Source organism: Pseudomonas sp. GYB4201, assembly GCF_056312595.1.
The window spans coordinates 1-43701 of record NZ_JBWGIG010000052.1 but is presented as its reverse complement, the minus strand read 5'-3'; the positions used below and the strand labels follow the sequence as shown (position 1 = coordinate 43701).

Annotated in this window: 39 protein-coding genes and 2 pseudogenes; 21 read left to right on the top strand and 20 right to left on the bottom strand. The window is 66.9% G+C overall.

Going from position 1 to position 43701, the window contains the following annotated elements:
* Nucleotides 1-208 precede the first annotated feature (208 nt).
* On the top strand, nt 209-667 hold the full coding sequence (locus tag AC0Z2B_RS29900; protein ID WP_476301517.1) for an REP-associated tyrosine transposase: 459 nt from the start codon (nt 209-211) through the stop codon (nt 665-667).
* A gap of 103 nt (nt 668-770) precedes the next feature.
* On the opposite strand, the gene yghU is transcribed toward AC0Z2B_RS29900, so the two are convergent.
* The gene (yghU, locus tag AC0Z2B_RS29895) at nt 771-1610 is read right to left on the bottom strand and encodes a glutathione-dependent disulfide-bond oxidoreductase (RefSeq protein WP_476301515.1); all 840 of its coding nucleotides are present in this window, start codon (nt 1608-1610) and stop codon (nt 771-773) included.
* A gap of 93 nt (nt 1611-1703) precedes the next feature.
* Nucleotides 1704-2363, bottom strand: a complete 660-nt coding sequence (locus tag AC0Z2B_RS29890) for a hypothetical protein (protein ID WP_476301513.1) — start codon at nt 2361-2363, stop codon at nt 1704-1706.
* Nucleotides 2364-2517: 154 nt separating this feature from the next.
* Here AC0Z2B_RS29890 and AC0Z2B_RS29885 point away from each other — a divergent pair, with 154 nt between their 5' ends.
* From AC0Z2B_RS29885 to AC0Z2B_RS29870, 4 genes are all read left to right on the top strand, one after another.
* The gene (locus AC0Z2B_RS29885; protein ID WP_476301512.1) at nt 2518-3378 is read left to right on the top strand and encodes an aldo/keto reductase family oxidoreductase; all 861 of its coding nucleotides are present in this window, start codon (nt 2518-2520) and stop codon (nt 3376-3378) included.
* 298 nt (nt 3379-3676) lie between these two features.
* A complete protein-coding gene (locus AC0Z2B_RS29880) occupies nt 3677-4072 on the top strand; it encodes a cytidine deaminase (RefSeq protein ID WP_476301510.1) in 396 nt (131 codons plus the stop codon).
* A 31-nt stretch (nt 4073-4103) separates the two neighbouring features.
* Nucleotides 4104-5369, top strand: coding sequence for a NupC/NupG family nucleoside CNT transporter (locus AC0Z2B_RS29875; protein WP_476301508.1), 1266 nt, complete (start codon nt 4104-4106; stop codon nt 5367-5369).
* A gap of 126 nt (nt 5370-5495) precedes the next feature.
* Entirely contained in the window at nt 5496-5906 is a 411-nt protein-coding gene (locus AC0Z2B_RS29870) for a response regulator (protein ID WP_416423748.1), read from the top strand.
* Between the two features lie 4 nt (nt 5907-5910).
* Here AC0Z2B_RS29870 and AC0Z2B_RS29865 read toward each other — a convergent pair whose 3' ends face one another.
* The 3 genes from AC0Z2B_RS29865 to AC0Z2B_RS29855 all read right to left on the bottom strand — a co-directional run bounded on the left by AC0Z2B_RS29865 (nt 5911) and on the right by AC0Z2B_RS29855 (nt 9407).
* Entirely contained in the window at nt 5911-6858 is a 948-nt protein-coding gene (locus tag AC0Z2B_RS29865; RefSeq protein ID WP_476301506.1) for an aldo/keto reductase, read from the bottom strand.
* A gap of 73 nt (nt 6859-6931) precedes the next feature.
* On the bottom strand, nt 6932-8335 hold the full coding sequence (locus tag AC0Z2B_RS29860) for a DUF2252 domain-containing protein (protein WP_476301504.1): 1404 nt from the start codon (nt 8333-8335) through the stop codon (nt 6932-6934).
* 118 nt (nt 8336-8453) lie between these two features.
* Nucleotides 8454-9407, bottom strand: coding sequence for a LysR family transcriptional regulator (locus AC0Z2B_RS29855; protein ID WP_476301501.1), 954 nt, complete (start codon nt 9405-9407; stop codon nt 8454-8456).
* A gap of 99 nt (nt 9408-9506) precedes the next feature.
* Here AC0Z2B_RS29855 and AC0Z2B_RS29850 point away from each other — a divergent pair, with 99 nt between their 5' ends.
* From AC0Z2B_RS29850 to AC0Z2B_RS29830, 5 genes are read left to right on the top strand one after another with little or no spacing between them, the layout of a single operon-like run.
* Nucleotides 9507-10529 carry a Gfo/Idh/MocA family protein gene (locus AC0Z2B_RS29850; protein ID WP_476301499.1) on the top strand — a complete coding sequence of 341 codons (1023 nt, stop codon included), beginning with the start codon at nt 9507-9509 and terminating at the stop codon, nt 10527-10529.
* Entirely contained in the window at nt 10526-11353 is an 828-nt protein-coding gene (locus AC0Z2B_RS29845; protein ID WP_476301497.1) for an amidohydrolase family protein, read from the top strand. The genes AC0Z2B_RS29850 and AC0Z2B_RS29845 overlap by 4 nt, the downstream gene beginning before the upstream one ends.
* Nucleotides 11354-11408: 55 nt before the next feature.
* Nucleotides 11409-12737: an MFS transporter gene (locus AC0Z2B_RS29840; protein WP_476301495.1), complete on the top strand. Its 1329-nt coding sequence runs from the start codon at nt 11409-11411 to the stop codon at nt 12735-12737.
* A 13-nt stretch (nt 12738-12750) separates the two neighbouring features.
* On the top strand, nt 12751-13491 hold the full coding sequence (locus AC0Z2B_RS29835) for an SDR family NAD(P)-dependent oxidoreductase (protein WP_416423755.1): 741 nt from the start codon (nt 12751-12753) through the stop codon (nt 13489-13491).
* Nucleotides 13488-14270: a sugar phosphate isomerase/epimerase family protein gene (locus AC0Z2B_RS29830; RefSeq protein WP_476301521.1), complete on the top strand. Its 783-nt coding sequence runs from the start codon at nt 13488-13490 to the stop codon at nt 14268-14270. Before AC0Z2B_RS29835 ends, AC0Z2B_RS29830 begins: the two co-directional genes overlap by 4 nt.
* A gap of 86 nt (nt 14271-14356) precedes the next feature.
* Here the strand turns inward: AC0Z2B_RS29830 and AC0Z2B_RS29825 are convergent, their stop codons facing one another.
* A complete protein-coding gene (locus tag AC0Z2B_RS29825) occupies nt 14357-15937 on the bottom strand; it encodes an aldehyde dehydrogenase (NADP(+)) (protein ID WP_476301493.1) in 1581 nt (526 codons plus the stop codon).
* Nucleotides 15938-16161: 224 nt separating this feature from the next.
* Between AC0Z2B_RS29825 and AC0Z2B_RS29820 the strand changes: the two are divergent.
* Both AC0Z2B_RS29820 and AC0Z2B_RS29815 read left to right on the top strand, forming a co-directional pair.
* A pseudogene (locus AC0Z2B_RS29820) lies at nt 16162-16932 on the top strand (MCP four helix bundle domain-containing protein); the annotation flags it as partial.
* Nucleotides 16924-17787: a methyl-accepting chemotaxis protein gene (locus AC0Z2B_RS29815; protein WP_476301519.1), complete on the top strand. Its 864-nt coding sequence runs from the start codon at nt 16924-16926 to the stop codon at nt 17785-17787. The pseudogene AC0Z2B_RS29820 and the gene AC0Z2B_RS29815, both read left to right, overlap by 9 nt.
* Nucleotides 17788-17802: 15 nt before the next feature.
* On the opposite strand, the gene AC0Z2B_RS29810 is transcribed toward AC0Z2B_RS29815, so the two are convergent.
* Complete coding sequence (locus AC0Z2B_RS29810) at nt 17803-18183, bottom strand: winged helix-turn-helix transcriptional regulator (RefSeq protein ID WP_476301491.1); 381 nt, start codon at nt 18181-18183, stop codon at nt 17803-17805.
* Nucleotides 18184-18272: 89 nt separating this feature from the next.
* On the opposite strand from AC0Z2B_RS29810, the gene AC0Z2B_RS29805 reads away from it, so the two are divergent.
* Nucleotides 18273-19118, top strand: a complete 846-nt coding sequence (locus AC0Z2B_RS29805) for an SDR family oxidoreductase (RefSeq protein WP_476301489.1) — start codon at nt 18273-18275, stop codon at nt 19116-19118.
* A 4-nt stretch (nt 19119-19122) separates the two neighbouring features.
* Here the strand turns inward: AC0Z2B_RS29805 and AC0Z2B_RS29800 are convergent, their stop codons facing one another.
* From AC0Z2B_RS29800 to AC0Z2B_RS29790, 3 genes are all read right to left on the bottom strand, one after another.
* A complete protein-coding gene (locus AC0Z2B_RS29800; RefSeq protein WP_476301487.1) occupies nt 19123-20052 on the bottom strand; it encodes an AEC family transporter in 930 nt (309 codons plus the stop codon).
* Between the two features lie 313 nt (nt 20053-20365).
* Entirely contained in the window at nt 20366-20677 is a 312-nt protein-coding gene (locus AC0Z2B_RS29795) for an RcnB family protein (protein WP_473006295.1), read from the bottom strand.
* A 118-nt stretch (nt 20678-20795) separates the two neighbouring features.
* On the bottom strand, nt 20796-21620 hold the full coding sequence (locus tag AC0Z2B_RS29790) for an HDOD domain-containing protein (protein WP_476301485.1): 825 nt from the start codon (nt 21618-21620) through the stop codon (nt 20796-20798).
* 329 nt (nt 21621-21949) lie between these two features.
* Here AC0Z2B_RS29790 and hppD point away from each other — a divergent pair, with 329 nt between their 5' ends.
* On the top strand, nt 21950-23026 hold the full coding sequence (hppD, locus tag AC0Z2B_RS29785; protein ID WP_476301483.1) for a 4-hydroxyphenylpyruvate dioxygenase: 1077 nt from the start codon (nt 21950-21952) through the stop codon (nt 23024-23026).
* A gap of 300 nt (nt 23027-23326) precedes the next feature.
* Here hppD and AC0Z2B_RS29780 read toward each other — a convergent pair whose 3' ends face one another.
* Nucleotides 23327-24112 (bottom strand): CSS-motif domain-containing protein, encoded by a 786-nt coding sequence (locus tag AC0Z2B_RS29780; RefSeq protein ID WP_476301481.1) that lies wholly within the window; start codon nt 24110-24112, stop codon nt 23327-23329.
* Nucleotides 24113-24233: 121 nt separating this feature from the next.
* On the bottom strand, nt 24234-25136 hold the full coding sequence (locus AC0Z2B_RS29775; RefSeq protein ID WP_416423764.1) for an AraC family transcriptional regulator: 903 nt from the start codon (nt 25134-25136) through the stop codon (nt 24234-24236).
* Between the two features lie 183 nt (nt 25137-25319).
* Between AC0Z2B_RS29775 and AC0Z2B_RS29770 the strand changes: the two genes are divergently transcribed.
* From AC0Z2B_RS29770 to AC0Z2B_RS29755, 4 genes are all read left to right on the top strand, one after another.
* Nucleotides 25320-26372, top strand: coding sequence for an NAD(P)-dependent alcohol dehydrogenase (locus tag AC0Z2B_RS29770; RefSeq protein WP_476301479.1), 1053 nt, complete (start codon nt 25320-25322; stop codon nt 26370-26372).
* Nucleotides 26373-26588: 216 nt separating this feature from the next.
* Nucleotides 26589-27971 (top strand): ATP-binding protein, encoded by a 1383-nt coding sequence (locus AC0Z2B_RS29765; protein ID WP_476301476.1) that lies wholly within the window; start codon nt 26589-26591, stop codon nt 27969-27971.
* The gene (locus tag AC0Z2B_RS29760; protein ID WP_476301474.1) at nt 27968-28645 is read left to right on the top strand and encodes a response regulator; all 678 of its coding nucleotides are present in this window, start codon (nt 27968-27970) and stop codon (nt 28643-28645) included. Before AC0Z2B_RS29765 ends, AC0Z2B_RS29760 begins: the two co-directional genes overlap by 4 nt.
* A 55-nt stretch (nt 28646-28700) precedes the next feature.
* Nucleotides 28701-30746, top strand: coding sequence for an ATP-binding protein (locus AC0Z2B_RS29755; RefSeq protein WP_476301472.1), 2046 nt, complete (start codon nt 28701-28703; stop codon nt 30744-30746).
* Here the strand turns inward: AC0Z2B_RS29755 and AC0Z2B_RS29750 are convergent.
* The 3 genes from AC0Z2B_RS29750 to AC0Z2B_RS29740 are packed head-to-tail and all read right to left on the bottom strand — an operon-like array spanning nt 30697 to nt 33672.
* Nucleotides 30697-31671, bottom strand: coding sequence for a lysylphosphatidylglycerol synthase domain-containing protein (locus tag AC0Z2B_RS29750; protein WP_476301470.1), 975 nt, complete (start codon nt 31669-31671; stop codon nt 30697-30699). The two genes, AC0Z2B_RS29755 and AC0Z2B_RS29750, sit on opposite strands and share 50 nt — an antisense overlap.
* Complete coding sequence (gene clsB, locus AC0Z2B_RS29745; RefSeq protein ID WP_476301468.1) at nt 31664-32893, bottom strand: cardiolipin synthase ClsB; 1230 nt, start codon at nt 32891-32893, stop codon at nt 31664-31666. Before clsB ends, AC0Z2B_RS29750 begins: the two co-directional genes overlap by 8 nt.
* Nucleotides 32890-33672 carry an endonuclease/exonuclease/phosphatase family protein gene (locus AC0Z2B_RS29740; protein WP_473006298.1) on the bottom strand — a complete coding sequence of 261 codons (783 nt, stop codon included), beginning with the start codon at nt 33670-33672 and terminating at the stop codon, nt 32890-32892. The genes clsB and AC0Z2B_RS29740 overlap by 4 nt, the downstream gene beginning before the upstream one ends.
* 251 nt (nt 33673-33923) lie before the next feature.
* Between AC0Z2B_RS29740 and AC0Z2B_RS29735 the strand changes: the two genes are divergently transcribed.
* The gene (locus AC0Z2B_RS29735) at nt 33924-34868 is read left to right on the top strand and encodes a 2-hydroxyacid dehydrogenase (protein WP_476301466.1); all 945 of its coding nucleotides are present in this window, start codon (nt 33924-33926) and stop codon (nt 34866-34868) included.
* Between the two features lie 21 nt (nt 34869-34889).
* On the opposite strand, the gene AC0Z2B_RS29730 is transcribed toward AC0Z2B_RS29735, so the two are convergent.
* The 5 genes from AC0Z2B_RS29730 to AC0Z2B_RS29710 form a co-directional block, all read right to left on the bottom strand.
* On the bottom strand, nt 34890-35972 hold the full coding sequence (locus tag AC0Z2B_RS29730) for a M14 family metallopeptidase (protein WP_476301464.1): 1083 nt from the start codon (nt 35970-35972) through the stop codon (nt 34890-34892).
* Nucleotides 35973-36074: 102 nt separating this feature from the next.
* Nucleotides 36075-37325 carry an MFS transporter gene (locus AC0Z2B_RS29725; RefSeq protein ID WP_476301462.1) on the bottom strand — a complete coding sequence of 417 codons (1251 nt, stop codon included), beginning with the start codon at nt 37323-37325 and terminating at the stop codon, nt 36075-36077.
* Nucleotides 37326-37526: 201 nt separating this feature from the next.
* Nucleotides 37527-38444 (bottom strand): LysR family transcriptional regulator, encoded by a 918-nt coding sequence (locus tag AC0Z2B_RS29720; RefSeq protein ID WP_476301460.1) that lies wholly within the window; start codon nt 38442-38444, stop codon nt 37527-37529.
* A gap of 76 nt (nt 38445-38520) precedes the next feature.
* Nucleotides 38521-39873: a DUF1329 domain-containing protein gene (locus AC0Z2B_RS29715; protein WP_476301459.1), complete on the bottom strand. Its 1353-nt coding sequence runs from the start codon at nt 39871-39873 to the stop codon at nt 38521-38523.
* A 16-nt stretch (nt 39874-39889) separates the two neighbouring features.
* Nucleotides 39890-41719, bottom strand: coding sequence for a DUF1302 domain-containing protein (locus AC0Z2B_RS29710; RefSeq protein ID WP_476301457.1), 1830 nt, complete (start codon nt 41717-41719; stop codon nt 39890-39892).
* A 182-nt stretch (nt 41720-41901) separates the two neighbouring features.
* Between AC0Z2B_RS29710 and AC0Z2B_RS29705 the strand changes: the two genes are divergently transcribed.
* Nucleotides 41902-42933, top strand: a complete 1032-nt coding sequence (locus AC0Z2B_RS29705; RefSeq protein WP_476301455.1) for a WD40/YVTN/BNR-like repeat-containing protein — start codon at nt 41902-41904, stop codon at nt 42931-42933.
* Nucleotides 42930-43701: pseudogene (locus tag AC0Z2B_RS29700) on the top strand (RND family transporter); the annotation flags it as partial. The gene AC0Z2B_RS29705 and the pseudogene AC0Z2B_RS29700, both read left to right, overlap by 4 nt.

Sequence of the window (43701 nt, the reverse complement as noted above, 5' to 3'; positions counted from 1 at the left end):
CTGCGCTGGCCCTGTGCCTCGCTGGAGATTTTGGGTGTTCATACCGGCCAGCGCAGCCTGCGGCAGCGGCTACGGAGTTGCGGTGGTGCGTGATTGGGGTGCACCTGCGGGCCGCGTAGCCGCTGTCACGTTTGCTGATGATTTGACAGTACCGATCTTGAGGGCCGCACCTTAAGGTAGCGTTTCCATCGACGAAGGGAACGCAAGGATGCTGACTCGTAGCTTGGGACATCGGTTGCTGACAGGCCGTTTCAGTGAGGTCGGTCGTGTGTACCTGTTGACAGTCGTGACGCAAGGCCGCAATCCAGTGTTTGCGGACTGGCGGTTGGGGCGGCTGCTGGTCCATGAAATGCGCCACGCGCATGAGGCGGGTCGGGTGGAATCGCTGGCGTGGGTGGTGATGCCGGATCATCTGCACTGGCTGGTCGAACTGCAGCGGGGCACGTTGGGCGAATTGATGTGCCAGGCCAAGTCACGCAGCAGCTTGAGTGTGAATGCGGCCCGACACCAGCAAGGTCGTCTCTGGCAGAAGGGCTATCATGATCGCGCACTGCGTCAGGAGGCTGATCTCAAGGCTGTGGCGCGCTACGTAATCGCCAATCCTCTGCGCGCTGGCATAGCAGGACGTTTGGGCGATTACCCGCTTTGGGACGCCAAATGGCTGTAGCCGCAGCCGGCAGGCGGAGCTGGCCCTTCGCCTCGCTGGAGATCTCCAGGGTGAACGAGGGCCAGCGCAGCCTGCGGCAGCGGCTACGCGGTCGTAGGGCGTATCAATCCAGGTCGGCCGCCGCGTGGCGTTCGGGGACTTGGGGGGCTTCGTCACCCCAGGTGCGGTTGACGCGCTGGCCGCGCTGCACGGCGGGGCGCTCGGCGATGGCCTGGGCCCAGCGCTGTACGTGGGTGTAGCTGCCGGCGTCGAGGAATTCGGCGGCGGAGTAGAGGTTGCCGCGCACCAGCTGGCCGTACCACGGCCATACGGCGATGTCGGCGATGGTGTAGGTGTCGCCGGCCAGGTACGGGCTTTCGGCCAGGCGGCGGTCGAGCACGTCCAGTTGGCGCTTGGCTTCCATGGTGAAGCGGTTGATCGGGTATTCGAGCTTCTCCGGCGCGTAGGCGTAGAAGTGCCCGAAGCCGCCGCCCAGGTACGGCGCGGCGCCCATCTGCCAGAACAGCCAGTTCAGGGTTTCAGTGCGGCCGGCAGGGTCGGTCGGCAGGAACGCGCCGAATTTCTCCGCCAGGTACAGCAGGATCGAGCCCGACTCGAACACGCGAATGGCCGGGTCAGCGCTGCGGTCCAGCAAGGCCGGGATCTTCGAGTTGGGGTTCACCTCGACGAAGCCGCTGGAGAATTGGTCGCCATCACCGATACGGATCAGCCAGGCATCGTACTCGGCGCCGCCGTGCCCCAGGGCCAGCAGCTCTTCCAGCAAAATGGTGACCTTGACGCCGTTGGGCGTCGCCAGCGAATACAGCTGCAGCGGGTGCTTGCCCACGGGTAGCGTCTTGTCGTGGGTGGGGCCGGCGGTGGGGCGGTTGATGCTGGCGAACTGGCCACCGGACTCGGCGTCGTTGGTCCAGACCTTGGGGGGGACGTAGGTGGATGGCGACATGAGATACCCTCTGGGAGAAATCGAGGGGTTTGACCTTAACAGAGTCATCCGGCCCATGGCAGGCCGGAATAACGGAAGATTTTAATCTAACGTTCAGTCAGTTGGTTCTACCTGAAGGTTGCGAGTAAAGAATGAATGCATTTTTCGAAGCCAAGTCGAGACTGGCCCTTGGTGTTTGGCTAACTCCTTGAATCCGCTTTGGCTTTCATCGAATGCCCACAACAACGCGAATGAGATCATTAGCAGGAACAACGCTGTGGCAGCGGCTTTGCTTGAACTACCGACGTGGAACAAACCCAAGGCGCCAAGCAGGGCTAGGGCGAGAAGAACCCCAGCCCCTGTCGCCAATGACTTGATGCCGCTCCAAACGCAAAAAATCATGCTTTTGCCCGTATACAACGGGGCGCTGGCACACCCAGAAATTCCGCTCATCACATAGCTGGCTAATTGGGGAACGATCACTACGGTCGCAATGGCGCCCAAGATGAGGAAATCCGAGTTGAAGTCGAACATGACCTCCAAGCCTTTCCTAAGGATTTCCCCGTAGGCACCATGAAAATCGCCGTTTGTATCGATCGTTTCGATTTGCCTGGCGTGGGTGCCTATGAGCAACGTGACAATTAAAGCCAGCGAAAATAAATACCAGACCGCCCGTACGTGATGAGGGGCGATCCGTGCCAGCGCCCAGTTGAGAAAAGCAATGCCAGAGGCAATGACTATCAGGGCGAACGCTACGTAAACCATTTGTGGCATGTGAAGTCTCTGGTGGAGGAGTAGTATTGACCTTGAAAAGATTTCACGTACCTGACCGGTTTGATAGCAATTTTTTTGAATCCATCTTTGGCGCGACAGCGACGGTTCTCATCTACTGTTGTGTTCTCCCTCGATTCGACACGAGCAAACGTTTATGACGCCGCTACCTATCGCCACCCACTTCACCCTCGGCCACCGCCCCGTCAACCGCCTGGGCTACGGCGCCATGCAGCTCGCCGGCCCCGGCGTGTTCGGCCCGCCCAAGGACCGCGATGCGGCGCTGGCGGTGCTGCGCGCGGCCATCGCCAGCGGTGTGAACCATATTGACACCAGCGACTTCTACGGCCCGCACGTCACCAACCAGCTGATTCGCGAGGCGTTGGCGCCGTACCCGCAGGACCTGGTGATTGTCACCAAGGTCGGCGCCCGCCGCGGTGATGACGGCGCCTGGCTGCGCGCCGACAGCGCCGCGGAGCTGACCGCCGCAGTGCACGACAACCTGCGCAACCTGGGCCTGGACGTGCTGGAGGTGGTCAACTTCCGCGCCTGGGGCAACATGCACGCGCCGGACGAGGCGTCGATTGCCGAGCAATTCGCCACCCTGGCCGAGTTGCAGCGCCAGGGCCTGATTCGTCACCTGGGCGTGAGCAACGTGTCGACGGCCCAGGTGGTGGAAGCCCAGGGCATCGCGCCGGTGGTGTGCGTGCAGAACCACTACAACCTAGCGCACCGTGTTGACGATGCACTGATCGACCAGTTGGCGGGGCAGGGCATCGCCTACGTGCCGTTCTTCCCGCTGGGCGGCTTCACACCGCTGCAGTCGGCCACCCTGGACCAGGTGGCGGCGCAGCTGCAGACCACGCCCATGCAGGTGGCGCTGGCGTGGCTGCTGCAGCGTTCGGCGAATATCCTGCTGATACCGGGGACTTCTTCGGTGGCGCATTTGCAGCAGAATCTGGCGGCCGAAGAGCTGGTGCTGGCACCGGAAATCATCCAGCAACTCAACGCCATCTAACTTTCTCCGTAGCCGCTGCCGATAGGCTGCGCTGGCCCCTGAGTACACTGAAGATCTTCAGCGTGGGTTCGGGCCAGCGCAGCCTTCGGCAGCGGCTACGGAGAATGTGCGCCCCCAATAAGCGCGTCGTGCGCGAACCAGGTGCTCTGGTTCGGAGCATGTGGTCCGCCATTCCTCATCAAGCGCTTGAATTGCAACGTACTCCCACCTGTGGCACATAAAATGCTCTCGCTTGCCGCTCGACGTGTTTACACAATTGCCCTTCATGCTGTTGCGCTTTTCGAGGAACGAACCACTCATGAATGATGATGCCCTGCTGGCGCAAGCCAGGCTTGCCGCCGACCGTAGCTGGTCGCCCTATTCGCAGTTCCCCGTGGGGGCGGCGTTGTTGGCGGAAAACGATGAAGTGGTGCTGGGCACCAACGTCGAGAACGTCTCCTACGGCCTGACCAACTGCGCCGAGCGCAGCGCACTGTTTGCCGCCATCAGCCAGGGCCTGGCGCCCGGGCGCTTCAAGGCCATGGCCATCTACGCGCCCAAGGTGGCGCTCATCAGCCCCTGCGGCGCCTGCCGCCAGGTGCTGGTGGAACTGATGGCGCCCGACGCGCGCATCATCTGCCAGGGCAGTGACCCCGACGCCACGCGGGTGTGGACCCTGGCGCAACTGCTGCCAGGCGCCTTCGAATCCTTCTGATCCACCCTTTGCGCGACACGGAGTCAACTGCATGATCAGTCTTGTTGGAATGGCCGCCTTGCTGGCCATCGCCCTGGCACTCTCGTCCCGACGCAGCGCCATCAAGTGGCGCACGGTGCTGGGCGCGTTCGGTATTCAAGTGGTGATCGGCGCCTTTGCGCTGTACGTGCCCTGGGGCCAGGCGGCCCTGGCCGACCTGGCCAGCGGCGTGTCGGCGTTGCAGGTGTACGCGAACAAAGGCATCGAATTTCTGTACGGCGGCCTGAGTTCGCCGCACATGTTCGAGGTGTTCGGCAGCGGTGGCTTCGTGTTCGCCATCCGCGTGCTGCCGATGATTGTGTTCTTCGGCAGCTTCATCGCCGTGCTCTACCACCTGGGCGTGATGGGCTGGATCATCCGCATTGTGGGCGGCGTGCTGCGCCTGGTGTTGCGCACCAGCCGGGTGGAATCCATGGTAGTGACCTCGGCCATTTTCATCGGCCAGTCCGAGGTACCACTGGTGGTGCGGCCGTTTCTGGCGCGGCTGACGCGCTCGGAGCTGTTCGCCATCATGGTCGGCGGCTTCGCCGCGGTGGCCGGCTCGGTGCTGCTGGGCTACGCCGGCCTGGGGGTGGAGCTCAAGTACCTGATCGCCGCCTGCTTCATGGCCGCCCCGGGGGCGCTGCTGATGGCCAAGCTGATGGAGCCGGAGACCGAGCAGGCCCACGATCACCAGGCGCTGGAGGCCCTGCACGCCAAGGAAAACCGCGCCGCCAACATCGTCGATGCCGCCGCCGAAGGCGCCCAGGTGGGCTTGCGCCTGGCCCTGGCGGTAGGGGCGATGCTGCTGGCGTTCGTCGCGCTGATCGCCATGGTCAACGGCCTGCTGGGCTGGGCCGGCGGCTGGCTGGGTTTCCCGCAGCTGACCCTGCAGTTGATTCTGGGGTACGTGCTGTCGCCGCTGGCGTATCTGCTGGGGGTGCCGTGGAACGAGGCGATCCTGGCCGGGGGCTTCATTGGCGAGAAGATGGTGCTCAACGAGTTCGTCGCCTACGCCGACCTGGCCAACCACCTCACGCCCGGCAAGGCGGCGGAGGCGGGCGTGCCGCTGCTGTCGGCGCACACCCAGGTGATCGTCACCTTCGCCCTGTGCGGGTTCGCCAACCTGTCGTCGATTGCCATCCAGCTGGCCGGCCTGAGCAGCGTCGCCCCCGAGCGGCGCCAGGAGCTGGCGCGGCTGGGGCTGCGGGCGATGATCGGCGGCACGTTGTCGAACCTGATGAGTGCGGCGATCGTCGGGTTTTTCATCTCGTTGTGACGCTGCGGCAACGGAAATCGGCGAGAAATGTAACTGTATTGAATCAAAATTGAATTTCCGTCCGGGTTGCTGCTCCTACGTTGTACACGCGGCGCACGCTGTAGCCCAGATCAGGAAATGATAGTCATGAATTCAGTCACGATGGAACGCAACGAACTCGCTCACCCCCTGGTCGTGGTGGTAGAGGATGAGGTGATCATCCGCGAGTTCGTCTGCGAAATTCTCAAGGAAGAGGGGTACCAGACCGTCGAGTTCGAGACGGCCGACGCCGCCGTGCCCTTCCTTGAGCAACGTGCGCCCGAGGTCGGCCTGCTGCTGACCGATATCCTCATGCCCGGCCAGCTCAACGGCGCCGACCTGTCGAACTTTGTCCACGACCACTGGCCGCAACTGCCGATATTGATCATGTCGGGCCACGAAACCCCGGAGTCTTCCGGGGTGAAGTGCGAGGTGGCGTTCCTGCGCAAGCCGTGGACCATCGGGCAGATGCTGCAAGGGGTGGAGGACGCCCTGCAGCACGCCCGCGCCGCCCACTAGGCGGCTAGGCGGCGGTCAGCGCCGCCAGTTCCTGGGCGCTGAGGCTCAGCCGCGCCGCCCGCCCGAAGCTTTCGACCTGGGCCACGCTGGTAGCGCTGGCGATGGGCGCGGTCACGCCTTCGCGGGCAATCAGCCAGGCCAGGGCCACTTCCCCCGGTTGCGCCTGGTGGGCTTGGGCGATGCCGTCCAGGGTCTTGAGCAACGCCAGCCCACGGGCGTCCAGGTACTTGTCTATACGCCCGCCGCGCACGCTTTTGCCCAGGTCGGCCTTGCTGCGGTATTTGCCGGTGAGGAAGCCCGAGGCCAGGCTGTAGTAGGTGACCACGCCGATGTGCTCGGCGATGCACAGCGCGCGTAGCTCACCCTCGAAGCTGCCGCGGTCGTAGAGGTTGTACTCCGGTTGCAGCACCTGGTAGCTGGGCAGGTCGTGGGCGCGGGCGGTGGCCAGGCTGGCGGCCAGTTGGCCGGCGGTGAAGTTGGAGGCGCCGATGGCGCGGATCTTCCCGGCGTCCAGCAACTTGGCGTAGGCCGCCAGGGTTTCCTCGGCCGGCGTGCTGGCGTCGAACTGGTGCGAGAAGTACAGGTCGATGCGCTCGGTATTCAGCCGGCGCAGGGAATCCTCCACTGCCTGCACGATCCACTTCGCTTTCAGCCCCTGCTTGTCGTCGCTGCCCATGCGCATGCCGACCTTGGTGAACAGCGCCACCTTGTCGCGCACGCCGGGACGGCTGGCGAACCATTTGCCCAGCAGGGTTTCAGACTCGCCACCCTGGTGGCCCGGCACCCAGGCCGAGTAGACGTCGGCGGTGTCGATGGCGTTGAAGCCCTGGTCGATGAAGGCGTCGAGGATGGCCAGGCTGGTCTTTTCGTCAGCGGTCCAGCCCAGTACGTTGCCACCGAAGACCAGCGGCGCGATGTCGATGCCGGTCGTGCCCAAGTGTCGCAGTTGCATGGCGTTGCTCCTGGCAGTGAGAGGAAAGAACCCCTTGGATGTAAGCACAGATAAACCGGCCAGCGGATGAAGATCAAGGCAGGCGATCGGCCGTGAAGTCCGCTTCGCTGCGCGCTTGCAGGCGCCCGCTGCGGCAGGCGTGCTGGAAACGCTCATAGTCTTTTTCGTTCTGCAGTGCATACGCCTGGGCATAGGCGAACAGCGCATCGGCCATGGTCTGGCCGCGGCCGATGTAGCCGCTGATGGTGGCCGCCTCGCCGCTGGCCTTGGCGTGGGCGCGGGCCAGGGCGCGGCCGCACAGGCGCGCGTAGGCGGCCAGGGTCTGGTCGTCGAAGGTTTCCAGCTCGGCCGAGACCTTCATGTCGCGCAACTGGCGCAGGTAGAAATGGTGGCCGTTGGGGCTGGCGGTCCAGCCCAGGAACAGGTCGCTGGCCGGCTGCATCAGGCGCTGGCCTTCGACCACGCGCTGGCCGTGGTGCTTGAACGGCGAGCGCGCCTTGACGTAGTCGGCCAGCACCGAGCGCCGCGCTTCCTTGAACTGCAGGAACAGCGGGTTGCGCAGCTCGTCGGTGAGCAGCGCCACCAGGCAGCGCGTGCCGACGCTGCCCACGCCCACCACCTTGAAGGCCAGGTCGTGCACCTCGAAGCGCGAGAACAGCTCGCGGCGGTCGCCCTGCAGGGTGCTGCGGTACTTGCTGATCAGTGCCTTGTACAGCGGCTGCCAGCGGTGTGCGGCCAGCCAGTCGTCATCGTGGTCCAGCAGCGAATGCTTGCCGTGCAGGTGGAAGATCTCCGGCAGGTCGTCGCGCAGGGTCAGGTGGCCGTGGCGGCTCTCGTTGACGATCTTGGGCAGCAGCCGCGCGTGGGTGCGGCGCTGGGCTTTTTCGATGGTCTGGCGCAGGTATTCCAGGGTGTGGCTGTTCTGGGGCTGCTCCATCAGCTCGCCGGGGCTGATGCGCCCGTACCAAGTGTTGAGCACGCCTTGCTCGGCGCACAGCAGCAGGGTGGCCTGGTAGCTGTTGACCACTTCGCGGCACAGGTTTTCCTCGACGCTTTCGCTGTGGCGCAGGGAACGCGCGGCAATCAGGAAGCTGGCGGTGAGGCGCTTGAGGTCCCACTCCCAGGGGCCGGGGTGGGCCTCGTCGAAGTCGTTGAGGCCAAACACCAGGTTGCGTTCGGGGGTGGCGAAGCCGCCGAAGTTCATCAGGTGCGCGTCGCCGCACAGCGGCACGTTGAGGCCCATGTCCGGGGTGCCGGCCAGGTCGTGGGCCTGCAGCAGCGCGCTGCCGCGGTAGAAGGTGAAGGGCGACGCCAGCATGCGCCCGTAACGCAGGGCCACCAGGGATTTCACCCGGCCCTTGCTGGACGCCTCGATCAGCGCCAGCGGGTCGCGGTCGACGTTGCCGGGGTGGCGGTGGCTGGAGCGCGGGCAGTGCTTGCGCGCAGCCTTGCCGTGGTTTTCGCGGGGGGTGGGCATGGGGTGTACGCTTCCTTGGCAGACCCGGGCCAGTGTAGCAGCGGCCGCCAGGCCGCGTCCGGCGCGCCGCGGTGTGCCGGTTGCAGCGTGGGGCCTGGGACGCGGCCTGTGGCCGCTGCTACGCGGGCCAGTTGAAGCCTGGGGTTTGCCGGCCAAGTTTTTGTGCCTGGTCCAGCAGCACCTGCATCATCCGCCGTGCCGCCTCGGGCAGCGGGTCGAAGCGCGAGAACACGAAGCTGATATCAAAGCCGATCTCTTCCGCCAGCGGCTTCACCACCAGGCCACTGTCCTGGGCCACGAACTCGTCGATGATGGTCACCCCCAGCCCTTGTTTCACCAGCGCCACCGCCTCCGGCGCATTGGTGAAATCCAAGAACGAGTTCAGCGCCACGCCGCTGCGCTCGATGGCGTCGCTGATCAGCTTGCCGAACGGAATGTCGGGGCGGAACAGCAGCAGCGGCTCGCGGGCCAGGTGGGCCATGTCGATCACCGGCTGGCTTTCCAGCGCGTGCCCCGGCGGCAGCACGCAGACCATGCGCCCGCGCATGAACGGCAGCGAATACAGGTGGTCATGCACCACCGGCAGCGCCGAGATCGACAGGTCGACCTTCTTGCCGAGGATCTGCACCGGCATCTCGCTCATCAGGATGGTGCGCCATTCGATGTGCATGGCCGGCACCTGGCGCTTGAGTTCGGCCAGGGCATGGGGCAGCACCACCGTCGACAGCGAGGCGCTGCAGCACACCCGCAGCTGGCGGTTGGGCGTGGTGGCCAGGGACTGCGCGCACTCGTTCACCCACAGCGCCGCCTGGTACACGCGCTCCACCTCGCGGTACAGCGCCTGGGCCTCGCTAGTGGGCACCAGGCGGTTGTTGACGCGGTCGAACAGGCGCAGCGCCAGGCGGCTCTCGACGTAGGCGATCAGCTTGCTCACCGCCGGCTGCGAGACGTAGAGCATCTTCGCCGCGCCGCTGATGGAGCCGGTGAGCATCACCGCGCGGAACACTTCCATGTGGCGCAGCTTGAAGGCCATGTTGCCCGGTTCAGGGCCTTCGGCAGGGAGCAGGGGCATGTCTTAACCTTTGGTTATGGTTTGCGCCATCTGAGTATGAGCCATCGCGGGGGTATTTTTGTAGTCTGGCGCCATTCATAACAACAAGGGTGACCGGCCATGGCCAGGACTATCCAGTGGGGCGTGCTCGGCGCCGCCAATATCGCCACCGAACGCACCATGCCCGCCATGCTCCTGGCCCCCAGCGCCCGCCTGGTGGCCCTGGCCAGCCGCGACGCGAGCAAGGGCCGCGAGGTGGCCGAACGCTTCGATATTCCCCATCTGCACGCAAGCTACGATGACCTGCTGGCCAACCCGGCGGTGGACGCGGTGTACGTGCCGTTGCCCAACCAACTGCATTTCGACTGGGCGGTACGCGCCCTGGAAGCCGGCAAGCACGTGCTGTGCGAGAAGCCCCTGTGCCTCAGCGCCGCCCAGGTGCAGCAGCTGTGCCAGGTGCGCGACCGCACCGGCCTGCACATCGAGGAAGGCCTGGCCTTCCGCAACCACCCGCAGTGGGCGGCGCTGGAGCAGGCCAGCGTGCAAGGCACCCTGGGTGCGGTGCGCGCCGCGCACATCACCCTGGCCAAGCAGTTTCTCGACCCGGCCGACATCCGCAACGACCCCAAGGCCGGTGGCGGTGCCCTCTATGACCTGGGCGTGTACGCGGTCAGCGCCTGCAACCTGGTGTTCAAGCGCCAGCCAAAACGCGTGATCGCGGCGCTGGAGTACGACCCGGTGTTCGGCATCGACCGGCTGTCCAGCGCCTTGCTCGACTACGGCGACTGCCACGCCGCGCTCACCGTGGCCACCCAGGCCGGGCCCGACGGCTGGGGCACGCACCAGCGCCTGGCGGTGCTGGGCGCCACCGGCTGGGTGAATTTCGATTTCCCCTGCGCCCACGCACGGCCCAGCGCCTGCCACCTGCAGATCGGCGACCACCTGAGCGTCGGCGCCTTCCCCAGCGAAGTGCTGAGCTTTGAACCGGTGAACCATTACCAACTGCAGATCGAACGCTTCTCGCGCAAGCTGCTGGGCGACGACGTGCCCAGCTGGCCCATCGAAGATGCCCTGGCGACCCTGCGTACCCTTGAAGCGCTGTTTGCCTCGCAGCGCAGCGGCGGCTGGGAGGCCGTGCAATGAGCATCTACGACGAACCGAAGATCGACTGCCACAACCACCTGTTCGACCCGGCCAATTTCCCTTACCTGGCCAACACGATTTACCGTCCCGCCGGGCAGGAGATCGGCACCCTCAACCAGTTCGACCGGGTGCTGGACGCCTACGGCGTGCAGCACGCGCTGCTGGTGCAGCCCACCAGCGGCTACCGCGGCGACAACCGCCTGCTGCTGTCGGCGCTGGCCGCAGGGCAGGGGCGCTACAAGGGCGTGGTGGTGGTCGACCACGACATCAGCCTGGAGGCCCTGGCCAGCTACCAGGCCAAGGGCGTGGTGGGCGTGGCCTTCAACCCGGCCACCGAGGGCCTGACGGTGATGGCCGGCGCCGAGGCGCTGCTGCCCAAGCTGGCGGAGCTGGGCATGTTCGCGCAGATCCAGACCGTGGGCGACCAGTTGGTGCAATTGCTGGAACTGATCGACCAGAGCGACGTGCGCCTGCTGATCGACCACTGCGGCCGCCCCGAGATCGAGCACGGCCTGTACCAGCCCGGCTTCCAGGCGCTGCTGCGCCTGGCCGAGCGCGGGCGGGCCACGGTGAAGATCTCTGGCATGCAGAAGTTCGCGCCCATGGACACGGTGTTCGAGGACACCGTGGGCTATGTCCAGGCGCTGCTGGAAACCTTCGGCGCGGATAACTGCGTGTGGGGGTCGGACTGGCCGTTCCTGCGCATGCAGCAGCGCGTCGACTACGGCCCGCTGCTGAAGCTGGCCGAGCAGTTCATGCCGGACGCGGCCGTGCGCCGTAAAGTGATGTGGGAGACGCCGCGGCGCCTGTTCGGGTTCTGCTGATTTGCCGGCGGCAAGGATGCCTGTGCACTAACAAAAACAAGATGAGGTACCCGCCATGAGTGTCGACAGCAAACTTGAACTTCCCGCGTATGCCGCGCCCGCCGTGGCCGCGCGCAGCCGCACCCGCTTCATGATCCTGGGGTTGATTGCCGGGGGCACCCTGATCAATTACCTGGACCGCAGCGTGATGGGCATCGCCGCCCCCAGCATCAGCGCCGACCTGGGCCTGAACGCGGCCATGATGGGCCTGATTTTCTCGGCGTTCTCCTGGACCTACGCCGCCGCGCAGATTCCTGGCGGCATCCTCCTGGACCGGCTGGGCACCAAGCTCACCTACTGGCTGGCGCTGACCCTGTGGTCGCTGTTCACCGGCCTGCAGGGCCTGGCCACCGGCTTCGCCTCGCTGCTGGGCATCCGCCTGCTGATCGGCGCCACCGAGGCGCCGTGCTTCCCCACCAACAGCCGCGTGGTCGCCATCTGGTTCCCGCAGAGCGAGCGGGCGCGGGCCACCAGCATCTACACCCTGGCCGAGTACTGCGGCCTGGCGTTCCTCACGCCGTTGCTGTTCTGGGTGCTGCACGCCTACGGCTGGCGCTTCATGCTGATGTCGGTGGGCGCCGTGGGCGTGCTGTACGGGCTGGTGTGGTGGCGCAAATTCCATGAGCCCCACGAGTCGACCCAGGCCAACCAGGCCGAACTGGACTACATCGCCGAGGGCGGTGGCGTGGTGGACGGCAGCCAGAAGGCCACGCGCTTTGCCTGGTCGCAGATTCCGGCACTGCTCAAGCAACGCAACATGCTGGGCATCTGCCTGGGGCAGTTCGCCTGCAACTCCACCAACGTGTTCTTCCTCACCTGGTTCCCCACCTACCTGGTCACCGAGCGCCACATGCCCTGGCTGAATGTGGGTTGGGTGGCGGTGCTGCCGTTCATTGCCGCCTCGGTGGGCACGCTGTTCGGCGGCTGGCTGTCGGACGCCATGCTGCGCCGCGGCATTTCCCTGAACGTGGCGCGCAAGCTGCCGGTGATCACCGGCCTGCTGATGGCCTCGGTGATCGTGCTGGCCAACTACGTGGCCTCCGACGCTCTGGTGATCGCCATCCTGTGCGTGGCCTATTTCGCCCAGGGCATGTCGTCGCTGGCCTGGATGATTGTCTCCGACATCGCCCCCAAGGGCCTGATCGGCCTGAGCGGCGGCCTGTTCAACCTGTTTGCCAACGCCGCCGGCATCGTCATCCCGCTGGTGATCGGCATCATCGTGACCCTGACCGGCTCGTTCGTCTGGGCCATGGCCTTTATCTCGCTGGTGACGCTGTTCGGCGCCGCCTGCTACCTGTTCATGGTGCAAGACCTCAAGCGTCTGCCCGATATCCCGAACCTTTGAAAGGAGCGTTTTCATGAGTCAACACCTGGAAGGCCAGACGGCCATTATCACCGGCGGCATGCGTGGCATCGGCCTGGGCATCGCCAAGCGCCTGCGCCAGGCGGGTGCCAACATCGTGATCTGGGACCTCAACGTCGACAACTGGGACACCAGCGCCAACGGCTTCACTCCGGCCCTGCGCCAGTCGGTGAACGTGGCGTCGCTGGCGTCGGTGGAAGCTGCCTTCGCCGAGGTGGTAGCGCAGTTGGGCCGCGTCGACATTCTGGTCAACAACGCCGGCATCAACGGCCCGGTGGTGGAAAGCTGGAACTACCCGGTGGAGGCCTGGGACCAGGTGCTGGCCATCGACCTGACCGGCGTGTTCTATTGCTGCCGCACCGCCATCCCGCACATGCGTGAACGCAAGTACGGGCGCATCGTCAACGTCGCCTCCATGGCCGGCAAGGACGGCGTGCAGTACATCTCGGCGTACTCGGCGGCCAAGGCCGGCGTCATCGCCTTCACCAAGTCGGCGGCCAAGGAACTGGCCCAGGACGGCGTGCTGCTCAACTGCATCGCCCCGGCCATGGTGGAAACCGGCCTGATGGCCGAAATGACCGCCGAGCACATCGCCGCCAGCAAGGCCAAGATCCCCATGGGGCGCTTCCTGCAGATCGAGGAAATCGCCAACATGGTGACCTGGATCGCCGGCCCCGAGTGCAGCTTCACCACCGGCTTTGTGTTCGACCTCAGCGGCGGCAGGGCCACCTACTGATGGCCCTTGGCGTGGCTCACCTGACCGCGCTGCAACTGGCCCCCGCCGACCTGGTTCGCCAGGCCGCGGGGGCTGGTTTTTCTGCCGTGGGCCTGCGCCTGCACCCGGCCACGGCCGGCGGCTTGTGCTACCCGCTGGACGCCGTGGCGCGGCAGGCCCTGAAGGTGCTGCTGGACGCCGAAGGCATGGCCGTCAGCGACATCGAGTTCGTCGAACTGACCCCCGACGTGGACGTGGCGGCCTGCCTGCCGCTGCTGGAAGCCGGTGCCGACCTGGGCGCGACCAGCCTGACGGTGTCCGGCGATGACCCGCAGTTTTCGCGCCTGACCGACCACTACGCGCACCTGTGCGAGCTGGCGGTGGATTTTGGCCTGCGGGTGGACCTGGAATTCATGCGCTGGCGCGCGGTGGGCAACCTGGCCCAGGCGCGGCAGATCGTGGAAGGGGCAGGGCAGGCGAACGGCGGCATCCTGGTGGATGCGTTGCACCTGTTCCGCAGTGGGGGTGACGTGGCAATGCTGGCCGATATCGACCCGTGCTGGCTGCGTGCGGTGCAGTTGTGCGACGCGCCGTTGTTGGCGCCGCCGGAAGCGCTGATCATCACTGAAGCACGGCAAGGGCGCCTGCCACCCGGGCAGGGGCAATTGCCGCTGGCCGGGTTGCTGGCGGCGTTGCCGAAGGATGTGCAGGTGAGCGTGGAGATGCCCTATGGGGCGTTGGAAAGCCAGGCGCGTCTGGCCCTGGCCTATCAAACCTCAGCACCATTGCTAACCCCGTAGCAGCGGCCAAAGGCCGCGTCACCGACACCGCGATTCTGCAGGTGCATCGCGGACGCAGCCTTCGGCAGCTGCTACGGGGTTTTGCGTTACAGCGCGGCGTCGCTCCACTCGCCGTTCACCAGCCGCTTGAGGCCCAGCGGGTTGCTGTTGCGCAGTGCTTCAGGCAGCAGCTCTTGCGGGTAGTTCTGGTAGCACACCGGGCGCAGGAAGCGGTCGATGGCCAGGGTGCCCACCGAGGTGCCGCGGGAGTCGGAGGTGGCTGGGTACGGGCCGCCATGCACCATGGCCTCGCACACTTCCACGCCAGTGGGGTAGCCGTTGACCAGGATACGCCCGACCTTCTGCTCCAGCAGCGGCACCAGCCACTGGTAGGCGACCAGGTCGGCGGACTCGCCGATCAGCGTGGCCGTCAACTGGCCGCGCAGGCCCTGCAGGGCCGCTTTCAGCTGGGCATCGTCCTTGGCTTCGATGACGATGGTGGCCGGGCCGAACACTTCCTCCTGCAGCAGTTCATCGCCTTCCAGCAGCAGCGACACGTCAGCCTTGAACAGCTGCGGCCGCGCCTGGTTGCCCGACTGGGTCTCACCGGCCAGGTGGGTGACGCCCGGGTGGGCCAGCAGGTGCGCAAGGCCCTGGCTGTAGCTGCGCAGGCCGCCGGCGTTGAGCATGGTCTGCGGCGCCTGGGCGGCCATCTGCGCTTGCAGCTGGCCCAGGAACGCGGTGAAGGCCGGCGAGCTGACGCCGATCACCAGGCCCGGGTTGGTGCAGAACTGGCCGCAGCCCATCACCACCGAGGCAGCCAGGTCCTTGGCCACGGTCTCGCCGCGGCTGGCCAGGGCTTCGGGCAACAAGACCACCGGGTTGATGCTCGACATCTCGGCGAACACCGGAATGGGCTGCGGGCGCTCGGCGGCCATCTTGCACAAGGCGTTGCCGCCGCTCAGCGAACCGGTGAAGCCCACGGCCTGGATGGCCGGGTGTTTGACCAGCCACTCGCCCACGCCGCCGCCGAAGATCATGTTGAACACGCCCTTGGGCATGCCGGTCTTCTCGGCGGCGCGGATGATCGCGCAGCCCACCTGGTCAGCGGTGGCCATGTGGCCGCTGTGGGCCTTGAACACTACAGGGCAACCGGATGACAGCGCGGCGGCGGTGTCGCCACCGGCGGTGCTGAAGGCCAGCGGGAAGTTGCTGGCACCGAACACGGCCACCGGGCCCACGCCGATGCGGTATTGGCGCAGGTCCACGCGTGGCAGCGGCTTGCGGTCGGGCAGGGCCAGGTCGATGCGCGCGCCGAGGAAGTCGCCGCGGCGCAGCACCTTGGCGAACAGGCGCATCTGCCCGCTGGTGCGGCCACGCTCACCCTGGATGCGGGCGGCGGGCAGGGCGGTCTCGCGGCAGACGATGGCCACGAAGTCGTCGCCCAGGGCGTCGATTTCGTCGGCGATGGCCTCGAGGAATTCGGCGCGGCGGGCCGGGCTCAGGTGGCGGAATTGGGCGAAGGCGCTGTCGGCGGCCAGGCAGGCGGCGTCGACTTCGGCTTCGGTGGCCTGGGTGAATTCGAACGGCAGGGCCTCGCCGGTGCTGGCGTCCAGGCTCTGCAGGCGCTTGCTGCCCTGGGCGCTGCGGCTGCCGGCAATGAAGTTGTGGCCGAGAAGGGTGGACATCGTGATCTCCTGGTTCTTCAGATTGTTCTGAGAAAGCACTAACGGCTTGATGTTGACGGACATCGTACAACCATGCTGAGGCTTGTGCAATCGCAGGTCCGCGAGTAAAGACGGGTATCTCATCGGAGAATATTTGCGTTCAGGGCTACAGATTGCACTGCGATGTACGATAACTAGGCAGGATTTGGCCACTGGCCATTACTCACCTGCCACGGGACACGTTCATGCTAATAAGAAACATCGGTGTTGCCCCCCGCGCCTTGACCGGCTTCTCCCTGATCGCCGCCCTGGTGGCCCTGCTGGGGTTCTTTGCCCTGGGGCAGATGGCCAATATTCGCCAGGGCCAGGTGGCCACTGAAAACGACTGGGTGCCCAGCCTGCGGGCGGTCAGTGACATCCGCGAAATCATGCTGCGCATCCGCACCATCTCCCTGCGCATGGCGCTGGACACCGACCCCGTCAGCATCACCAGCTACCGCAGCCAGATGGACACCCGCCTCAACGACCTGCAGGCGAAACTGCAGGGCTACCGGCCACGGGTGAACACGCCCAGGGAGCAGGAAATATTCGCCCGCTTCGAGCAGTCGCTCAACGGCTACAACAGCGCCCTGCAACGCTCGTTCGTGCTGGCCGGGCAGGGCGACCGCACCGGCCTGTTGAAGTTGCTGCTGGTGGACATGAAGCCGCTGGTGGATGACTCCGGCAGCCAGCTCAATGAACTGGCCGACTACTACAGCGCCGGCATCGGCAACGAAACCCAGGGCTCGGCCGAGCAGTACGCGCGGTCGCGCACGGTGATCCTGGTGTTCATCGGCCTGGCGGCGCTGGCCACCATCAGCCTGGCGCTGATCCTCACCCGCAGCATCGTCACCCCGCTGAACGCCGCCCTGGCCGCGGCCGAGCGCATTGCCGGCGGCGACCTCAGCCAGCCGATCAAGGCCGACGGCAGCGATGAGGCCGGGCGCCTGCTGACCGCGCTGGCGGCCATGCAGCAGCAATTGCGCCAGACCCTGGGCGAGATCTCCACCAGCGCCAGCGCCCTGGCGTCGTCGCTGCATGCCCTGCGCCAGGCGTCGGAGGCGGGCAGCGACGGCATGCACCGGCAAAGCGAAGAGGTGAACATGGCCGCCACCGCCGTTACCCAGCTGAGCGCGGCGGTGGACGAGGTGGCCAGCCATGCGGTGTCCACGTCCGACTCGACCCGCGACTGCAACCTGGTGGCGCGCCAGGGCCAGGGGCAGGTCGCCGACACCCGCGCCAGCATCGAACAACTGCGCAGCGACCTGCAGGCCACCGCGGCCCAGGTCAGCGCCCTGGCCGAGCGCTCCCAGGCCATCGGCACGGTGCTGGACGTGATCGGCGCCATCGCCGGGCAGACCAACCTGCTGGCGTTGAACGCGGCCATCGAAGCGGCGCGCGCCGGTGAATCGGGGCGTGGTTTTGCCGTGGTCGCCGACGAAGTGCGGGCCCTGGCCCACCGCACCCAGCAGTCGACCCTGGAGATCGAAACCATGGTGCAGGGCATGCGCAGCGGCTCCGACCTGGCGCTGCAGGCCATGCACACCAGCGCCCAGCGTGCCGACGCCACCCTGGGCATCGCCGACGGTGCCGCCCAGGCGTTGCAAGGTATCACCCAGGCCATGGAGCAGATCATGGAGCGCAACCTGGTGATCGCCAGCGCCACCGAGGAACAGGCCCAGGTGGCCCGCGAGGTGGACAGCAACCTGCTCAACATCCGCGACTTCGCCAGCCGCGCCGCCGAGGGCGCCGAGCAGTCCCGCGAAGCCACCCGCGACCTGGCGCAGCTGGCCGGCAACCTCGACGGGCTGGTGTCGCGGTTCAAATTCTGACGCGAAAGGGGGGCGCTACTCGATATCGGCCGCCGCCCGGTGCGCCATGATCTGCGGCAAGGTGCGCTCGATCCAGTCCGCCAGGCCGCCCACCAGGGCGGCCGCTTCCTCGCCCCAGGGCGTCAGCCGGTATTCCACATGGGGCGGCACCACCGGCAGCGAGGTGCGCAGCACCAGCCCGTCGCCTTCCAGGCCTTGCAGCGTCTGCGCCAGCATCTTCTCGCTGACCCCGCCGATCTTGCGCCGCAAGTCGCTGAAGCGGTGCATGCCGCCCGCCAGAATCACCAGCACCAACACCCCCCAGCGGCTGGTGACATGCTTGAGCACGTCGCGCGAGGGGCAATTGGCGTCCATCAATTCGCCCCGGCGCGCCTGGGCGGTGAATGAATCGCTCATTTCATACTTACCTTTTTGTGCGTACTTACTTTTCGTTAGCTTAGGCTATAGGGTGATCGCTCTTTCATCACTTGCCAAGGTAAATCTTCATGATCGCAATCACTGGTGCCACCGGTCAGCTGGGTCGTCTGGTTATCGCTGCGCTGCTCAAGCGTGTGCCTGCCCACCAAATCATCGCCCTGGCCCGTCACCCGGAAAAGGCCGGCGACCTGGGCGTGGCCGTGCGTGAATTCAACTACGACCAGCCCGAAGCCATGGTGGTAGGCCTGCAGGGCGTGGACAAGCTGCTGCTGATTTCGTCCAGCGAACTGGGCAAGCGCGCCGCCCAGCACCAGGCCGTCATCAACGCCGCCAAGCAGGCTGGCGTCAAGCTGGTGGCCTACACCAGCGTGCTGCACGCCACCGGCTCGGCCCTGGGCCTGGCCGCCGAACATCAGCAGACCGAACAGGCGCTGGCCGCCAGCGGCGTGCCCCATGTGCTGCTGCGCAACGGCTGGTACAACGAGAACTACAGTGCCGGCGTGCCGGCCGCCGTGGCCCATGACGCCCTGCTGGGCGCCGCCGGGGAAGGGCGCATCGCCTCCGCTGCCCGCGCCGACTACGCCGAGGCCGCCGCCGTGGTGCTGACCAGCGAAGGCCACGTGGGCAAGACCTACGAACTGGCTGGCGACAGCAGCTACACCCTGGCCGAGCTGGCTGCCGAGGTGTCGCGCCAGGCCGGTAAAAACGTGCCCTACAACAACCTGCCGGAGGCTGACTACAAGGCCGTACTGGTGCAGGTAGGCCTGCCCGAGCCGATCGCCGACCTGCTGGCCAACTCCGACGCGGCGGCGGCCAAGGGCGCGCTGTTCGATGACAGTAAAGTGTTGAGCGGCCTGATCGGCCGGCCCACCACCCCGGTGGCCGAGGCGGTGGCGGTGGCCCTGAAGGGCTGAGGCGTCAATTGTTTATGACGTAGAGGCAGATCGACAGAGTCAGCAGCGAACCGAGGGTCGAGATCAGGATGGTGCTGGACACCACCGAGGCCTCGCGCTTGTAGTACTCGGCCAGCATGAACGGCCCGGTGCCGGTGGGCAGGGCGCTGAGCAGCAGCGCCGAATGCGCCCACAGCGGCGGCAGGTGGAACACCTTGTAGGCCAGGAACCAGGTCAGCAGCGGGTGGGCCACCAGCTTGATCAGCACCAGCAGCGAGGTCCCCTGGCGGGGGCCTTGCTGTTTCTGCGCCAAAAACAGCCCCAGGGAAATCAGCGCGCAGGGCGTGGTGGCCGCGCCCAGCAGGCTCAGGAACTTGCCCGCCGGCGCCGGCAGCGGCGCCCCGGTCATGGCCCAGCAGGCGCCCAGGATTGGCGACACCACCAGCGGGTTCTTGGCCAGCGCTACCAGCACTTTCAACACAATGCGGTGCACCTGGGCTTCGCTCTGCAGGCCAATCTCGATGCACACCAGGGCCAGGCCGAACAGCACGCATACCACCAGCAGCGAGGCGATCAGCGCCGGCTCCAGGCCGCTGCCGCCCAGCACCATCACGCACAGGGGAATGCCGATGTAGCCGGTGTTGGCGTAGGACGCGCTGAGGGCGTCGATGCTGGCGTCGGCGAAGTGCCCGGCCTTCTTCCAGCGCAGCGCCAGGGTCAGCACGAACATCGCCAGGGTGCCCAGGGTGAAGGTGGCGACGAAGCCGGGGTGCCAGATCTGCTCCCAGGTGGCGGTGGCCGTGGAGGTGAACAGCAGCGCCGGCAGGCACAGCCACACCACCATGCGGTTGATTTCCGAGGCAGCGGTGGGGCCCAGGCGGTTGGTGCGGCGGCAGACATAGCCCACCAGGATCAGCGCGAAAATGGGCAACAGGACATTCAACACGGAAGACATGAGCAGCAGGAAACCTTGGTGTGCCGGACAGGCTGGCAAGGTTAAGGAAGTGAATCGTTAGCGTCCAATCTTTCTTGCCGCGGCCGGCGTACAGCGTGTAGGAGAATGCTTACACGGGCCGGCGGGAATCTCCTCTATGGGAAAATTCTCACCCTGCGTAGACTTGGATCCATCAACTGCTGCACAGGAGTGCAGCGGGATCAGGGAAGATCGACCATTGGCCCGGAGGGCTGCCGACAAGGAGTTGGATGGTCTTGAAGAAAACCCGCTTCGGCGGGTTTTTTGTTGCCTGCGAAAAAGCCCACGCAGGGGCCTATTTTTTCACGGGCACGATTTTCTCGATGACGCTGTTGCTCAACTGCACCAGCACGTATTTGTCGTTCACCCGCACCCAGTGGCTCTTGTCCTCGTCGGGGGCCGACAGGCCGTGGGCCTGCCAGTTCTTCACCTCTTCGGAGTCGCGGCGGAAGTGGTCGGGGATCTTGTCGCCGACCTTGAACTGGCCGGTGTCGGTGCCGGGTATCTGCACCGCCGGCTCCGTGGGTTGCGCCGCCTGGGCCAGCCCCGCCACGCCACTCAGACTTGCCACCACGACCGCCATCGCGGTCCATGTCGTGATTTTCATCCTGTACTCCCGGTGATTGAGGTCGTCACAACCTCTGACCCCGGGGCTGCCGAAACATTCCGTTTACCATGGACGCCGCCTGCGCCGTAGCAGCGGCCGCAGGCCGCGTCCAGGGCCCCTAGGTCAACAACTCGGCAAACGCCTTGTCAGCTTCCAGCACCGCGGGCAGGGCGCTGAACAGCGCGTCCAGGTCCAGGCCTTCCAGCAGCGGGCCGTCCACGGCCTCGCGGGCGTCGTCGGTGTCGCCGCCGCTGGCCTGCAGGGCGTCGGAGATGGCGATGGCCTGGGCCACCAGGCGCGGCAGGTCGGCCGGTGGCGGGGCCTGCACGGGGCGGGCCTGGTAGGCGATGGCGTGCTGGATGCTCACCGGCAGCTGCCAACGCCGCGCCAACTCGGCGCCCACTTCGGGGTAGCCGAAGCCCAGGTGCAGGGTTTCGCTGGCCGCGCGGCCGGCGTTGCCAGCCTTGTGGGCGTGGTTGATCTGCGCCGCCACCATGGGCGCGCCGGTCTGGATCAGCAACTCGCCGATGTTGTGCATCACCCCGCAGGTAAACGCGGTCTCGGCGTCCAGCCCGGCCTGCTTGGCCAGCAGGCGGCAGATGCCGGCCACCTGGAAGCTCTTGAGCCAGAAGCCCTTGAGGTCGAAGTTGGCGCTGGCCTTGAAGGCACCGGTTACGGCCGAGGCCAGCACCAGGGTGCGCAGGGTATTGAAGCCCAGGCGCAGCGCGGCGTCCTCGATGCTGGCCGACTCGCGGGCGCCACGAAAGCGCGCGGAGTTGGCCAGGCGCAGGATCTTGGCGGCTATCACTGGGTCTTTCTCGATATTGCGGGCCACGCTTTCGAGGCTGGTGGAGGGGCTGTCGAACTGCTGGATCAGGTCTTGCGCCACCTTGGGAATGCTGGGCAGGCTGTGCAGATCGGCGAATAGCGTTTCGATTTCCATGGCATGACACCTGTTGTGGACGCGGGTAGATTCAACCATAGGCAATTTTTGCCGGCTTGCCCGGCAAATCCCGACGCAATGTGCTGTTACTCCGACCGGGAAACCAGGGCGGGACAAATCGAATTACGCGTTGTAGAATCAAGTTACGCATATAAGAATAAGCCGGCGGGGAATGGGTCCACATGAAGCGACTCGGGTTCAAATTGATTTTTGGTGATTTTCTCGCCCGCAGCGTGCGGGGCATCTCCTGCGCGCCACCCCGTGCACGTGCCTGACCGAACGACACCCTCTTTCGTTTTTAGCGCACTGCCTGCACGAGGAAACACATCATGGCCGACCTCTACGACAACCCCATGGGCCTCATGGGCTTCGAGTTCATCGAATTCGCCTCGCCCACCCCTGGCACCCTTGAGCCGATCTTCCAGATCATGGGCTTCACCAAGGTGGCCGAGCACCGCTCCAAGGACGTGCACCTGTACCGCCAGGGCAGCATCAACCTGATCCTCAACAACGAGCCCCACAGCCTGGCGTCGTACTTTGCCGCCGAGCACGGGCCGTCGGTGTGCGGCATGGCCTTCCGCGTGGCCAACGCCCACAAGGCCTACGCCCGCGCCCTGGAACTGGGCGCCCAGCCCATCGAGATCGCCACCGGGCCCATGGAGCTGCGCCTGCCGGCGATCAAGGGCATCGGCGGCGCGCCGCTGTACCTGATCGACCGCTTCGGCGAGGGCAGCTCCATCTACGACATCGACTTCAACTGGCTGCCGGGCGTGGACCGCAACCCCGTGGGCGCGGGCCTGAAGGTCATCGACCACCTGACCCACAACGTCTACCGCGGGCGCATGGCCTACTGGGCCGGGTTCTACGAGAAGCTGTTCAACTTCCGCGAGATCCGCTACTTCGACATCAAGGGCGAATACACCGGCCTGACCTCCAAGGCCATGACCGCGCCGGACGGCCTGATCCGCATCCCGCTGAACGAGGAGTCGTCCAAGGGCGCCGGGCAGATCGAGGAGTTCCTCATGCAGTTCAACGGCGAGGGCATCCAGCACGTGGCGTTCCTCACCGACGACCTGGTGCAGACCTGGGACGCGTTGAAGGCCATCGGCATGCGCTTCATGACCGCGCCGCCCGACACCTACTACCAGATGCTCGAGGGTCGCTTGCCCGGCCACGGCGAGCCGGTGGGCGAGTTGCAGGCGCGCGGCATTTTGCTGGACGGCTCGTCGCAGCCGGGTGACCAGCGCCTGCTGCTGCAGATCTTCTCGCAGACCCTGATGGGCCCGGTGTTCTTCGAGTTCATCCAGCGCAAGGGCGATGACGGCTTCGGCGAGGGCAACTTCAAGGCGCTGTTCGAATCCATCGAGCGCGACCAGATCGAGCGCGGCGTGCTAAGCACCGAATAACCCCAATCCACGGTGCACGCGGCCGCAGCCTTGGGCCGGGTGATGTCCGTAGCAGCTGCCGCAGGCTGCGTCCGGCCCCACCGCCGATTTGCGATGTACGCGGACGCGGCCGTTGGCCGCTGCTACAGGTGATATGCGTAGCAGCTGCCGCAGGCTGCGTCCGGCCCCACCGCCGATCTGCGGTGCACGCGGACGCGGCCTTTGGCCGCTGCTACAGGTGATATGCGTAGCAGCTGCCGCAGGCTGCGTCCGGCCCCACCGCCGATTCGCGGTGTACGCGGACGCGGCCTTTGGCCGCTGCTACGTGCGCCGCTGGCGGCGCAACAGCCAATGGCACACGCCGCCGGTCAGCACCCCCAGCAACAACAACCCGCCCAGGGTCGACAGCCCCTGTATTCGCCACAATTCCCAGGCCTTCTGCGCCGAGAAACCGCTGTGCACCCGGTAGCCATGGCGTTCCGACACCAGCAGCGTGTGGTGCGCCGGGTGGTCGGGGATCTCGCCGTCCTGGATGCTGCTGTCGCCCCACAGGAACGCGTTGCCCACCTGCATCATCAGCACCGTGTCGCCCTGGATCAGCCGCAGCGCCTCGGCCAGGGTGCGGCCGTCGATCACCGTGCGCACGCCCAGGGGGTGTTCGTAAAGCCGGTACACCAGCGATGCCTCGTCCGGGGTCACCGGGTTGCTGGCGCGCAGCAGCAGGTGGCGGTTGAAATACTCGCCTGGCGCCACCGCCCGCTTGTAGGCGCCGTAGAACGAGCTGCAGTAGGCTTCATGGTTGCGCACCAGGTTGGCCGAGCGCACGTAGGGCTCGATGGTGACTTCCTGCAGGATCGCCTGGATCACCGCGGCGTTGCACGGCTTGCCCGCCAGTGGCAGCAAGCGTTGGGCGCTCTGGGCGGCCTGGTCGATCATGCTGTCCAGCTGGCGCACGGCTTCGCCAGCCACATGCTGGGCCTGGAATTCGAGGGTGCGGGTCACCTGCCAGCGCAGCACCAGCATGCCGCTGAGCACTGGCAGCAAGCCGATGAGCCCGGCGGCTAGCACCGCGCGCACGCGCGCCGAGGGGAGGGGAAAGGCTTTCATGGGCACGTCCTTGTGTCGGGGGATGAGGATCATCCCGCCAGCATAAGGGCGCGTGCCCGGCGTTTTTGTGGCCGCTATCGCAGCATGGCGTGGGACTTCACGCAGCGCCCGGTGGGCCGTTTCAGTTGGCCAGCGCCTCGGCGCGCGGCAGGCGTTCCTGGGCCGGGCTGCGGGCGAAGTAGCGCTTGTACTCGCGGCTGAACTGCGAACTGCTCTGGTAGCCCACGCGGTGCGCCACCTGGCTGACGCTCATGCCTTCGGCCACCAGCATCGAGCGCGCCTTGATCAGCCGCAGCTGCTTGAGGTACTGGATGGGCGAGGCCATGGTGGCGCGCTTGAAATGCTCGTGGAAGGTCGAGGCGCTCATGTTGGCCCGGCGGGCCAGCTCATCCACCTGCAGCGGCTGGTCGAAATGGCTGTGCAGCCAGGTCAGGGCGCCGGCGATGCGCGCGAATTGCCCCTGTTGCTCCACCAGCGCGCGCAGCACCCCGCCCTGGGGCCCGCGCAGGGCGGCGAACAGCACCTCGCGCAGGCGCGACTGGCCCAGGATACGGCAGGCTTGCGGGTCGTGCAGGCACTCCAGCAGGCGTTCCACGGCGCAGCGCATGTCCTCGTCCAGCTCGGCGCTGACCATGGAGGAGGGCGTCTGCACCTGATGTTCGGCCGGGCCCATGGCCAGCACCAGCTCACCCAGCACCAGGCGGTCGATGGGAATGCTCACGCCCAGCAGCGGCAATTGCTCGGTAGCGAAGGTCTCGTACTGGAACGGCACCGGCAGCGCCTGCACCAGGTAGTGGCCGGCGCCGTACTCCAGCGCACGCTCGCCCAGGTAGGCGATCTTGCTGCCCTGGGCAATGATCATCAGGCTGGGGTCGTAGATCTGCGGGCAACGGGCGGCGTTGCCGTGGGAGCTGACCACGCGCAGGCCGTCGATGGCCGTGGGCAGGAAGCCGTCGCAGTGGGCCAGGGGCTGGAGCAGGGACACCAGACGGGCATTGGCGTCCAGGTGGCAGGTGGGTGACATGAAGGGTTCCGCAGTGGTGATGACAGTCAGGGTGCCATGATCGCAAATTTTTGCCCGCCTGCGGGGGCTCCCGGAGGAATAGGCATGCATCGCGCAGGATCACCCATGGCCCCGGGGCGCCTGAATCCGGACAATGCCGCCGCTTTAAGGGCTTGTGCCCTGTTATCGCAAAAGAGGTACCGCATGTCTAAAGCTCTGGGTTACGCCGCACTTACCCCCACCACGCCCCTGGCGCCACTGGCCTTCGAACGCCGCGACCCGCGCGCCAATGACGTCAGCATCGATATCCTGTACTGCGGCGTGTGCCACTCCGACCTGCACCAGGCCCGCAACGAGTGGGGCATTGCCGTGTACCCGCTGATGCCCGGCCACGAAATCGTCGGCAAGGTCACCGCCGTGGGCCCGGCCGTGCGCAACTACAAGGTCGGCGACCTGGTGGGCGTGGGCTGCATGGTCGACTCGTGCCAGCAGTGCGCCGCCTGCCGCAAGGACCTGGAGCAGTACTGCCAGGCCGGCCCGACCATGACCTACGCCACCCCGGACCGCATCGACGGCACCAACACCATGGGCGGCTACTCCGACCACATCGTGGTGCGTGAAGAGTTCGTGGTGCGCATTCCCGAGGGCATGGACCTGGCCGCTGCCGCGCCGATCCTGTGCGCCGGCATCACCACCTACTCGCCGCTCAAACACCACGGCGTGGGCGCTGGCCACAAGGTCGGCATCCTGGGCATGGGTGGCCTGGGCCACATGGGCATAAAGTTCGCCAAGGCCCTGGGCGCCGAAGTGACCGTGTTCACCCGTTCCGCCAGCAAGGCCGCCGAGGCACGCAAGCAGGGCGCCGACCACGTCATCGTCTCCACCGACGAGGCGCAGATGGCCGCTGCCGCCGGGCGTTTTGATTTCCTGCTGGACACCATCCCGGTGCAGCACGACCTCAACCCCTACCTGCAGACCCTGACCTTCGACGGCGTGCACATTTTGGTGGGCCTGATCGAGCCGGTGTCGCCGCCGCTGCACGCCGCCAACCTGGTGTTGCAACGCCGCGTGCTGGCCGGCTCGCTGATCGGCGGCATCGCCGAGACCCAGGAAGTGCTGGACTTCTGCGCCGAGCACGGCATCACCTGCGACATCGAGATGCTCGACATCCGCAACATCAACGAAGCGTTCGAGCGCATGCTCGTGGGTGACGTGAAGTACCGTTTCGTCATCGACATGGCCACCCTGAAGGCCTGATGCATCGCACCCCGTAGCCGCTGCCGCCAGGCTGCGCTGGCCCTCGAGTACACTGAAGATCTTCAGCGTACGCAAGGGCCAGCGCAGCCTGCGGCAGCGGCTACGGCGTGGTGTGGCAAATGTGCAGCAAATGCGAACTTTGCCCCGCAACCCTTGCACCCATCCCCCCGGCGCGCCTTAAATACACGGCTCCAGCGACTCCCGTGTGCCCGCCCGATGAAAACCCGCCTGTCCACCAAACTGTTCCTGGCCCTGATGACCACCATGATCCTGGTGGTGCTGGCCATGGCCTTCGCCAACGGCTTCAGCTTTACCCGCGGGTTCCTTGGCTATATCAACGAACTGGCCGAGCAGCGCACCCGCGACGCCCAGCCACGCTTCGTGCAGGCCTACCGCGAGCACGGCAGCTGGGACTTCTTGCGCAACCAGCCCCACGCCTGGTTCCAGCTGGTGCGCCCCGACGCGCCGACTGCCGACGACGTGGTGCGCTTTACCCCCACCTCCGACCTCACCGGTGCAGTGTTCCGCATCACCCTGCTGGACACCGACAACCAGCGCGTGATGGGCTTCGACGACGTCAGCGACGACGCCCTGCGCGTGCCCGTGGTGGTCGCTGGCAAGACCGTCGGCTGGCTGGCCACCACGCCGCTGCAAAGCGTCACCGAGGCCGGCGGCGAGCGCTTCATGCGCCAGCAGATCGCCTCCAGCCTGATCGTCGCCATGGTTGCTCTGATGCTCGCTGCCTTGATTGTCTGGTGGGTGTCGCGGCGCCTGCTGGGCCCGGTGCGCCAGGTGGCCGCCGCCACCCACCGGCTGGCCGCGGGCACCTACAGCGAGCGGGTGGCGGTGGACAGCGACGATGAGGTCGGCCTGCTGGCCCGCGACTTCAACCAACTGGCCCTGACCCTGGAGCGCAACGAGCGCATGCGCCGCGAATTCATGGCCGACGTCTCCCACGAGCTGCGCACGCCGCTGTCAGTGCTGCGCGGCGAGCTGGAAGCGCTGGAAGACGGCGTGCGCAAGCTCGACGGCGAATCGTTGCAGTCGCTGCTGGCGGAAGTGGGCATGCTCGGCAAGCTGATCAACGACCTCTACGAGCTGTCCCTGGCCGACGTCGGCGCGCTGTCCTACCGCAAGCACTCCATGGACGTGGTCGACGCCCTGGGCCAGTGCGCCGCCATCTTCCGCGAGCGCTTCGCCAGCCACGACATTCGCCTGGACCTGCAGGCCCATCGCGGGCCCATCCAGGTGCTGGGCGACGAAGGCCGCCTGCAGCAGCTCTTCAACAACCTGCTGGAAAACAGCCTGCGCTACACCCAGGCCGGCGGCCAGTTGCGGGTCAGTGCCATCGCCGAAGGCGGCCGGGTGCACATCGACTTCATGGACACCGCTCCCGGCGTCAGTCCTGAATTCCTGCCACGCCTGTTCGAGCGTTTCTACCGCGGCGAAGCCTCTCGCAACCGTGCCAGCGGCGGCGCCGGCCTGGGCCTGGCCATCTGTCACGCCATCGTCGAGGCCCACGGTGGTACGCTAACCGCGCAGGCCTCGCCCATGGGCGGGCTGTGGCTGGCCATCGTGTTGCCCCTGGAGCAAGCATGAGCATCGAAGACCTACCTGCACACGTCCTCGTAGTAGAAGACGAACCCAAGCTGGCGGCGCTGCTGCGCGACTACCTGAGCGCCGCCGGCCACCAGGTGCAATGCATCGGCGACGGCCTGCAGGTGCTGCCCGCAGTGCGCGCGGCCATGCCCGACCTGATCCTGCTGGACCTGATGCTGCCCGGCCAGGACGGCGTGGCGGTGTGCCGCGCGCTTCGCGCCTTCAGCGACGTGCCGGTGGTGATGATTACCGCGCGGGTGGAGGAGGTGGACCGCCTGCTGGGCCTGGACGTGGGCGCCGACGACTACATCTGCAAGCCCTTCAGCCCGCGCGAAGTGGTGGCCCGGGTGCGCGCCATCCTCCGTCGGCGCCCGCGTGCCGCCAGCGACGCCGGCCTGCAGCTGGACGAAAGCACCTGGAAGGCGCGCTTCAACCAGGTGGAGCTGGACCTCACGCCCGTGGAGTTCCGCCTGCTCAAGGCGCTGAACGAGCACCCGGGGCGCGTGTATTCGCGCGACCAGCTGATCGACCGCCTGTACAGCGACCACCGCGTGGTCACCGACCGCACCGTGGACAGCCACGTCAAGAACCTGCGACGCAAGCTGGAGCAGGCGGCGCCGGGCCAGGAGCCGATCCAGTCGATCTACGGCGTGGGCTACAAGTTGGAGTGGTAGCCGCCCCGGCACCCACGGGCTATCCTGTCGGGCTCAGCCATTGAAGGTTCAGCCGATGCAGGAAGTATCGCTGGGTGTTTTTCCCGCCACCACCGGCGCGATGAGCGACGAAGTGCGCCGCTTCGACTGGAGCGCCACGCCCCTGGGGCCCATGGACGACTGGCCGCTGGCCCTGCGCATCGCCGTGGAGCTGGTGCTCTCCAATGCCTTCCCGGCCTGCCTCGCCTGGGGCCCGCAGCTGATCTCCATCCACAACGACGCTTTCGTGCCGATCCTCGGTGACAAGCCCGCGCCCTTGGGCCGGCCGTTCAGCGAGGTGTGGGGCGAAGTGTGGCCCCAGGTTCGCGCCATCGCCGACCGCGCCCTGGCCGGCCAGCCCACCTTCAACCAGGACCTGCCCCTGGTGATCAACCGCCGCGGCTACCCCGAGCCCGCCTGGTTCACCTTCTCCTACAGCCCGGTGCGCGACGAGCAGGGCCAGGTCATGGGCTTTCTCGACACGGTGATGGAGACCACCGACACCATCCTCGCCCAGCGCCGCACCAAGGAACTGGCCGACAGCTTCGAGCGCCAGGTGGCCGAGCGCACGGCCGACCGCAACCGCCTGTGGCAGCTGTCCTCGGACATCATTCTGGTGACCCGCCAGGACCTGCAGGTGGTGACCCTCAACCCGGCCTGGGAGCAGGTGCTGGGCTGGAACGAGTGCCAGCTGCGCGGCAGCAGCGTGCTCGACCTGGTGCATGAAGATGACCGCGCCACCGTGCTGGCCGCCGCCGCGCAACTGGCCCGCGGCGAATCGGTGCACGACCTCGACTGTCGCCTGCGCCACAGCCACGGCGGCTACCGCTGGATCAACTGGGCGGCAGTGCCCGGCGACGGCTTCTTCAACGCCGTGGGCCGTGATATCACCGTCGAGCGCGAGCGCACCGAGGCCCTGCGCCAGGCCGAAGAGCTGCTGCGCCACAGCCAGAAAATGGAAGCCGTGGGCCAACTGACCGGCGGCCTGGCCCACGATTTCAACAACCTGCTGACCGGCATCACCGGCAGCCTGGAGCTGCTGCGGCGGCGCATCGACCAGGGCCGCTTCGGCGAGCTGGACCGCTACCTGGACGCCGCCCACGGCGCCGCCAACCGCGCGGCCACCTTGACCCACCGGCTGCTGGCCTTCGCCCGCCGCCAGACCCTAGACCCGCGCCCCACCGACGTGGTGCTGCTGGTGGACGGCCTGCGCGACCTGATCCGCCAGACCCTGGGCCCCACGGTGGTGCTCGACTGGCAGCCGCAGCTGGCGCCGTGGACCGTGCTGGTAGACCCCAACCAACTGGAAAGCACGGTGCTGAACCTGTGCATCAATGCCCGCGACGCCATGCCCGACGGTGGCCACCTGGTGCTGCAGGTGCATCACCATGAACAGTTGGCATCGGCGCGCAGCGACGACGAACTGCCCGCCGGCCAATACCTGTGCCTCAGCGTGATCGACAGCGGCACCGGCATGCGCCCCGAAGTCATCGCCCGGGCCTTCGACCCGTTCTTCACCACCAAGCCCATCGGCCAGGGCACCGGCCTGGGGCTGTCGATGGTCTACGGCTTCGCCCGCCAGTCGGGCGGGCGCGTGCGCATCGAATCGACCCTGGGCGAGGGCACCGCGGTGCGCCTGTACCTGCCGCGCCACCTGGGCGCCGCGCAGCAGGCCAGCGACCCCTGCGCCAGCCCGGTGGCGCGCCCGGCGCGGCTGGGCGAGACCGTGGTGCTGATCGACGACGAGGCCACCTTGCGCACCCTGGTGGCCGAGCAATTGGAGGAGATGGGCTACGAAGTGCTGCAGGCCGCCGACGGCGTGGCCGGCCTGGCGTTGTTGCAGATGACCGGAGAGGTGGACCTGCTGATCACCGACGTCGGCCTGCCCGGTGGCCTCAACGGCCGCCAGGTGGCGGACGCCGCCGCGCGCATCCGCCCGGGGCTGAAGGTGCTGTTCATCACTGGCTACGCCGAGCAGGCGGTGATGACCCGGGCGCAGCTGGAGCCGGGCATGCACCTGCTGGTCAAGCCGTTCACCTTGCAGGCCCTGAGCGCGCGGGTGCGTGCGGTGCTGGACGCGTAACCGCCCTGGCCCGGCGTTCCAGCCACAGGTAGGCCACGCAGGCAATCAGCAGCGGCAGCAGGAAATACAGCGCGCGGTAGCCCAGCAGCGCCGCCAGCAGCGTGCCCTTGGAGTACTGGCCCTGCAGCAGGCTCATGAACACCGCTTCCAGCACCCCCAGCCCGGCGGGAATGTGGGTGATGACCCCGGCGATGCTGCTGATCAGCAGGATCGCCAGCACCGTCGGGTAGCCGACCTTGGCCGGCAGCAGCAGGTAGATCAACGCCGCCATCAGCGACCAGTTCAGTGCCCCCAGCAGCGCCTGCACCAGCGCCAGGCGCACGCCGGGGAGGGTGATGGCCTGCTGGCGGATATGCCAGGTGCGGCGCGTGGCGAAGGCGCAGGCCAGCAGGTACGCGGCGCCGGCCAGCAGCATGGCCACGCCGATCAGGCGCAGGCCGTCCTGGCCCATCTTCACACTGTCCGGCAGCGGCGGCAGGCCGGCGGCGAACACCGCGCCGCCCAGCAGCAAATAGCCCAGCCAGTTGGTGACCAGCCCCAGGCTGAGGATTTTGGTGATGGTCGGCACGTCCAGCCCCAGCTTGCCGTACAGGCGATAGCGCAGGGCGATGCCGCCCACCCATGAGCTGAGGTTGAGGTTGAACGCGTAGCAGACAAATGCCAGCGGCAGCACCTGGCGCGCGGGCAGGCGGTGCCCGGTGTAGCGCCGCGACAGCAGGTCGTAGCTGGCGAACACGCCGTAGCTCAGCAGGGCGATGCCGGCGCCCGCGGCCAGCAGCGGCCAGGGGTAGGCGCGCAGGGCGTGGCCCACTTCCTGCCAGTCCATGTTGCGCAGCAGCATCACCAGCAGCACGGGCACCAGCACCAGGAACAGCAGGTTGACGCCCCGGCGCAGCCATTTCCACAGGCGTGGGTGGCTACTCATAAGCCTTGGCCTCGGCGCTCTCCACCGGTTCCTTGAGCACCGGCCCCAATGGGGCCAGCTTCGGTGAGTGGGCCGGGAACATGCCGACGATGGCCGGGAAATGCCGCAAAAAGTGGAAACTCAGGAAAATCAGCGGCGCCCGCCACCAGTAGCCGCGCAGCACCCGCTGCAGGGTCACGGTCTTGCAGTGCTGGCTGGCCAGCTCGGCCAGGTGGTCGTGCAGCCGCTGGTTGAAGCCGGCGTCGTCGATTACCACGTTGGCTTCCAGGTTCAGCGACAGGCTCAGCGGGTCGAGGTTGCTGGAGCCCACCGTGGCCCACGTCTCGTCGATTACCGCGACCTTGCCGTGCAGCGGCCGCTGGGTGTATTCGCGAATCTGCACGCCGTCGCGCAGCAGGTAGTTGTACAGCAGCCGCGAGCACAGGCGCACCAGCGGCATGTCGGGCATGCCCTGCAGAATCAGGGTTACCGCCACGCCCCGGCGCGCGGCGTTGCGCAACTCGCGCAGCAGGCGGTAGCCGGGGAAGAAATAGGCGTTGGCGATGATGATGCGCTGCTGCGCGCGGCGGATGCCCAGCAGGTACTGGTGCTCGATGTCATCGCGGTGGGCCTGGTTGTCGCGGATCAGCAACAGCATGCGTGCGGTGCCGCTGTCGGCCTCGATGCGCTGCCGCGGCGTCAGCCAGGGCCGGGCCTGGCGGCGCATGCGGCTGGTCTCGTCGAGCAGGGTGAGGGTGGCCTGGTGCAGGTCGGCGACGATCGGCCCCTGCACCTTCACCGCGTAGTCCTGCTTGGCCATGGGCCCGGACTGCAGCAGGTGGTCGGCGCTGTAGTTGATGCCGCCGATGAAGGCGGTCTCGCCGTCCACCACCACGATCTTGCGGTGCAGGCGGCGGAACAGGTTGGTGCGCAGGCCCAGCACCTTGGGGCGCGGGTCGAAGGCCTGCAGGTGCACGCCGGCCTCCACCAGCTCGCGCAGGAAGCGGCTGCTGAGGTCGGCGGTGCCGTAGCCGTCCACCAGCACCTCCACGCGCACGCCGCGGTGGGCGGCGCTGATCAGTGCCAGCTGCAAGGGCCGGCCCACTTCGTCCTCGAACAGGATGAAGGTCTCGATCAGCACCTCTTCGCGCGCCGCGGCGATGGCCTGCAGCACGCTGTCGAAGAACGCCTCGCCGTTGATCAGCAGTTGCACGGCGTTGTCATCGCGCCACGAGCGGTTCACAGGCGCACCTCCACGGCCAGGGGCACATGGTCAGACAGGTGCGACCAGGGCTTGCGCGCCAACACCTTGGGGGTGAGGGCGGTGGCGTTGCGCAGGTACACGCGGTCCAGGCACAGCAGCGGCAGGCGCGCCGGGAAGGTGCGGGCCGGGGCGCCGTAGGCCTGGGCGAACACCTCGTGCAGGCCGCACTCGGCCAGCACCGCGTCGGCGCGCTTGCGCCAGTCGTTGAAGTCGCCGGCGACGATCACCGGGGCGTCGATGGGCAGCGCGTCCAGCAGCTGCGCCAGCAGTTGCAACTGGCGTTGGCGCTGGCGTTCACCCAGGCCCAGATGCACGCACACCGTGTGCACCTCGCGGTGCCCTGGCACGGCCAGCACCGAGTGCAGCAGCCCGCGCTGTTCGGCGCCGTTGACGCTGATGTCGTGGTTGTCGTGGCTCAAGATCGGGAATTTCGACAGCAGCGCGTTGCCGTGCTCGCCGTCGGGGTACACCGCGTTGCGGCCATAGGCGAATACCGGCCACATGCTGTCGGCGAGGAACTCGTACTGCGGCACGTCCGACCAGTTGTCGAACCGCTGGCCGTGCAGGCGGTGCATGCCCAGCACCTCCTGCAGGAACACCACATCGGCCGACACCGCCCGCACCGCCTCGCGCAGCTCGGGCAGCACGAAGGTACGGTTCAGCGCGCTGAAGCCCTTGTGGGTGTTGACCGTAAGCAGCCGCAGGGTGCGCACCGTGGCGGCCGGCTCGGCGAATGGCCGGGGTTGGGGCGTGAGCATGGCGTGACCGTCCTTGCGCGGCTGGGTATTCAATACCGACTCGGGGGGGCGGGCAAAGTTCGGTGGTGTGGGTGGGACGCGGCCTGCGGCCGCTGCTACAGGTGCTGCGCGCAATCCGTCGCCGCAGCCTGCGGCAGCGGCTACACCAAACCCCCGTAGCAGCGGCCGCAGGCCGCGTCCTTTGCGTACACTTCTGCTAAGTTGTACGATGACTTCGCCCGCTTCGCACAACAATTACCCCAGGAGCTCCCATGACCCAGCCCACCCCAGTCCTTATCGCAGGCCCCTTGCTGCCCAGCCTGCAAACAGCAGTAGACACCCATTTCGCCGCCACCCACTACTGGGAACTGGCCGACCAGCAGGCCTGGCTGCAGGCCCACGGCGCCAGCATCAAGGCCCTGGTCACCAGCGGCGTGTACGGCGCCAGCGCGGCGTTGTTGGGGCAGTTGCCCAACCTGGAGGCCATCTTCAGCTTCGGCGTGGGCTATGACGCCATTGCCGTGGACGTGGCCCGCGACCGCGGCATCGTGGTCACCAACACCCCGCAGGTGCTGGACGATTGTGTGGCGGACACGGCCATGGGCCTGATTCTCGACACCTTGCGCCGCTTCACCGAGGCCGACCGCTACGTGCGTGCCGGCAAGTGGCCCCAGGCGCGCTTCCCGGTAGCGGTGAAGGTCGGCGGCAAGAAGCTGGGCATCGTTGGCCTGGGCAACATCGGCCAGGCCATCGCCAAACGGGCGGCGGCGTTCGACATGGAGATCCTGTACCACAACCGCAGCCCCAAGGCGGGGGTCGACTACCGCTACTTCGCCGACCTCGACGCCATGATCAGCGCCTGCGACGTGCTGGTGCTGGCAGTGCCGGGCGGCAAGGCCACCGACCGCCTGATCGACGGGCGGCGCCTGGCTTTGCTGGGCAACAAGGGCTTCCTGATCAACATCGCCCGCGGTTCGGTGGTGGACCAGCCGGCGTTGATTGAGGCGCTGCAGCAGGGCACCATCGCCGGCGCCGGCCTGGATGTGTTCGAGGCCGAACCGCAGGTGCCCGAAAGCCTGTTGGCGATGGACAACGTGGTGCTGCTGCCCCACGTCGGCAGCGGCACCCAGGAAACCCGCCAGGCCATGGGCGACCTGGTGTGGAAGAACATCGAGGGCTGGTTCTACAACGGCAAGCGCCCGGTCACCCCGGTATAACCCCTTTGCTGTTACGGGGCTTTATTGGGTGAGCAGGCCGTCCACGGTCTGCCGGCACACCTCGCGGGCCTGCTCCAGCACCCGGCGCTTCCACTCATCAGTCTCCACGTAGAACGCTTCGCGTATCTGCTGCTTGATGCGCTGGCGTTGCTCGGCGCCGGTGCGCGGGTGGCGTTGCAGCCACTGTTCGGCGCGCAGCGCCTGCAGCACCTGCGGGCCGGGCTGGGTGCCGTACTCCAGGGTCAGGCCGTTGTACTGGGCCTGGGGGCATTCTTCCATCACGGCCAGGTCGAGGGTGCCACGCAGGTGCGCCGAGGTGGAACTGCCGTCGAAGCTGTTGGTCACCGCAGGGCCCCACCAGGCCTTGGCCCGGGCCAGGTCGTCGGCGCTGGCCGGGCCTTTGTAGATGCGCTCGCCCACGCCCATCGGGCCCAGCCCGGTGTGCAGGTCGATCCAGCCGATGCGCTGGCAGGCCTGGGCGTGTTCGCGCAGCACCTGGCGCACCCGCTGGTTGCTCCAGGTGGGCGCGGTGCCGCTGAAGAACAGCCCGTCGGGGTGGCTCGCCTGGCCGCTGGAGATGGCCGCTTGCAGTGCCTTGCGGCCCTTGCGCAGCACCTGCAGCATCAGCTTCAGTTCGTTGATGCGTGACGGCGGCCACTGCTCGGGCAGCAGCCGCTGGGCGATGGCGGCGTAGCCGGGGTTGGCCGGCTGGGGCTGGCTGAAGTCGAGGAAGTTGCGGTTCAGGTCGACGTTCTCATGGGTCACCCGCCGCAGCCACGAGAAACCGTAGGGGTTGAGCGCGTGCAGGTACAGCACGGCCAGGTCCTGCTGTTCGGTCAGCGCCATCCAGCTGTCGTCGTTCAACAGATCCAGCTGCACCGCCGAGCCACAAAAGCCCTCGATGCCATGGCAGCCGCTGCTGATCACCATCAGGTTGCGCGCGTCGGGCGCGCCCACCCGGCACACGTCCAGGGCCAGGGTTTCATTGTCACTGCCGGTGTGCGGGTGCACGTGCGACTGCACGGCGAGGCCGCGGCGCGCGCAGGCCAGCAGAAACTGTTGGCGCGCCTGGGCGTAGCTTGAAGCAAACACGGAAAGGTTCATGCGAGGGTCCTGGTAGGCAACGAACGGGAACGGCGCGCGCAGGCAGGCGCCGCGCGGGGCAGGCCCGCGCGCCGTGGGTCAAGCAATGGAAAAGAAGGGGGCTCAGCCGGCCCAGCGCGCCTGCAGGGCTTGGCGCGTGCGCGCCGGCGCGATGATCACCAGCCCCAGCGCCGCGCAGACCATGGCGGCCACGCCGATGCCGTGCAGCGCGGTCTCGAAGCCGCGGGCGATGTCACCGTCGAACAGCGTCACCAGCCGGCCCACGGCCCAGGGCGCGAACATGCCCGACAGGGTCATGCTGCCGACGTGGATCGCCAGCATGGCGCCGCGCTGGCGCAGCGGCGAGATGTGCGAGGTGATGGTCATGCCGAAGGCGAACACGCCGTTGAGCAGCACGCCGCCCAGCACGTAGCACACCAGCTTCATGGCCAGCCCGGCGGTCAACGTGCCCAGGGCGCAGAAGGCCAGGCCGCCGAGGATGCAGCAGGCCATGGGCGGCAGCACCAGGCTGCGCTGCACGCTGGCGCCGTTTCTGAGCAGGCGTTGGGACAGCGCCGACAGCAGCAGGTTGATGACGATGATGCTCAAGGTGGCGGCAAACAGCACGTAGCCGGCCTGCATGCTGCCCAGGCCCAGGCCTTTCTGCAGGTACACCGCCGACCAGCTGAACGACAGCGCGTTGGGTAGGTAGGCCAGGAAGCACATCAGCGAGATCCACACGAAGGTGCGGTTGAGCAGCAGGTGCCGGTAGGGCACGGTCGGGCTCGCCGCTTGCGGTGCAGCGCCCTGGCTGCCTTCGGCGCCGAACAGCCACCAGGCCAGCATCCACGCAAGGCTCAGGCCTGCGAGCAGCAGATACGCCGAGCGCCAGCCAAAATGGGCAATGCTGAAGGGCAGGGCGATGGCGCCCAGCAGGCCGCCCAGCATGATCGACACCTGCAGCAGCGACGCCGGCAGCACCTGCTTGTCGGCGGCGTACCACTTGAAGCTGGCGTGCTGGGTAACCGCCGTGCCCGGGCCACAACCGGCGCCCAGCAGCAGGCGGCTGGCAGTTAGCGCCGCCAGGCCATTGGCGAAGGTCACCAGCAGCTGCGCGCTGGTCCACACCAGTGCCATCAGGGTCAGAATCCAGCGGGTGGGAAAGCGGTTGGCGAGGAAGCCCACGGCAATCCCCGACAGCGAATACAGGAAGAAAAACGCGCTGCCGACGAAGCCGAACTGCTCGGCGCTCAGCTGCAGTTCATCAATGATCTGCGGGCCGGCGAAGGCGAAGATGGTCTTGTCCAGCACGCTGATGACCATCACAGCCATCAGCAGGCCGATCACCAGGGGGCGGCGCGGGGGCGCTCTCATGGGAAATCCTTGTGCGGTGGAGTTGCGATGGCCACAGCATGCCCCAGCCCCCTGCGCCTGGATAATCACCTCTGCACATGCGTATCAGGGTTGGTTATGGCGACCGTAGCCGCTGCCGAAGGCTGCGCTGGCCGGTGTGAACACCGGAGATTTTCAGCGAGGCACAGGGCCAGCGCAGCCTGGCGGCAGCGGCTACGGGTGTCAGGCCAGCTCCGGCGCCTTCACCGCATGCGGGCTCTTGTACACATAGATCAGCTCATCGGCCAGCGCCTTGGCCTCGCGCGTCATCAGCTCCTGGTCGCGGCACACCAGCGAGATGTTCATCGGCGGCACCGGCTCGGTGATCTTCAGCACCTGCAGGCCGTTGGTGAAATTCTGCGTGCGGTCGAGAATGCGCTGCGACCAGTAGCTGACCGCGTCGCTGGTGGCGGCCATCTCGGAAAACAGCACCACCGAGGCGCACTCGATGACGTTGTCGGGCCAGGCGATGGCATGGTGCTCGAACATCATGTTCACCTTGGACTGCTCCATGGAGTCCTGCAGCAGCCAGTCCAGCTCGCGCAGTTCGGCCAGGCTGGTGGCGCCGGCACTGGGGTGGCCAGTGCGCACGGCCAGCACCGCGGGTTGCTCGAACAGCTCCACCCAATGGAAGCCATCGGTGCAGCGCGCGGCGGGCAGGGAGGTCAGGGCCATGTCCAGCAAACCCTCGCGCAGGCCCTCCATCAGCTTGGAAGGGCGCAGCTCGTGGATCTGGATGTGCACCTTTGGGTAACGTTTGCGGTAACGGTTGAGGCTGTTGACGAACTGCGGCCCCGGCGTCACCGGTGACACGCCGATGGACAGCTTGCCGTCCATCACGCCCTTGAGCGTCTCGATTTCCTCGCGCGCACGGCGCACTTCCTCGAGGATCAGGCGTGCGCGGCGCACCAGCCGTTCACCGTACTCGGTGGCGGTGATGCCGCGGTTGGAGCGGATCAGCAGCGGCACGCCCAGCTCCGCTTCCAGTTCCTTGATGCCCTTGGACAGGGCCGGCTGGGAGATATGCAGCAGGCGCGAGGCCTCCTGGATACTGCCGCTTTCACAGATGGAGACCATGGCCCGCAGTTGATGCAACTTCATGAGCACTCGCCGAACTTCAGGATGTTCATGAATTCAAAGCAAAATTCGGGCCTATGACGCGGCCTGGCGGCCGCTTCTAGCGGATGCCGGTCACCCGCAACGCCGACGGGGTGAAGTCCTTGCGGCTCATGGGCACGTTGAAGGTGTAGCCGTTCTTCTCCTCGTTGTGCAGCGAGTTCACCGCATAGCGCCCCGACAGCAGGTCGTAGTGCACTTCGGCGGCAAAGGACGGCGCCTTGACGTTGTAGAAGAAGCTCGCATGGCCCTCCGACACCCGCCACAGCGCGCCGTGGCCGTCGTAGGCCTCGGTCTCGGCGCCTTGCCAGCTGTCTTCGTCGATGTAGATATCACGCCGCGAATAGATATGCCGCTCGCCCGGCTTCAGCGTCGCGGTCAGGTGCCACACCCGGTGCAGCTCGTAGCGGGTCAGGTCCTGGTTGATGTGGCCGGCCTTGACGATGTCGGTGTACTTGAGCGTCGGCGCTTCCAGGCGGTAGCTGTTGTAGGGAATGTACAGCTCCTGCTTGCCCACCAGCTTCCAGTCGAAGCGGTCCGGGGCGCCGTTGAACAGGTCGAAGTCGTCGTAGGTGCGCAAGCCCTCGGCGGCGGGGCTGTCATAGGCCACCTGCGGCGCGCGGCGCACCCGGCGCTGGCCGGCGTTGTACATCCAGGCCTCGCGCGGCTCCTTCACCTGGTCCACGGTCTCGTGCACCAGCAGCACGCCACCGACCATGCGCGCCGGGGCCAGGAACTCCTCGCGGTAGAAGCTGAGGATATTCGCCTGCTCCTGCGGGTCGTAGTCGCTCAGGCCGGTGGGGAAGGCCAGCTCCTGCTTGAGCACGGTGGGGGTGAAGTCGCCGTTGGCCTGGGGCGAGGCCTGCATGACGATGCGTTTCATGGTGTCGCCACGGTAACGGCCGATCAGGTTCCAGATCACCTCCAGGCCGTCCTTGGGAATAGGGAAGGGCACCGCGCCGGGGTGGTAGTGCTCCAGGCCGTTGCCGCCGGCCACCAGCTGGGTGTCGGTGGCGTTCTGGCGGGTGGCGGCCAGGCTCTTGTCGGGCAGGCTCACCGTGCGGTGGCTGGGGTACACCGGAATGCGGTAGCTGTCGGGGTAGCGGGCGAACAGCGCCAGCTGGCCCGGGGTGAGCTTGTCCTTGTACTGCGCGGCGTTGGCCTGGGTGATCACGAACAGCGGCTTCTCGCTGGCGAACGGGTCGGCCAGGAAGCCGTCGGCGTCGACCTTGCCGGCGTTCACCGGCAGGCCGCCGGTCCAGGCCGGGATGCTGCCGTCGGCGTTGCCGGCCTTCTGCGCGCCCACCGGGGTGAGGTCGGCGCCCAGGCGCGCGGCCTGGTCGGCGGTCACCGCGGCGTGCACGTGGGACGCCAGCAAGCACAGGCTCAGGGTAAACAGGTGCAAGTGTTTCATCGGGTACCTCGCAGGATCAGAAGCTGACGCCGACGCTCAAGGCGACGAAGTCACGGTCAGTGTTGGTGTTGTAATCGCCGCCGAAGAAGTTGGTGTAGCTGAGGCTGGCGGTGTACTTGGTCAGGTAGTCGGCATCCACGCCCACGCTGATGGCCTTGCTGCCCTCGGTGAAGGTCGGGCCGTTGCCGCGCACGTCGTGGGAGAAGGTGATGTTGGGCTTGAGGTTGACCCCGGCGAACACGTCGCTGTATTCCTCCACCGCGCGCAGGCGGTAGCCCCACGAGATCGGCGTGTAGTAGCCCTTGCTGTTGCACTGGCCGGGGTTGGAGCTGTTCAGCGCCTGGCAGATGGCGTTGCCCGACAGCCCGCCCAGCAGCAGGGCGGTGCCGGCGTCGGCCAGCGCGCCGTTGCCGTAGACGCTGCTGCGGCCAAAGCGCAGGTCCGAGCCGTCGGTGGCGCCCAGGCCGCTGATGTAGCCCATGCCCACTTCGCCCACCAGGCTCAGGCGGTCGCCGCCCAGCACGTGGTCGAAGGTGCGCACCGCGGTGGTCTGCGCCTGGGTGTAGGGCATGCGCTTGTAGCCCTGGATGGTCGAGCCGTAGGCCGAGCTGGCCCAGCCGCTGCTGAAAATCGGCAGGCCGGCGTTGACCAGCGCGCTGGTGGCGGCCGAACCGAGCACGGCGGCGTTGGAGACGTCGCTGGCGTTGAGCGACATGGGCATGTTCGGCCGGTAGCTGATCTCGCCCGACAGCGCCGTGGCGCCGACGTTGGTGGCGAAGCTCAGGCCGTACAGGTGGATGTCCTCGGGGTAGGTGAGGTAGTAGGTGGCGGTGCTCACGCCGCCCTTGCCGCTCAGCCCGCCCACCGGGTCGGCCAGCGCGCCTTTGCCCACGGTCCAGTTGAACTCGGGGTTGCGCGCGTGATAGTTGAGGGCGTAGAAGCCGAACTCGGTGTCGTTGAGCTGTGGCACGGTCCAGTGCAGCGACACGCCGAACTGGCCGCTGTTGCGCGCATCGTCGTCACTGCCGCGCGGCACGTAGCCGTAGTTGCTGGCCGTGCGGTCGAAGTCGCTGCCGTTGATGGTCATGCCCTGGGTGCAGCCCTTGGCGGCCACGTCGCTGCCGAAGAAGGTGCCGCAGTTGTCCAGCTCGGTCTTCTGCCACGTCAGCTGGTAGAAGGCTTCCACCGACAGGTTGTCGCTCAGGCCTTGGCTGACGTACAGCATGTTCACCGGGATCAGCCCCTCCTTGACCTCGGAGCCGGGGCGGCGCAGGGCCGAGACGTCCACCGGGTTGATGGCGTTGATGGAGTTGCCGATGAAGGTGCTCTCGCCCCAGCTGACCACCTGCTTGCCGGCGCGCACGCTGCCCGGCAGGTCGGCAATGCTGTAGTTGTGGTACACGAAGGCGTCGAGAATCTCTGCGCCCTGGCCCTTGGCGGCTTCGTCGCGGCCGCTGTCGTCAATGTCGTAGAGGTGCGTGTTGCCGTGCTCCACGGCGTAGTCGTACCAGTACTTGGCGCGGATGAACACGCCGCTGTCCTGGTACTTCAGCTGCAGGTCGTGCACGCCCTTGAAGATCTCCGAAAACGCCTGGCCCTTCTTGAAGTTCAGGCGTCCGTCGTCGCTGGTGCGGGTGGCGGCGTGGCCGCCGTTGGCGGTGCCGATGAACTGCTTGTCCGGGTTGGCGGTGCCGAAGCTGGCGCCGATGGACAGCGTCGAGTCCAGGTGGCCCTCGATGTCGCCGATGCTGAAATCCGCCGCCATGGCCGGCGCGGCGCCGGCAAGGGCCACGGCCATTGCCAGGGTGTGGGGATACAGTGTCCCCAAGGTTTTTATCGTGTTCACGCTGCTCTCCCCCAAAACCTGCATGGCTAAGACGCGGGGTCAGTTGCCCCGCTGGCTGCTGGTGATATCCCCTGTGCTCCAGGTCTGCCGCATGGTAGGGAGCGCGCCGGGTTCTGCCTTCCAGCAAATTCTTATGCCTATAGCCAAAGGTGAAGTGCGTGGGCCAGGGGCGGCTCCCTAGAATGGCCCCGGGCCGCGCCCTGGGGGTGGCGGCGACAGTCATGGGAGCGAGTGCGGTGGCGAGGCAGCGGTTGAGGGTGGGCAAGGGGGGCGCCTGGTGGCTGGCGCTGGTGATGGCCGGGGCCGTGCAGGCCGGCGAACTGCCACGGGCGGCGTCGGGGTTGTTGACCGACGTCGCCAGCGTCGGCACGCGGCAGGTGGCGGTGGGCGAGCGCGGCCATGTGCTGCTGTCCGATGACCAGGGCCGCAGCTGGCGCCAGGCGAGCGTGCCGAGCCAGCAACTGCTGACGGCGGTGTACTTCGTCGATGCCCAGCACGGCTGGGCGGTGGGGCACGACGCGCAGATCCTCGCCACGGCCGACGGCGGCGCCACCTGGGCCCTGCAGTTCCAGGACCCGGCCCGCCAGGCGCCGCTGCTGGGGGTGTGGTTCGAGAACGTCAGCCACGGTTTCGCCGTGGGCGCCTACGGTGCGCTGCTGGTGACCGAGGACGGCGGCAGCCACTGGCAGGACGCCAGCGCACGGCTGGACAACCCCGACCAGTTGCACCTCAACGCCATTGCCGCGGTGAAGGACGCTGGCCTGGTGATCGTCGGCGAGCAGGGCCTGCTGTTCCGTTCCGCGGACGGCGGTGCCAGCTGGCAGCGCCTGCAAGGCCCCTACGAGGGCACGCTGTTCGGCGCCGTCGCCACCGCCCAGGCCCGCACCTTGCTGGTGTTCGGCCTGCGCGGCCATGTGTTCCGTTCCACTGACTTCGGTGACAGCTGGCAAACCATCGCCGTGCAGGGCGAACGCGGGCCGCTGGACGCCGGCCTGGCCAACGCCCGGCTGTTGCACGACGGCACGCTGGTGCTGGTGGGCGAGGGCGGCACGGTGCTGCGCAGCGTCGACGACGGCCAGCGCTTCAGCCGCGTCACCCGCCCGGACCGCCAGGCCCTGGCAGCCGCGGCAGCCGCTGGCGACGGCCTGCTGCTGGTAGGCGAAAACGGTGCGCATCGCGCGAACATCAACGGCAGCGAGGCCGTGCAACCATGAGCATTCAGCAACGCTTCCCGGCACCCCAGGGCACCCTGCTGGAACGCCTGATCTTCAACAACCGCCCCGCGGTCATCATCCTCTGCCTGCTCGCCAGCCTCTTCCTGTTCTGGCAAGCCACGCAGATCCGCCCCTCCACCAGCTTCGAGAAGATGATCCCGCTCAAGCACCCGTTCATCCAGCGCATGCTCGAGCACCGCAACGACCTGGCCAACCTGGGCAACACCGTGCGTATCTCGGTGGAGGCGGTGAACGGCGACATCTTCAACAAGGACTACATGGAGACCCTGCGCCAGATCAACGACGAGGCGTTCTACATTCCCGGCGTCGACCGCTCGGGCATGAAGTCGCTGTGGAGCCCCAGCGTGCGCTGGACCGAGGTCACCGAGGAAGGCTTTGCCGGCGGCGAGGTGATCCCGCAGAGCTACAACGGCTCGGCCGACAGCCTCGAATTGCTGCGCAGCAACATCCTCAAGTCCGGCCAGGTGGGGCGGCTGGTGGCCAACGACTTCAAGTCGAGCATCGTCGAGATCCCGCTGCTGGAGTCCTACCCCGACCCCAACGACCAGGGCAAGCTGCTGAACCTGGACTACCAGAAATTTTCCCACAGCCTTGAGGAAAAGATCCGCGACAAGTTCCAGGCGCAGAACCCCAACGTCAAGGTGCACATCGTCGGCTTCGCCAAGAAGGTCGGCGACCTGATCGACGGCCTGATCATGGTGGTGATGTTCTTCGGCGTCGCCTTCGTCATCACCCTGGTGCTGCTGT

What these genes read in the sequence shown, in the direction of transcription:
- AC0Z2B_RS29900 (WP_476301517.1), top strand. Translation starts at nt 209, where the DNA reads ATGCTGACTCGTAGCTTGGGACATCGGTTGCTGACAGGCCGTTTCAGT.
- yghU (WP_476301515.1), bottom strand. Translation starts at nt 1,610, where the DNA reads ATGTCGCCATCCACCTACGTCCCCCCCAAGGTCTGGACCAACGACGCC.
- AC0Z2B_RS29890 (WP_476301513.1), bottom strand. Translation starts at nt 2,363, where the DNA reads ATGCCACAAATGGTTTACGTAGCGTTCGCCCTGATAGTCATTGCCTCT.
- AC0Z2B_RS29885 (WP_476301512.1), top strand. Translation starts at nt 2,518, where the DNA reads ATGACGCCGCTACCTATCGCCACCCACTTCACCCTCGGCCACCGCCCC.
- AC0Z2B_RS29880 (WP_476301510.1), top strand. Translation starts at nt 3,677, where the DNA reads ATGAATGATGATGCCCTGCTGGCGCAAGCCAGGCTTGCCGCCGACCGT.
- AC0Z2B_RS29875 (WP_476301508.1), top strand. Translation starts at nt 4,104, where the DNA reads ATGATCAGTCTTGTTGGAATGGCCGCCTTGCTGGCCATCGCCCTGGCA.
- AC0Z2B_RS29870 (WP_416423748.1), top strand. Translation starts at nt 5,496, where the DNA reads ATGAATTCAGTCACGATGGAACGCAACGAACTCGCTCACCCCCTGGTC.
- AC0Z2B_RS29865 (WP_476301506.1), bottom strand. Translation starts at nt 6,858, where the DNA reads ATGCAACTGCGACACTTGGGCACGACCGGCATCGACATCGCGCCGCTG.
- AC0Z2B_RS29860 (WP_476301504.1), bottom strand. Translation starts at nt 8,335, where the DNA reads ATGCCCACCCCCCGCGAAAACCACGGCAAGGCTGCGCGCAAGCACTGC.
- AC0Z2B_RS29855 (WP_476301501.1), bottom strand. Translation starts at nt 9,407, where the DNA reads ATGCCCCTGCTCCCTGCCGAAGGCCCTGAACCGGGCAACATGGCCTTC.
- AC0Z2B_RS29850 (WP_476301499.1), top strand. Translation starts at nt 9,507, where the DNA reads ATGGCCAGGACTATCCAGTGGGGCGTGCTCGGCGCCGCCAATATCGCC.
- AC0Z2B_RS29845 (WP_476301497.1), top strand. Translation starts at nt 10,526, where the DNA reads ATGAGCATCTACGACGAACCGAAGATCGACTGCCACAACCACCTGTTC.
- AC0Z2B_RS29840 (WP_476301495.1), top strand. Translation starts at nt 11,409, where the DNA reads ATGAGTGTCGACAGCAAACTTGAACTTCCCGCGTATGCCGCGCCCGCC.
- AC0Z2B_RS29835 (WP_416423755.1), top strand. Translation starts at nt 12,751, where the DNA reads ATGAGTCAACACCTGGAAGGCCAGACGGCCATTATCACCGGCGGCATG.
- AC0Z2B_RS29825 (WP_476301493.1), bottom strand. Translation starts at nt 15,937, where the DNA reads ATGTCCACCCTTCTCGGCCACAACTTCATTGCCGGCAGCCGCAGCGCC.
- AC0Z2B_RS29815 (WP_476301519.1), top strand. Translation starts at nt 16,924, where the DNA reads ATGCAGCAGCAATTGCGCCAGACCCTGGGCGAGATCTCCACCAGCGCC.
- AC0Z2B_RS29810 (WP_476301491.1), bottom strand. Translation starts at nt 18,183, where the DNA reads ATGAGCGATTCATTCACCGCCCAGGCGCGCCGGGGCGAATTGATGGAC.
- AC0Z2B_RS29805 (WP_476301489.1), top strand. Translation starts at nt 18,273, where the DNA reads ATGATCGCAATCACTGGTGCCACCGGTCAGCTGGGTCGTCTGGTTATC.
- AC0Z2B_RS29800 (WP_476301487.1), bottom strand. Translation starts at nt 20,052, where the DNA reads ATGTCTTCCGTGTTGAATGTCCTGTTGCCCATTTTCGCGCTGATCCTG.
- AC0Z2B_RS29795 (WP_473006295.1), bottom strand. Translation starts at nt 20,677, where the DNA reads ATGAAAATCACGACATGGACCGCGATGGCGGTCGTGGTGGCAAGTCTG.
- AC0Z2B_RS29790 (WP_476301485.1), bottom strand. Translation starts at nt 21,620, where the DNA reads ATGGAAATCGAAACGCTATTCGCCGATCTGCACAGCCTGCCCAGCATT.
- hppD (WP_476301483.1), top strand. Translation starts at nt 21,950, where the DNA reads ATGGCCGACCTCTACGACAACCCCATGGGCCTCATGGGCTTCGAGTTC.
- AC0Z2B_RS29780 (WP_476301481.1), bottom strand. Translation starts at nt 24,112, where the DNA reads ATGAAAGCCTTTCCCCTCCCCTCGGCGCGCGTGCGCGCGGTGCTAGCC.
- AC0Z2B_RS29775 (WP_416423764.1), bottom strand. Translation starts at nt 25,136, where the DNA reads ATGTCACCCACCTGCCACCTGGACGCCAATGCCCGTCTGGTGTCCCTG.
- AC0Z2B_RS29770 (WP_476301479.1), top strand. Translation starts at nt 25,320, where the DNA reads ATGTCTAAAGCTCTGGGTTACGCCGCACTTACCCCCACCACGCCCCTG.
- AC0Z2B_RS29765 (WP_476301476.1), top strand. Translation starts at nt 26,589, where the DNA reads ATGAAAACCCGCCTGTCCACCAAACTGTTCCTGGCCCTGATGACCACC.
- AC0Z2B_RS29760 (WP_476301474.1), top strand. Translation starts at nt 27,968, where the DNA reads ATGAGCATCGAAGACCTACCTGCACACGTCCTCGTAGTAGAAGACGAA.
- AC0Z2B_RS29755 (WP_476301472.1), top strand. Translation starts at nt 28,701, where the DNA reads ATGCAGGAAGTATCGCTGGGTGTTTTTCCCGCCACCACCGGCGCGATG.
- AC0Z2B_RS29750 (WP_476301470.1), bottom strand. Translation starts at nt 31,671, where the DNA reads ATGAGTAGCCACCCACGCCTGTGGAAATGGCTGCGCCGGGGCGTCAAC.
- AC0Z2B_RS29740 (WP_473006298.1), bottom strand. Translation starts at nt 33,672, where the DNA reads ATGCTCACGCCCCAACCCCGGCCATTCGCCGAGCCGGCCGCCACGGTG.
- AC0Z2B_RS29735 (WP_476301466.1), top strand. Translation starts at nt 33,924, where the DNA reads ATGACCCAGCCCACCCCAGTCCTTATCGCAGGCCCCTTGCTGCCCAGC.
- AC0Z2B_RS29730 (WP_476301464.1), bottom strand. Translation starts at nt 35,972, where the DNA reads ATGAACCTTTCCGTGTTTGCTTCAAGCTACGCCCAGGCGCGCCAACAG.
- AC0Z2B_RS29725 (WP_476301462.1), bottom strand. Translation starts at nt 37,325, where the DNA reads ATGAGAGCGCCCCCGCGCCGCCCCCTGGTGATCGGCCTGCTGATGGCT.
- AC0Z2B_RS29720 (WP_476301460.1), bottom strand. Translation starts at nt 38,444, where the DNA reads ATGAAGTTGCATCAACTGCGGGCCATGGTCTCCATCTGTGAAAGCGGC.
- AC0Z2B_RS29715 (WP_476301459.1), bottom strand. Translation starts at nt 39,873, where the DNA reads ATGAAACACTTGCACCTGTTTACCCTGAGCCTGTGCTTGCTGGCGTCC.
- AC0Z2B_RS29705 (WP_476301455.1), top strand. Translation starts at nt 41,902, where the DNA reads ATGGCCCCGGGCCGCGCCCTGGGGGTGGCGGCGACAGTCATGGGAGCG.